We start from the raw sequence: 57,671 nt of genomic DNA on the forward strand, positions 1-57,671 counted from the left end.
CAAATAAGATGGCAAATAATGCTCGTCCGATGATGAACCATAATTTATAAGCGTTATAAATATCGAGAGTGGTGGAAGAGAGTTCTCTCGATATTGGGTTCGTTCCCATACCGAGCCAAGCCATCCAAATATAAATGGAAATACCTACTAAAAAGAGTACAAGACTTGCTTTCCAGATGTTTCGAATGTCTTCTGATTTTTGAATTCGATAGATTTGGCCATCTGGATCTGTGAATAGTCGATATAGATAGTTCCGCATGTTTGTCATCCTTTAATCATTTACTTAATTCATATTGTAGATGAATTGGCAAGTTTTGACTATCATTAATAGACTATTTTTAATATTTTGGTAGAAAAGGAGGAGATGAAGGGGAAGGGTGTATAATGAATGAATTTATAGGGCTGATTTTAGGCTGATATTCTTCTTTAAGAGCTATAACTAAGTGTCTAAATGATCCGTCTAGAAAATATATATTCCAAATAATCCCTTAATCTAATCTATCCAAACGTATTCCAAATTGTTATTTAAAATGTTTATAATAGTTATAGTAGAAATTATCTATTAATGGGGGATAAGATGAGTTGGGAAGAGCATTTTAATCGATGGAATCAGTTTGATCAATTGGATATTAAGCTACAAGAACAGTTAACGGATTTATATAATGATGAAGAAAAGTTAAAGGAAGCTTTTCATCAGTATTTAACATTTGGTACAGGTGGCATGCGTGGGATTATTGGCCCTGGTACGAATCGGATGAATATTTATACTGTTCGAAAAGCAGCTAAAGGATTAGCTACATATTTAGAGGAACAAGGAAGTGGTTTTAAATATCGTGGCGTGGTTGTGGCTTATGATTCACGCTATATGTCACTCGACTTTGCCTTGGAAACAGCTAAAGTTCTTGGCAAACATGATATTCCTACATACATATTTTCGTCGCTAAGACCGACGCCAGTTCTTTCATTTGCGGTTCGTCATCTCGGTACAGCAGCGGGTGTGATGATTACAGCGAGTCATAATCCTCCTGAGTACAATGGTTATAAAGTTTATAACGAAGCGGGTGGGCAGCTACCGCCAGGACAAGCTGATGATTTGATTGAAAAAGTGAATGCGGTAGAGGATGAGCTGTCTATTCCAGTTCTGGAGCAACATGAGTTGGAGGATGAAGATTTATTACGATGGATTGATGATAGAGTTGACGAGGCCTATTTGGACGAGCTAGAGAATGTGGCGTTAAATCGGGATGTTGTTAAGGAGCAGGCTGATAACCTAAATATCGTTTTTACGTCTTTACATGGAACAGCTAATGAATTGATGCAAACCGGGTTGAAAGAGGCTGGATTTAATCAGGTTCATGTGGTTGAAGAGCAGGCAGAGCCAGACCCGGAGTTTTCGACTGTTGCTTCCCCTAACCCTGAAGAGCACCAGGCGTTTGAGTTGGCGATTCGTAAAGGTTTCGATGTTGGAGCAGATGTGCTCGTGGCGACAGATCCAGATGCTGATCGTCTGGGTGTTGCCGCTTTAAATGGTGAAGGTGAATATCAAGTTTTGACTGGGAATCAGCTTGGAGCTTTGATGCTGGATTACATTTTAACTCATCAAAGTGAGATTCCGGATAATGCCGTTATGATCAAAACGATTGTCACATCAGAGCTCGGTAAGGCTGTGGCAAACGATTATGGCATAGAAACGATGAACGTTTTAACAGGCTTTAAATTTATCGGTGAGAAAATAGAGGAATTTAGTCAGACCGGTGAACGTGAATTTGTGTTTGGCTATGAAGAGAGCTATGGTTACTTGGTTAAAGACTTTTCACGGGATAAGGACGCACTTCAATCGACCGTATTGGCTAGTGAAATGGCAGCGTATTATAAATCTCAAGGTAAAACGCTGTTTGACGCGTTGGGTGAACTTTACGAGCGTCATGGGTACTACCTAGAAGACTTGCATTCTATTAAGCTAGAGGGCCTTGATGGAGCTGAGCAAATTAATTCAATTATGGAAGATTTTCGAGAGAATCCAGTTGATTCAGTTGAAGATTTATCAGTTGAAGCGGTTGAGGATTATAAGGCAGGGACTAGGACTTATGTTGTATCTGGTGAGGAAGAGTCAATTGATTTACCAGCTTCTAATGTTGTGAAGTTTATTTTAAGTGAGGGCTGTTGGTGCTGTCTACGTCCTTCAGGTACAGAACCGAAGATTAAATTTTATTTCGGGGTGAAGGGAAAAACGCGTGAAGAAGCTGAGTCAAGACTACAGCAGTTGAAGGGATCTGTATTGAAGCGAATTGATACACAAATAATATCTTAAAATATGAAGGAACCTTCTTACGTTTTATCGTAAGGAGGTTCTTCTATTTTTATGACCATTTGCATGAAAATCGATAACTCTTCCTGTAGAATCGAGAGTCGTCGGGAAAAAATCCAGACTAGCGGATAAGGAATCCAGACTTTTAGAAGTTTAATCCAGATTCGTTAGGGGAAAATCCAGACACAGAACGTTAGGTTAGAAAAAAATTGAAAAGCGGCAAGAGCAGGAGGGGGAGAAATTGTGGAGTCTTGTTAAGAAATAAAACATTAAGCATTTTATAAATCACTAGACAGAGAATATACGTTCGTGTAGAATTGATTTAAATGTATCATTTTGGAAGCTAAATTAATTTCTTTTCGAAAGAAGGATAAGGATATGATTAATAATAGAAGTCATATGATTTCCTACTTTGAAGATTTACTTTATAAAAACCATGATCGTCAACAAAAAGAATATAAAAATGCTACTAATCAACTAAAGACCTATATTGTCGAAGGGCATCTAAGTAACACTAACTCAACCAAACACGATCATGTAGTGGAACATTTAAAAGAACTGGATATCGATAAAGAGATATATAACTATAAAGTAAGTGAAACAGAAGACGAAAATTTAATAAGACTTACTTTCCGAACAGGTGACCTTTTTGTAGATGCAATGAACCCTAGGTTTTGGGTGATTCATACTGCAATAAAAGCAGAGCATAGCGATTTATTTCATATAAAACTTTTACAAGAAAATAATATGGATCATGTATGGTTACCTATACCGTTTTTAAAGGGGCTTAAAAAGTTTGGTGAAACTTATGGTTTGGGAATTTCTTTCACAGAATTTTTAAATCGAGATGAAAGAGACAATCGACTATTTGAAAAACAAGATACATTTAATTTAGATATTAGACGGTTATATGTGAATGAGATGTTATCCCTGTTTGATCATTCCGAGTTAAAAATAGTCGCAGGAATTAATAAGGTTAGTATATTAAATTATTCTGAAGATGAAAATGAGGATTATATCATTGATGATATAACATATGCTGGAAAAATCACAGGTAGGGGGACTTCTTTTGGAAAACATCATTTGTTAACACAAAATATATTGTCTTATTACGAGAAAATCATAAATGAAATCGAAACTAAATATGTATTCGAATTTGATCTTGAAAATTCCCAATTAAAAGGAATCCCAATTCAAATTAATTTACATCGTAAAAATGTTAATATTCAAAAACTTGTTGAAGTTTTGTTCTCTGGTAAAAAACCCTTTTTATTATGGGGAATACCAGACTGGAGATCAGATTCTTTTTGCTATGTTAGCGCTGTAGACTTACATGTTGGAAATTATGGTCATCAAATTGATTTTGAGATAACACCGAAATCTATAAGGGTTATTCTGCCAAAGGATTCATGTGGAAATTCCATAGCTAGATTAATTACTAACCTTCATCAATCCATTGACGCTACATCCTCAATAAAGGGAGAGAATGATGATGAACTCTTCACCATTATATAGTGAGTTAGACTTAGTTAACTTATTTGTTTGTATGTGTTTAGATCATGAATTACCTGAAATTGATAACATTCTTAAAAAAGAAGGATATCATTTAATATCTATTGATCGTAAAGTTGATACGTCTAGCGGTAGTGTTAAGTTTGATGTGCTTTTATCAAATAAAGATAAAAACGTTTCTCTTGGTTTTGAACTCAAGGGTAAGAAGGCAAGTAATTTAGAAAAGGAACAATTTGATAGATATTCTAACCTCTCAAGTGAAGAATATGCAAAACTTGGTGGAGTATCATCTACTAACCCACAGTTTCATCAACTTCAAACAATTATTGGAATTAACTCTATAAATTCTAAAAAAGTAATAGAATTTATTAAGAAACATCATTATAAATTCCCTATATTAGCAATAGATTCTTCAAGCATAACAGTTAAACAAGATAGAATAGTAGATTCAAGTGTTCATCAACACTTTGAAAGATATTTTAAATATCAATCCTTCATTTCTTTTATAAAATTTGACAAGGATACTCCATTAATTCAAATAGCACCTAGCCTAATTACTTCAATATTTAAGTATGCTCAAAAGAATAAATTAATATTTACAGTAGATGAAATCCTTAAATGATACTTACTGCAGCATTCCGAACCTCGTTCAAATTATTGGTGGGGATGTGAAAAAAGCTGTTAAGAAAGATACTAGAACTGCTAGATAAAATGTCAAAAACAGAACTAAGTAAATATATAGTGTGGGACCCACATCATAAAGAATGGCATATTCAAAAGATTCACCCAGAAGCTCATACGAACACCAATATTGCTTTCAAAGAGAGAGGACAAGCCTTTATTAATAGAATTAAAGAAGACAAACCATATAAAGAAAATGATGCTCATCCGGATCAATTGAGCCTGTTTGATGAGTAATATGATAATGAAAAGATGTATTATGTTTTAAGTTGATTAACACTATTAGACAGCCATGTGTAATTTCTCACATGGCTGTTTTTGTTTAAGAAATATTTCTCTGATGCTCATAGCAATATATTTTGCAATCAAACTTTTTCTTATTAGCTAAACAATACTTTCTGACCTTATTCGAAACAATTCTTTCTCTCCCTGTCGTGAAATTAGTAACGTAGCCACTCTTCTTCTTTAATAATATCGTCTAAAGGATTGGTTGAGTTTAGGTTGTGGATTGGAGTCGCTAAAATGAGGATTGCTCCGTAGGGTTTGGCATTGATCACCGAATATGTGAAGTTCCAATTTACATCAAAGGATGAATAATCTAATTTGTATAACAATTTTTAAAAATTGGAATATATATTTTGGTATTGACATTATTCATAGACCGAACTAATATGTTCTAGGAATGGAACAAAAGTACTATTAAATTGTCAGAATAACTGTATTAAATAATCTAAAAGACCTAATATTAAAATAATAGATTAACGAACTTTTGAATGATTACTAATAAATCGTAGCTTACATCTGAACAAACTACTAACCTATCCATCCTCTCTCATCGTGCTAATATTCACCATGTTTATCGTAATATTGTTTTCAAAAACTGTTAATCCCTATCGACATTAAACAACAAGTCACAAGTCTTTCTAGGACTGGTCTTGAAAGAATTAAATACCAATTGACTTTTTGTATGAGCAAAATAAAAAAGAAATACCTTCGAAAAGGCAAACTTGCTGAAAGGCAAGGACGCAAAGCCCTAGGTCTAAGGCATTATTGCTAAGATTGCTAGGTTACCGAAAAGGTTGGTTAATAAGTATGGTTTAGTATGTATTTTATAAACTATACACAAAGTCCACCAAACCTTTTGGTGGACATTTTTGTAGAAAATTCTTTGATTTAAGGCACCAAATTGGAGGAAGATCATGACAAATGAAATTTTAGAATCGAATGTAGAAAATCATTTTCATTCAATTCATGGGTTAGTTGGTGAAAGTCTAAATGGAAAATCTCCCAATTATCCACTTGTAAAGGGGAGGAACAGCATGCAAAGGTTTATATCAAAAGGTCGGAATATAGAAGAAGCCATTAATTTGGGCTTAAAAGTGATGGGCGTTGAGCGAGAAGGTGTCGAGATTGAAGTTGTGCAAATGGGATCAAAGGGGTTTATTGGGATTGGGAGAAAACCTGCTATCGTCAAACTTTCATTAAATCAAAACTCTCACGAGGATCAGGAACTATCCACTTCAAATGATCAAAACCGTGATGGGGATTTGTCAATTGAAGAAGCGATTGATCATATGTCTTTTGAGGATGGTTTGGAAGATGACGGTTCAATTAACAAACAGGATGATTTACTTGGGAAAGTTTGGGTTGATAATGGTCAAGTTTTTGTCAAGGATTCCTCCACAAAATACCCTGCGGTAACAATAGGAGAAGGTATTAAGTTAATTAAAAATAATGAAGAGATTAAAGAAAAGTCGACTATTTTAACTGAAAAGGATCAGGTCGACATTCAAATTGAAGGTGATATTCAAAAGGAAACAACGGATTGGAAAGTTCATCTTGAGGATCAAGAATTAAGAGCCGTTTTAGAAGTCAATCCAGGCTATGAAATCCATCGTAACCTAAAAGATATTGAACCAGATGAGCATATTGAATTATCTATTGAAGAGATGAAGGAAGTTATTAATACACTGAGTTATGAAGAAGTCATAGAAGAATTAGATTTACTGCGAATTGCTTATGGGATTAACTATAATGAAATTATTCAAGCCACCACTGTAACTGAGCCAAGCCAATTCACGGTTGCTAAAGGATTAAAGCCACAGTCTGGAGAAAATGGTTGGGTTGAATATAAAGTTGACATTAATCCCCAAAATGGATTAGTTGAAGGTGAAGACGGAAAGGTGGACTTTAGAGAATCAAAGTTAATACCGACAGTTGAAAAAGGTGAGTTTATAGCTGTCATACATCCTCCTAAACCAGGTATTCCAGGGGTTACCGTTACGAATGAACCATTACCAGCACCACAGACTTTTCCAATAAAACTTAGTACTGGAAAAGGAATAGCTGAGGTGGATCAACAATTAGTGGCGACAGAGTCTGGGCGTCCTTCAATTGAACAAAGAGGTCAGCTAGTCAAGGCAGCTATTGTACCGAAATTATTACATCGTGGCAATGTTAATTTATCGTCGGGAAATATTAGGTTTAATGGAGATGTTGAAATCATAGGTGAGGTTGAAGAAAATATGCTCGTTGAGGCCGATGGAGAGATTTTCGTTCATAAATCTACAAGTTATGCTAGTTTAACAACTTCTAACTCGATTGTCGTTAAAGGAAATGTTGTTAGTTCTGAACTGGAGGCTGGAAAGAGCAACATGTTAATGGTTGAGCTTGGGCATTTACTAGAAAAGATGCATCAACAAATTGATCAAATGATTACTTTTATAAAACAATTATCACAATCGCAGGCTTTTAAATCTAATGGCTTTTCTATGACTGATCTTCAACCATTAATCACAATTATTTTAGAAAAACGATTTAAAGGGTTTGCTTCTCACGCGAAAGAGTATCAGGAAGCGATTCAAAGTGAAGGCGAATTTTTAAGTGAGGAATGGGGTCAGGTTGCGAATGAACTTAAACACATTTTTCTTACCTTATCTAATCAACGTATAACCATGGACCGTTTAATCAATTTGTCAAAAAAGATGAAAGAACTAGCTGAGTTTAGCCAAATACCAACGGATCACAACACTTATATTTCAATTGCTGAAGCTGATAATAGTAGCCTTTACTGTAGCGGAGACATCAATATTATTGGTAAAGGAAGTATAAACTCCAAAGTACATACTGATGGTCACCTCCATGTTAGAGGCCTTGTGAGAGGTGGGGAAGTGTACGGTAGATTAGGCGTAAAAATAAGAGAAGTGGGCTCAAATAGTGGTGCCAAAACTGTTGTATCTGTACCAGGTGATCAGATTATTAAAATTAATCGAGCTCTAGAAGGTACTGTGCTGAAAATTGGAAATGCTAAATATACCCTATATGAAGAACGAAAACATGTTATGGCGAAATTAAATGAGTCAGAGGAAATTATTTTTGTTTGATTGATTGCAAGGGATAACTCATTGATAGAAAATATAGATTACTAGAGTTTTTCTAGCTTGAATAACTTTAAGACAACAAAGACTTTCATAATGGTTTATCAAAAAATTAAGGGGTAACAAAATGGAACATGATAGTCTTTATTTTATAGATAAGCAGGACTTAGAAATGGCCCTGCAAAAGCAAGAATTTTATATCGTTTACCAGCCACAGTTTGATTTAACCTCCGGACGGGTAACGGGGATGGAAACTTTAATACGATGGAATCATTCAAAATGGGGTTCCGTATCACCCGATGAGTTTATCCCTTTAGCAGAAGATAGTGGGATGATGCATGATATTACGAAATGGGTTTTAAAGAAAGCTTGTTGGCAAAATCAAAAGTGGCAGAATCGAGGACTTCCTAAAATGAAAGTAGCTGTTAACATATCGCCCGTTGACTTTGAAATGGATGAGTTGTATGACGTCGTAGTTAAGGTACTCGATGAAACAGGACTAAACCCTGTATACCTCGAGCTAGAGATTACTGAGACAGCTATTATCAAAGATGTTGAAAATACAATTAAAACACTTGAAAAGCTGAGCAAAACGGGTGTTAGTATAGCCATTGATGATTTTGGAACGGGTAATGCATCATTAGCTTATATTAGAGACCTTCCGATTCATAAGGTTAAAATTGATCGCTCATTTATGAAAGAGATTCCATATCATAAGAAAAATTCTAGCATCGTTAAAGATATTATAGAAATGTGTCACAACTTGAATTTAGATATTGTGGCTGAGGGTGTTGAGACTGAGGAAGAAGTGATTTTTCTTTCTTTATACCAATGCACGATTGCACAAGGCTTTTTGTTTGGACACCCGATGCTTGCTGAAGAGACCGAAAAAGAGATTAGTACGTGTGAAAATCATGCTATGTCACTTATTTATCGTTTAGAAGATCGAATTAATTTAGGTTCAGCTAAGATGAATGAACACCGTTTTGAATCCCTTTTTAATCAAAACCCTGACCTAGTTTGTTCATTCGGACTTAATCGAAAATTTTTAAGTGTCAATCCGGCTATTGAAAAGATTTTAGGTTATAAATCACAAGATGTTTTGAATAACGATATCATGTCCTTTATCTATTCAGAGGATATTGGAATCGTTGATCAATGTTTCAATAAAATACTTTATGGGAATAACTCCAAACCGATTGATATCCGTTTAATTCATAAACAAGGTGATTTAGTCTATTGTAATGTCACTAGTTTTCCTATTAGATTAGGGCAAAGAATAGTAGGTATTTATTCAGTAATAAAAGATGTAACTAGTCAGAAAAAGCTGGAAGAAGCCCTTCACGAAAGCCAAAGAAAGTATAAATTATTAACGGAAAATATGTCGGATTTACTGTCTTTAGTTCGTGCTGACGGAGTTATACAATATGCTTCTCCGTCACATGAAACCGTGTTGGGTGAAAACCCTAATTTTATAGAAGGAAAAAGCTTTTTGGATTTTGTGTTTAGTGAAGATGTTGAGAGAGCAAAAGAGGAATTTAGGCAAATACTTAATACAAAACAACCAAGATATATTGTGGTCCGAACAAGTGGTGAACCAATCTGGATGGAGGTTCAAGGTACTCCAGTTTTAAATGATGACGGTACTTTATCTTATATTTTGTTTGTATCAAGGGATATTAGTGAGAGGGAAAAGGTATTAGATATGTTAGGTTAAGTTTATTAAAAACTCGTAGATTGACTGGAAATCTACGAGTTTTTTATGTGGAGGTGGTCGCGTTTTTTTATTAATCGAGATTTATCGTGTAACAATCCAGACTCAGATAAGTTAAATCGAGAGTCATGATTCATAAATCCAGACTCATTTGCCAATAATCTAGACTCACCAGTAGAAAATCCAGACTCATTGGCCAGTAATCCAGACTCATTATTATTATTCAAAAAACTTATCCACTTCCCCATCCACAGCACTCACACCCATATCACAGTCTAATTTGCCGCATAAAATATACGTTTCATATTCGGAGCTATACACATAGCATGGCTTAAGTTCAAGATCGTCTTTAATGTTATCGAATGCTTCTTGATGGTTGATTTCAGCGTGACCTGTATGGTTAAATGATTCAGTCATTTGAGTCATCACGAGATTATCGATGTAGTTGATGACTTCAAACGTTTTTGGGTCTAGGAATATGGATAGTTTTCTAGGGATTATGGTTTGACGTTCGTTAACAAGTCTTAATGTCGCCACAATATAACCTTTATCACGATGTAATGTTACGATCTTCCATTTTTCTGAATCATCTGAGTAAACTTGGCTTAGAAACTGAGTAACCGTCTTGATGCAATGCTCTTGTTCTTCAAAAGTTATGGTAAAGGTATCTGGACTTGGTTCATTTGAAAAAGCCTGTTCAACTGTAATTTCTTCATCCAAATCTAGATCTTGAGCTTCAAAAGGCGTGGCATCATGTGTATTCCACGTTATGGTTTGGTTGATGTTTACACCTTTTGTTTCATCAAAGGGTTCAAAAGGAATAGTAGATTTCCCATCATTGGTGATATAAATTTCCTCAATACCATAAACAGGCGTGACTTGTTCTTTTTCATAGTCTGGCCAGTTAATTAATTGGAGTTGCTGCCTAGCAATTTGTTCAACGCGGTCCAGTGAAAGTGTATATGTCTCTTCTTGAACTAATCTGTCAGCAGGAAATGATCCAATTACAGAGTAGAGGACCATTTTTCCATCTGAATCGAATTGTATTTCAATCTTTCCAAGCGGGAATGTATCTGTTCCGTTCCAGCAGGAGGTAAATACAAATTGGTTTTCTTCATGCTTTTTAAGTTGAAATTGTTTGTGATAGGTTAAATGGGTTTCTTGTTCAACCCATGCAATAATGGTTTCTAAATCAATTTTTGAAAAAGCGACCCCCTCTACAAAAGAGAGGCTATTAACAAAGATAGCACTTCTAACTTTTTGAGTGTTTAGTTCTAGCTCAATGACGGCTGTTCCCTCGGGATTTAACCCATCATCTGTCGATTCAGTGCCATTGGGGAACCATTCCATTGAGAGAGTGTAAACCGTTTGATTAAATGTATTGATGTCTCGATTAATGTCATGTCTTTTTAAATAATAGCTTTGTAGTCCGAATTTTTCCTTAGTCGTGTCGATTAATGTTTTGATTCGCGGATCCATTTTTTTCACCTTCTCTTTGTACATTTTTCGAGAGTTCGTCATCTACATATTCCATTAAATCGCCTGGTTGGCATTCTAGCGCTTTGCATAAGCTATCTAGCGTACTAAAGCGAATAGCCTTTCCTTTTTCATTTTTCAATATTGATAGATTCGCAGGAGTTACGCCTACCTTCTTTGATAATTCATTTAAAGACATTTTGCGCTCTGCCATCATCACATCTAATCTAATTCTAATCATAAGAATCGCTCACTTTTAAATGGTATATTTATTTTCTTCCACTGCTTGTACGGCTACTTTTAAGGCAGCGCCGATTAAGATCAGGGTTATGCCACTGACAATGGTGTCAACAAATGATATATTCGAAAATGCAATGGAGGCATTAGTAATATTTAAGGCATTGATTGTCTTTTCAAAAATTAACCCATCGATGTAAAAGAATAGGCTTCCTAAAGTAAGGATTAAAATTCCCATCGTATAGAAAAGCTTCACATTTTCTTTAATAAATAAGCTATCATGATAAACATTTTGAAATAGTTTATCTAGTAATCGCAATACTATTAATGCTAGTACAAACAAGGTAATCCCTGACATAAATGATAAAACCATCATATTTTGATTCATCAAAAAAGTGGGGCTGCTTTGGAAATCAATCGTCAAATAGCTAAATATAGGTTCTAATTCACCGAAAGTTGACGTAAATTCACTATTAGGGAAAAATAAAAAGGCGATGTGATAGACACAGTTAAATAATGCAATCGGTAAAGTGACGAAAAATAGAGTTCTAAATAGGATATATGCGGCTTTAAACAAAGGTCTGAGACTCATAGTTATCACCTCTAATTAAGTGTTACTCATATTATACAATATAATTTTATCGAAAAACAATAATAATATATTGATTTATTAAATTGAATTAGATATAGTGAAAATGGAAATTTGCTAGAAACAATAACTAAAATCAAGGCAAAGGATGTTGGGCATGTATCAGCCAGAATTAGATCATAAAATATCACCAAAGTTTGTTAGAATTCGGATTATATCAGAACTGATTGGCAATATCCTAGGATTTGTTGTTCTGTTCGTTTTATATGGGCTGGATCAATATTTTGATTGGCCGAACTGGATTGGCTTAATTTTAATTGGGTTATTGGTATTGAATGTTGTGGGAACGATTTGGTCCTTGTTTGAGCCTAAATATTTATACCGTAACTGGGGGTATCAAATTGGTTATCACGAATAAGCATGCAGCGTTTTTAATCGATTTAGTACAGGTCGGGGAAAGTGAAAGTCAGGTACAGTCGGAGAGTATAGAACAAACAGCGTCTGATGAAGAAAATGGTTCAGATCGGGTTATTCATTTTACTCCGACCAAAAAAGATCTGTGGAAAGCAAGCTTCACTTCTTTAAGTTTTCTTGCGATTATACCGATCATTGCTGGGTTGTATGATATATTTGGACCACTATTACCAGATATAGAGCAATATGAAGGTGTTTTCTATCAAATTCTAAATCATGCATGGCTTATTGCTGGATTTATTATCGCTGGGGTAATCGTTGCGGTTGTTACTGGGGTGGTTCAGACATTTGTACGTTATGGTCAATATAAAATTTCATCCAGTGATACACATATTTATATTGAAAAAGGATTACTAGATGAAAGTTATTTTGCTATTGAAAAGAATAAGGTTCAAGGAATTGAAATCCGTCAAAGTTTTTTGAAACGAATACTTGGTTTAGCAGAAGTGAAATTAGTCAGTTCAGCAAAACCTAGTTCTAGTGGTGATTCGACGCAGGTCAATTCGCTTTATCCTTTTTTACAATTAGGTCAAGCCTTTCAATTAATTGAGGAGTTATTGCCTTCATATACGTTTAATCATTATATGGACAGACTACCAAGAGAGTCGCTTTGGATTAAGTTGCTGAAACCGAGCTGGCTATGGATAATTGCGACGATTGCTTTATATTATTTTAAGCCATCTCCATTTCATATCGATATGGCTTGGTGGGTATGGTCACTCTTTCTATTAGTGCTAGTGATGCTAAATAGAATTTTAGACTATGTTCATACCAAGTATGTTATATCAGATGATCATGTGCAATGGTGGCATGGAGGGTTAACAAGTCGATTATTTATAACTAAACGGCAAAATGTGATTGAGGTATCCTTATCTCAATCCCTGTTGCAAAAGCTGTTTAAATTGACCTCTTTGCATACCAAGAATCGATCGACGCCCGTACATGTAGAGGGGGTTGACGATGTGCCTGTATCATTTGCGCACACCTTTCATCAATGGTATAAGGATAGGCAAAAAGATATTAAGGTAGAATAATATTTTTAGAGGGTTGGAGCTAATGAGTTCTAGCCCTTATTTTTCTTTATTTAATGGGGCTTTGTTAAAATGGGTAAGTAAGGAATTTTTAATTATAAAGAATTTATTAAGTTTTATAGAATGGCTAATTAAGCTATTAGAATGGAATTGTGAGAGGGGGACACCATGGTTTCCATATTACTTGTTGAAGATGATCAAGAAATTGCGCGCATTATAAAAGATCATTTAAATCGTCAGAAGATGACTGTGACATGGGCTTCTACAGGTCATGAAGGCTGGGAAGATTTTAATCAAGGCAAGTATGATATGGCGATTATTGATCTCATGTTACCAGAGATGGATGGTTTTCAATTGAATAAACATATTCGTTTAAAAAGTGATGTCCCTATTTTAATCATTAGTGCTAAACAGGAGGATGAGGCTAAGATTAAGGGTCTAGAGTTAGGTGCGGATGATTATATGACAAAACCGTTTAGTCTAGCAGAATTAACAGCCAGGGTGAAATCACATTTAAGGCGTTATCAGCGGTATAGAGGTGTTAAAGAGGCTTCGAGTCAATATATTTTTAACCTTGGCTTAGTCATAGATCTGGAGAAGCGTCAAGTGTTGGTTAATCGTCAAGAAGTAACTTTAACGACGAAAGAATTTGCGATCCTTGCGCTCTTTATTTTACATCCTCAGCGTACTTTTTCGAAGTCTGAGTTGTATCAACATGTATGGGGAGAAACGGATGCATTCGGTAGTAATAATACGGTTAATGTTCATATTAAAGGCCTTCGCCACAAGTTAGGTGAACATTTAAAAGAACCGAAATGGATTGAGACGGTATGGGGAGTTGGTTATCGATTCATAGGGGCTAAGACGTCATGAAAATCAAAACTTGGCTGATGCTGGCGTTTTTAATCGTGATGTTTTTACCCATTGTCTGTGCTTATGGTTTTTATATTTTAGTTCAGGAGTGGGATGAATCGAGACGTTTAGTTGACACGTTTGAATTAACTGAACAAATTCAGTCCATTGAGAGTCAATTGCAATTAACCGATTTATATCATGTGAAGCCCCTCGAAGATTTTGAAAATCAATTGTCATCCGATGTCATTCATAATGAGAATGTGACGACTAAGCTTTACCGTGCAGATGGCGTGCGAGTTTACCATTCGGATTCAGATAACCATTATATGCAGCAGGTTGACCGTTCATTATTAATGAAAAATTTGTATCAATATGATTTATCCTATGACCATCTTTCTGTTAAGAAGCCTGTTTTTGATGGTGAAACGATGGTTGGGGTTTACGACATTGACTTAGCTCGTACGGAATGGGTTGAAGGTGTAGAATCTCGAAGAACTATGATGATTGGAATGGCTGTTGGGTTATTGATTTTACTCTACCTCGCCCTTCTTTGGTTACTACACCGCAAGCTTAATCGACCTCTTAAAGATTTAATGAATGGAATGTCGGTATTTGCGACAAAACATAAGACCGTTCGTTTTGACCATAAGAAGAATGATGAGATTGGACAGCTTATGAAACATTTTGAACAGATGCAAGAACAAATTGAGGCATCCCAAAAATTGGCGCAAAAGGAACAAGAAGAGAAACAGTTAATGATGGCATCTTTTTCTCATGATATCAAAACGCCATTAACGTCGCTTCAAACCTATGCTGAAGCATTAGAGGAAGATGAAGATGAGGCACTAACCGGTGAGGAAAAGCGGGAGTATCTTCAAATCATTAAGAATAAGACCAATCATTTAAAAGGGTTAGTTGATGATTTGACAACGTATGCCAAATTACAATCAGCCCAGTATGAGATGGAGCTTACTGAGGTGGATGCGGATGAATTTTTCGAGATGATTTTTGAAGGCTATGATGAAATAGCGCGTCAAAAAAATATACGATTGCTTAAGCAGATTTCTATAAATGGCCATTGTGAGATGAATGCCCAACAAATGGTACGTTTTGTTGATAATCTCATGAGTAATGCCTTACGATATACGCCTGGAAGACGTTTGATTGGCATGGCTGTTATTGGAAAGGAACACGAATTACCGGATTGGATATTTCCAGAAATTAAAAAGGATGTAGAAGCATTTAGCGAGGATCAGGCAGTCTTAATCGTACAAAATGAAGGACCGTCGATTAATGACTCTCAGTTAAATTCTATTTTAACCCCCTTTTATCAAATAGATGATGCTAGAACGACGGACCGAGATAAAAACTCTGGGCTAGGGTTAAGTATTGCCAAGATGATTGCGGACAAACATGGCGGTGAGATGAACATTATGTCTGCCGAGCAAGGAACATTAGTGATGATGCGATTTAACCAAATGTAGGGAGTGAAAGGCATGAAAACGATTAATCATATATGGCTATTAGGCATTGTCCTTTTATATGAAAGCTGAAATGGATGTGTTTAAAGGGGAAAATCAAATCGATGATTCATCCCTAGAGCAGTGGATGGACTATAAAGATACCCGACGAACAAAGGTTATAACTGAAACGGCTAATGGTGAAGTTTCTAAATCAGTGAATGATGGCGAAAAAGTGATCATGTATTCTGATCTACAAGGTGAAGCTTTTGAAATGGAAGCACCAAAAACGGAAGTTGCTGAAAGAAGCCAGCAGGAACAAATTAAAAGGACGTTAGAACAGACGCGAGAGACGCATGACCTAAACTTAATTGGTGAAGAAGAATTGAATGGTTTTAATACGTATCATATTAAGGCCGTTCCTAAAGAAGAAGGGAACAGTTTACGTGGTGAGGAAGAATACTGGATTACTACTGATCATTGGATGATTGTTAAATCCATCACACACAGCGATGATATCAAAGTGATATATGAGGTAACTGATCTTAATGTTAATCCAGAGTTTGATGAAAATACGTTTACGCTTAATCTACCAGAAGGAGTCGAGGTAAAACCTTTTGAGGAAATGGATCCTACTGAACAAGTGACTTTAGATGAAGCGGCTACAAGCTATGATGTGCCTTTATTAACGGTGAGTGACCAATCGTATCAATTAGAAAAAGTTGATCAATTTTATATGGAACAGTTTGACCGTACGGAGGTCAATCAAGAATTCCACAAAGATGGTTTCTTACAGTTTACGTTAAGTTCGTTCGAGGCACCAAAAGACGGAGAGTTAGGTCTTGGACTTGGCGAAGAGGAAGAGATTGACGTTCGAAATACAACGGCGGTTTATTCTAATGATGTGATTAAATCTGTGATGTGGGAGGAAGAAGGATTACGTTACTCCTTACTTATTCAGAATCCTGACCTCTCTAAAGAAGAAGTTATAGAAATTGTAGAGGGATTGGAGTATGTTGAGTAGCTTCTAGTAGGAATGAACAAACGGAACTTTTTTTAGTTCCGTTTGTTTTTTGTTGATTTAAACAAACGTTTGTTTAAAACTTATTTTATTGTGGTTTGACCCAATAATCTCCAATCCAAGTTTTGATTAAATACCAATCGCCCCATTTGGCTTTAGCTCGAACAGTTTGTGATGCTAGGGAGCTCACGATTTTACTGTGATATGAAGGGTGTTCGTATAATCTAGTTTTATGTGCCAGTTGGATGGACTCGTCGACTTTTTCTTTTGGAGTCAATTGCGTAAAGTCATCTCTAATCCACATATCACCTGCAAATGTTTTAATTTGAAACCAATCACCTTTTACCGCAGTCGCCTTCACGGGTTGTGGCGTTAGATTTAGTTGTGTTGCTTGACCTCGTGGTGATTGAAATAAGGTTGTTTGGGACGTTAGATAGACTTCTTCGTCCAATGCCAGTTTTTGTTGTCGATTCGTCCAGATTTGATAACTTTCTTGAGCTGCGTATAACGGCACGAGCTTATTTTTCTTCCAAATGCTCGGGAAGTTTTCTACAGGTACGTGTCGATCTTCCACATATTCATTCAATTCCAACGTAAAAGCTGGTCTCAGATACTCTTGGATAAACCAATCAGTATACGTTCCGCCAGATGGTGAGCCTTTTGGACGATCAATCGGATAACCCGTGTAGTTTTCAATTGTTTGAGCGATCTTTTTGTCACGGTCAAAATGATACGACTCGTGATTATAATGCCAATAGAGTTTTTGGCCAGATGTGTGATAGGCGAGTACCATCATGGGATTGATTTTTTCGGTAAAATCTCGAATGATTTGAGTTTCAGTTGTGCTAAATGGCTCGCTGCCTTTATGAAAAGCCCAACTCTGGTCAGCGTCGTTTTCAGGGATTGTCTCCCACTGTACGTCATAGTTTCGATTTAAATCAACGCCGCTTGCATTCGCCTTCCACCGTGTAAAATCAGTGTTATCGTTATTCATTTCAATAAGCTTGTTATGTACCTCTCCCGGAAAAGCTTCAATCCCTTGCTGCTGTAAGGTTACCCCATCCGGATTGACCATCGGAACAAACCATATCGTCACGTCATTTAATAGATTTCGAACCTGATAACCTTCTAGATTTTCATTTCCGTAATATGACTTTGCATATTGCTGGATCATGTTCATGCTTAATGTGGTCGTGATCCATTCCCTGGCGTGGTGTGAACCGTTGATGAATAGTGTTGCATCACCATGGCCAAGTTTGACAGCCCAAATCTCCCGGCCGTATTGCGTTTGCCCAAGCGATTGATAGTCGATGACTTCAGGATATAGCTCTTTTAGCTTTTTGATATCCGATGTCATCATCTCATATGTATACGTTTGCTTCGGCTCATCAATATACAAACCTTGACCGGAAGCCAGGCTCGTTTGGCTTGATAGAAAAATAGTTAATAGCGTGGTTAGTAGAATGTAGATTACCTTTCTTATGATGATGTCCCCCTTTTGTTGAATTGGTGGAAAAGCCGGTAGTGTGGTGTCCGGAAATTATGGCGTTTGGGATTAGAACCGTGAAATAAACGGTTCGACCATTTGGAAGAAGAGATATTGAGTTTACTAGATATCATATAATATTCGACATAGTTTGACAATATGGATTTTTAAAAAAGAAGGTGGAGCGTTTGGAAGATAGCCAACAATTTGAGGTTTGGTGTCGCCTTTCTGGGAGGTTAACTCACCGTTGAGAGGATTCGATTCGCCAAAATGATGGGCCGATCAGCTATAAGTTTTTGTCCTAACTCTAGGATTTGGAGTCGCCAATCAGGGGTCTGGAGTCGCCACACAAAAAGGTTGCCCCGCCAAGCCTAGGGTCAGCCCGCCAACCGGAGGCCATTCTATCAATTTCCAAGCTATCTTTTTCAATCCTCTCACTAAATAACGACTTGCAAATATACATAGTATATAATTTTGCGTCAAAGGTTGAGAGTGATGACATTTGAAATGGGTTTTGTTCTCATATTAATTTTCGTCATGTTGGCTAGTCTCATATTAGAAGTGGCTCGTCCGGAAATGGTGATGTTCACAGCTTTAACGGTTTTATTAGTTACGGGAATTTTGACCCCTGGCGAGGCGCTCAGAGGGTTCTCAAATGAAGGGATGGTCACGCTGGCGTTACTGTTTATGGTGGCTGGTGCGATTCAAAAGCATGGTGTGATTGATTCGATTGTTCATAAATTGCTTAGAAAGGTGAATTCGTTTCAGGGAATCACAATGCGGTTGTTTGCACCGATTGCGGTGTTTTCTAGTTTTTTTAATAACACCCCGCTTGTGGTCGCTCTCACTCCGGTTTTGCGGAACTGGTGTGAGGAGAAGGGGATTGCTCCATCAAAACTATTAATCCCGCTGTCCTATGTCACGATCCTTGGTGGTACCGTCACCTTAATTGGAACTTCTACGAATCTAGTTGTTCACGGGATGTTGGTGGAGCGAGGGTTGGGTGGTTTTTCCTTTTTTCAAATGGCTGTCGTCGGTGTACCGATCACGGTGTTAGGGCTTGTCTATATAGCGGTTGTCGGGCATCGCTTGCTTCCGTCTTATAAAAGTTTTACTGAAAAGGTTTGGGAAGATTCGCGGGAGTATATGGCGGAGTTAACGGTGCGTGGGGATTTTCCTTATTTATATCAAACCGTTCAGGAAGCGGGGCTCAGGGATTTAAAAGGGCTATACTTAATCGAAATTATCCGGAAAAAGGAGATGGTCTCTCCGGTGCGGTCGACGACGGTGATTCAGGCGGGGGATCGGTTGATTTTTACTGGAATGATTTCGACAATCGCGGAGTTACAGAGGATGAAAGGGTTAGAGTTAGAAACGGGAACGGACATTGACCCAAACGATTTGAAGGGTGGTTCAACACAGTTAGTTGAGGCGGTGGTGTCTCATGAATCACCCTTGTGTTCGAGGTCGATTAAGCAGTTGCAGTTTCGAGCGAAGTACGATGCTGGTGTGGTTGCTGTTCACCGGAATCATGAAAGGGTTGAGCGTAAAGTTGGGGATATTGTATTAGAGCCTGGGGATACGTTGCTGTTATTGGCTGGTCCTGACTTTATAGAAAAGCATCGCGTTTCGAGTGATTTTTATGTCGTATCGGAGTTAAATCCGCCTACCGCATTTAATGCTAGTCCAAAGCGGGGATGGTTTGCGTTAGGTGTGTTGTTGACCATGGTCTTGCTCGTGACCTTGGGTGTGCTGAGTATGCTGAAGGCGATGATGATTGCGGCTCTGACCTTGTTGTTTACCAAGGTGATCGAGCTGGAGGAAGCTAAGAAGTTTTTACATTTTAATATAATGCTGTTGATTGCCAGTGCGATTGGGATAGGAACAGCCATGTCCAAAACTGGACTCGCTGCATGGCTTGCGGAGAGGGCTTTAATGTTGGTTGAACCATTTGGAGTGGTCGCGGTGATTGCGTTGGTTTATATATTGACGAATCTATTTACTGAAGTGATCACTAATGTCGCATCCGCTGTGTTGATGGTGCCGATCGGACTAGAAGTAGCCGAAGTGATAGGCGTTGATCCCATGGGAATTGCGGTGACTATTGCGATAGCGGCCTCCGCAAGTTTTGTGACGCCAATCGGGTATCAAACGAACCTGATTGTTTACGGGCCAGGTGGTTATAAGTTTACCGATTACTTTAAGGTCGGGTTTCCGCTTAGTGTGTTGGTGATGGTTGTGACCGTGGTGGTTGTGAATTATATATTGTATTAGAAAGTATAAAAATAATATTTAAATCGCAACTCTCTCCAAAAAAGGAGTTGTTACGATTTAATATATGGGTCAGTATTTTACATTATCACAAACAATCCATATGTAATAGCAGTTCAATTATATAAGTATCAAGAACAGAAACTAAGACCTAAAACCATTTTTAAGTTTGAATACTTACAAGGTACCGTAGCAGAAGAAGTTAGCATAAATGCTATACATCAAATTTATCATTATTGTGATACGAACACCTTGATTAATTTTAATCGTGCAAGAGAGAAATTTTTAAGTGATGATGATCCTAATGAACTTCTTGAATTTGCACTAGATACTTACGATTACCTAAATAGTAAAGATTCTAATTCATATTCTAAGGAAGATGCGACTTTATGTTCTTTAATGTATTTAGCATTAGAAATATTAGAGAAAGATTTCGAAATTGGAGTAGAAAATATAGGAGTTAAAGAGAAAGAATTAAACAAATTGATGAATCAATATCGAACTGGGATATTACGTGGTGGAATCATAAAAGAAGGGTTTTACACCTTTACACATACAAAGGAAAATGCAAAATATAACAGACAATATATGACTCGTTTGGTTAGGGTACGTGATAAGGAGACAATATTCTTAATAGCACTTGATCCAAGTATTTTGGAAGAGCAAATATATGGTGCACTAATAGATCACATTAGTAAAGATTTTGAAAAGCTTTTAAATAAATTAGAAAAAATGTATAATAACAATACAGAAAGGATAGGTGATTAGATGCAAGGTAAAAATGCTTTTTATAATAAAAAGCAGGCTGAAGTTATTGAAAGGTTAAGGGAAAAAGGCATTAATGTTCAGCAAGGCAAAAAATCACCTAGAAACGGTAGATACTCTGGGATTGTAGGTAATGACCGAAAAAGAAGAGTTTTGAAAATATAGTTTGAGTTGATAAAGAACCGTTTTTAATCTACGGTTCTCTTTTTATGTTGATTACATATTTATGTATATAAAGTAAATTATAATCTTGAGGTGTTATAATGCATAATATGTATGAAAACTCAAAAGAGGAAGTCCGATAACATATAATTAATAGGCTAAATAGTGCCGGGATTAAAGTTCGCAAAGGGAATAAAAAGCCAATAAATGGCCAATATTCAGGGATTGTAGGACATTATAGAAGAGGAGTAATTAAATTGGATATTTAAATTCTTCAGTTCTATAATAAGTGAGAAAATGTTAATTAGCTTCATCCTCGGGTGACGTTATTGAAAGTGGGTGGAGGGGCGTGATGGTTGCGAGGAAACCTGAAATGAGTCCCTGTCGGTAAGGTTGTTCAATTCTAGTTCCTCCTTTTTTCGGTAGTAGTGTCTAAAAATATTAGTACTGATTATAAGGGATAGAGGGTTCGATTCGCCGTTAGAGGTTTTGGTCCGCCAAAATGAGGGTTATTCGCCGCTCTAAAGATTCTACACGCCAATATGAGTGGCAAATTCACCATTAAATCAGTTAATAGACAAGCAAAAGCACCGCGATATTTGCGGTGCTTTTTGTACCGTTCATCGACCTGCTTTTTCAAACAAATGTGTACTATGAATGTTCAGTTTAGCTTTTGGATCGATCATGGATTTGGCGTGGTTGACGGCGATGGGTGCTTCGCCAAAGCCGGTGGCGATCAGTTTTGGTTTGCCTTCATACGTACAGACGTCGCCTGCTGCAAAAATGCCTGGAATGTTGGTTTCCATTTTAGCGTTAACTTGTATTGAATTTTTGTGTATGTCGAGTCCCCATGTTTTTAAGGGGCCAAGTGATGTGACGAAGCCATAGTTCACGATGACGTCATCGACATCGATTAGCTTCGTATTGTCGCCTTTGACTTCTTTGATTAGGACTTGTTCAATGTGGTCGCCGTTTCCAATAAGTTCGTGGGCTTCATAAGGTGTGATCACGTTCACGTTAGATTGTTCTAAGAGGGATACGCTGTGTTCGTGTGCCCGGAATTTATCACGGCGGTGGATGAGTGTGACGTCTTGGGCGATGGGTTCGAGTGCTAGGGACCAATCGACGGCTGAGTCTCCGCCACCGCAGACGAGCACGCGCCTGTCTTTGAATTGATTGAGTTCCTTTACAAAATAGTGTAGGTTTTGGTCTTCGTATTGTTCGGCGTTATCGGCTTTGAGTCTCCGGGGTTGGAAGGCGCCAGCGCCAGCTGTGATGATAATGCTTTTTGAGTAGTGTGTGCCGTTTGAAGTGATTAGTTCAAAATGCCCGTCTTCTAAGTGGTTGATAGTATTAACGGATTCGTTCAAATGGATGGTCGGTGAAAATGTCAGGGCCTGCTCATGCAGTTCTTCGACAAGCTCTTGTGACTTCACTTTTTTGAAACCTGCGACGTCATAGATGTATTTTTCAGGGTAAAGCGCCGCTAGCTGCCCACCGACCTGAGGCATGCTGTCGATGATATTGACGGATGCCTCGCGCATGCCAGCATAAAAGGCTGTGAACAATCCGACGGGACCGGCTCCGATAATCGTAATATCATACGTTTTTTCCATCATGATTTCTCCCTTCATATTTATATAACGTATTTTTAACGAACTAATTATATAACGTTATATAAATCATACATAACAAAAATTTTGCTGTCAATATATTATGTATTAAAAACGGTGTGCGTCATTTATGTTATATTGAAGGTAGCATAATTGGGAGGGATTTTAATGATTTATCGTTATAAGAATCATACCCCACGAATAGATGAAACAGCGTTCATTGCAGATGGTGCCAAGGTAATTGGTGATGTCGAAATTGGTGCGAAGTCTAGTATTTGGTTCAATGTTGTTGTGAGAGGGGATGAAGGGCCAATCCGCATTGGTGAGCGTTGTAATATTCAAGAAAATTCGATGTGTCACTTATATGAAGAGTTTCCGTTGACGCTTGAGGATGAAGTGTCGGTAGGGCATAATGCGATTATTCATGGCTGTACGCTAAGAAAAGGCGTGCTCGTTGGCATGGGCGCGACCGTTTTAGATGGTGCTGAAATCGGGGAATACTCAATTATCGGTGCGAACAGTCTTATTCCATCTGGTAAAAAGATACCGCCACATTCGCTCGTTCTTGGATCACCGGGTAAGGTTGTACGCGAGTTAACGGATCGGGATATGGAAATGATTGAAGAAACGATCAGGACCTATACGCAAAAAGGCCAAGATTTTCAGCAGGCTGATGTGCTTGAAAGAATAAAGTAGTTAAAAGCTGTCTTAATCTAGGATTGGGACAGCTTTTTTCATCAATCGGGTTGAAAAACTTTTCCGCTAAGAATGGGGTTGGACTTGCAATCCGGGTTTGGGGGCGCCAATCTAGTATTCGGAGTTGCCAATGGGAGGATGGACTCACTAACCACAGGAATCTGACCTGACCAATGTGAAAGTATAATCCGCCGTATTGAGAGGTCCATCCGCCAAAATGAGGAGTCCATCCGCCGTATTGAGAGGTCCATCCGCCAAAATGAGGAGTCCATCCGCCGTATTGAGAGGTTCATCCGCCAAAATGAGAGGCCCATCCGCCAAGATGAGCATTTTATCCGCCATAACGGGCACACGATCCGCCAATTTGAAGACCCAAATCATCTTCTGTTCTAGTCCATACAAAAAAACGCACTCTCCCAAAAAGAGTGCGCCTAATCCTATTCAAACACGGATTCGAAAAAGCGAGTAGCGGGTTTTTGCAGGAGCTCGTGATAGTCGGAAAAAAGCGTGGCAGCTGAGTCTCCGAGCCATTTTTCGGGTAATAGTTCACCGGGAAGGTTCGGGTCGATAAATAAAAATTTTCGGTACTGGTGAACGAGTGATGCGCATTTAACGAAGCAGGTCCCGTCGCTTATTTCACCTTTTTCGATCAGGTTTTTATCAATATAGTATTTTTGGCTGTATTCTTGTATGAACTGGGAGTAGCGTTCGTTAACGTCTTCTAAGTCCCAGCATTTTTCGACTAGGCTTTTCGATGTATTCATGCCTTCATACGAGGCGTCAAATAATGTCACGTACGATGCGATGTCGTATTTGTCTATGAGTCTATGAACTTGTTCTTCTAGTGGGTTTGGCGTAATCCAGCAGCTATTCGACAAAAGTCCAAAGCCGCTCCAGACGAGTTCTTTTCTCAGCTGGTCTCGTAGGTTTCGTTTTTCCTCTGGGATGTTATAAACGAGGATGCGCCAGCGTTCGTCCCATGATGGGGATTCTTCTTGGTAGATACGTCTGCCGGCTTCGTCCATGCGGGCTTTGCCTTGTTCGGTTAGAAAGTAATAGCTTTTATTGCCTCGTTTTTCGGATTGGACCCAGCCTTGTTTGCTCATACGGGAGATGGCGGCGCGAACGGATTGTTCGTTGTGTCCAAATTCCTTTAGGAGGCGAATTAAGCTGCCGATCCATATCATATTGCCGTAGTGTCTTATGTAATCGCCGTATAACGTAAAAATCATTGAGCGTGTATTAAACTGTTTCTCCATTTTTAGATCCTTTCCTTTTCATCTAGTTGTAGGACTGTGAATAGTTTACTATAAAATGACGAATTTTTCACGGTAAAATGCTTTAAGTCACATATACCACGTCTCCATGTTCATAGAATAGAATACGATAGAAAAAAGTACAAGTATTTTTTCTGAAAATTTTAAATTCATATTGATAATAGTATAACGTTTTGATATGATTACGTTAAATAAACGTAATAAGGGGTTGTTGCGATATGTATATTTATTCGGGAGCGAGTCAGCCTGAAGAATCAAGTCATGTTGATGATCAGGAAAAGTATGAACAGTTTATGGCTCGGATTGAAGCGGGTGAAAAAATTGAAGCGGATGATTGGATGCCGGATGATTATCGGCAGGCGCTTATTAAGCTAATTTCGATGCATGGGATTAGTGAGATTATGGGGGCTCTTCCTGAAAAGGAGTGGGTACCGAAAGCGCCGACGTTAAAGCGTAAGCTCGGGATTATGGCGAAGGTGCAGGATGAAATGGGGCACGGGCAGCTTTTATTACGTGTTGCGGAAGATTTGATGCGGCCGTATGGCAAGACGCGAGGCGATTTAATGGATGACCTCTTGAGTGGTGATTTGAAGTTCCACAATGTGTTCCACATGCCGACGAAGACGTGGGCCGATGCGGGAATGGTCGGTTGGCTTGTTGATGGGGCGGCGATTATTTCGCAGACGAATATGCTTGATGCGTCTTATGGTCCGTATCAGCGAGCGCTGCAGCGAATTTGTCAGGAAGAGGTGTTCCACGCGCAGCACGGTGAGGCGATCATTATGGCGTTAGCTGAGGGGACGGAGCATCAGCGGCAAATATTACAGGAGTCGCTTAATCGTTGGTGGTCAGCGCTTCTCATGTTCTTTGGTCCGAAATCAGCGGACACAACGGGCTCATCGAAGCAGGATATTATGATTAAATACCGCATTCGTAAAAGCTCCAATGAAGAGTTACGTCAGGCTTTCCTAGATAAATATTTACCTCGAGTGTTCTCTTTAGGCTTAACGGTGCCAGATGAAACAGCTCATTATGATGAGGAGAAAGGCGAATGGGTCTACCAGCAGCCGGATTGGAATGAGTTCAAACAGATTATTAAAAATAAAGGGCCACGCTCTAAAGAACGGTTGCGTTTACGTGAGGTTGCCTATGAAAATAACCGCTGGGTCAGGCAGGCTTTAACGTCTGAGGCTGTCGGTTCATAAGGCGACGAAAGGGGAGGTTTTCATGGAAAATACGAATGAAGCTAGCTTTTATCAGGAATATGAAGTTTTTAGTAAAAAAAGTGTTAAAGCTCCGATTCAGCATCAGTTCAGTTTGTTGGCGCCAAACGAAGAGATGGCGCTCAGCATGGCGGTTGAAAATTTCATGCGACGTGAGGATGTGCTCGATGTCTGGGTCGTAAAACGTAGCAACATTCGCGCGATGACGAGTGAAGAGCGGATGAACTGGACGAAGCGATTAGATAACAAGGATTATCGTCGGACCAAGGGCTATGGCTATTTAAGGCAAAAGTGGAAGGAAAAAGAGCAAGGGATGTTGGATGAGAAGGAGATTATGTCCTGGAAAGAGGTGAAGAAGAAGTGATGCCAGTCGAAACAGCAGAAGAGGCAAAAAAAGATGCGACTTATTTGAAGGCATTAAAAGATCTCATCTATCAATGTGCTGATGATGATTTTATCATTTCGTTTCGTGGATCGGAGTGGTTAGGATTAGCACCGCACATCGAGGAGGACGTCGCGTTTTCATCGATTACGCAAAACACGATGGGGCATGCGGTGATGTTTTACAGCTTGTTAGAGGAATTAGGCGAAGGTAAGGCCGATGCTCTCGCACACGAACGGCAGCCAGATGAACGCCGCAATGCCGTTTATTTGGAAAAGAAAAACGGTGAGGGTTCATACTTAGGCGAGCCTTACTATGATTGGGCGCTGACGGTCGTGCGGAATTTTCTATATGAAACGTTTAAAAAGGTAAAATTGAAAGCGATTACAAACAGTTCTTATCAGCCACTAGCGAATGTAGCGGAAAAAGTGTTAATGGAGCAGCCGTATCACTTATCGCACTGGCGAATATGGGTTGAGCAGCTGTTGGCATCGACGGAAGATGCGCGTTCAAGGTTGGAAGAACGTTTAGAGGAAGCGTGGTATGCGTTTGGCGATGTTTTAGAATTAGGTCAATACGCGACGGAAATGGAGCACTTTCAATTAATGATAGGTGAAGATGAGCTAAAAGAGCTATGGCTTGAGGAAGTGAAAACAACGATAAAAGATTTGCCGAACGGGACACCGAAGAAACAATTAGGTAGCGGAAGGGAAGGTGAGCATACCGCGGATTTTGATCAAGCGCTTGAAGTGTTGTCAGAGGTTTATGTGAGTGATGAGAATGCGATTTGGTAAGCAGCTAGGGGGTGAAGAGGAATGCAAGTCCAAGAACGACAAGAGGAAATTCGATCTGTATTAAAAACCGTTGATGATCCGGAGCTTCCATCGGTTAGTGTGATGGATTTGGGCATGGTTTATGACATCGCCATTAATGACGGTTCGGTTTCAGTGTCGATGGTACCAACGTTTGCTGGGTGTCCGGCGCTCGATTTTATTGAAATAAAGGTACAAAAAGCGATTGAAGAGGTGCCATGGGTGACGGATTGTGACGTTGAATTTTCGTTCCAGCATAAATGGTCGACGGATGCGATCACAGATACGGGTAAAGCTCAACTGAAAAAGCATGGCATTGCGCCCCCACCAGAAGATTATCGACCAGGTGAAGAGTGGACGGTTAATTGTCCTTATTGTGGTTCCGATTATACCTCGATGGACAATGTATTCGGACCAACGGCATGTCGAAGTATTTTGTATTGTAGCGCGTGTAAGAATCCATTTGAGGCGATGAAGCCGGTGGTGGAAGACACGGCAAATTAATTGAAAAGGGGTTTTGTCAAAATGGTTAAACTAATCGCCATTTATAAGCAACCGGAGGATCAAGAAAAATTCGATGAACACTATTACAACACGCATACACCGATCACGAAGAAAATTCCTGGCTTAAGGGATATGAAGGTGACAAAAATTGTCGGATCACCGATGGGGGAAACCGACTACTATCTACTTTGTGAAATGTTTTATGACGATCACGAATCGTTACAGAAAGCGATGAAAACTGATGAAGGTAAAGCGTCTGGAAAAGATGTGATGAAATTTGCTGGTGACATTGTGACGTTAGTGATTGGTGAGGAAGTCCATGTCTAAGCAGTTTATTGAAACGTTTGTGGAGGATTCGGTCGGGTTTATCCAGCTCAATCGGCCAGATGTGATGAATGCCTTAAATCGAAAAATGGTTGATGAAATTGTGGAACAGCTCGAAGCATATGATCGTGATGATTCGATCAGCGTTATTATTTTAAAGGGGAATGAGAAGGCTTTTGCGGCAGGGGCGGATATTGAAGAAATGATGGATGATTCGCCGCTAACGCTTGAGCTGGCTGACCCGTTTGCGGTGTGGGACCGGATGACGCTGATTAAAAAGCCGGTGATCGCGGCGGTTAATGGCTTAGCGCTCGGCGGTGGCTTTGAGCTCGTCCTGCACTCAGATTTAATTGTAGCTGGTGAGAGTGCGAAGTTTGGTTTTCCAGAGGTGAAGCTAGGCGTTATGCCTGGTGCTGGTGGAACGCAGCTGTTATCGAAAGCGATTGGTAAGCGGAAGGCGCTGGAGTTTATATGGCTTGGTGAATCGATGAGTGCAGACCAAGCGCTTCAGCTCGGGGCGATTAACCGTGTCGTGGCGGATGAGTTAGTGATGGAAGAGACAATTCGACTCGCGAATAGTCTCGCTGAGCAGGCGCCGATTTCGCTGCGCTTGATTAAAGAAGCGGTCAATGTGGCGGATGAGGTGCCATTAATGGAAGGCATGAAGCTTGAGCGGAAGAATTTTTACCTTGCCTTCGACTCACAGGATCAAAAAGAGGGGATGCAAGCCTTCACGGAAAAACGGCCACCTTCTTTTAAAGGGGTGTGAGCCATGGATTTTCAAACGATTGTGTATGACGTTAATCAGGGTGTTGCCACTGTGACATTAAATCGCCCCTCCGCTTATAACGCGTTTACGGAAGAGATGAATCAAGAGATCACCCAAGCGCTCAAACAGGCCAGTCGTGATGATGACGTGAGATGTATGGTGATTACTGGTTCGGGTAAGGCGTTTTGTGCGGGTCAGGATTTACAGGGTGTCGATGAAAATACCAATCATGCGACGTTTCTTCGCGAGCGCTATCACCCGATGCTGAAGGCGTTAAAGGCAATGCCGAAGCCGGTCGTTGCAGCGGTGAATGGAACGGCTGCTGGTGCGGGAATGAGCCTAGCGTTGGCTTGTGATTTTCGTTTAGTGAAGCCGGGTGTGAAGTTTGTTAGTGCGTTTATGAATATCGGGTTAATTCCGGATTCAGGATTTATTTATCAGCTTCCTCGTTTAGTTGGCTATGCTAAGGCGATGGAGATTGCGGTCTTAGGAAAGCCGATCACGGGGACGGAAGCCTATGAATTAGGACTAGCTACAGAGGTGTTTGAAGCGGAGACGTGGGATGAGAGTGTCTCGAAGTTTTCAGAAAAACTAGCGGGTATGCCGACGAAGGCGATTTCGCTCGTGAAGCGCTACATGATGGATGGGATGCATCTACCATATGACGAGTTACTAGAAAAAGAGGCCCAGGCCCAGCGTCTTGCGGGTCTATCAAGCGATCACCAAGAAGGGATGCAAGCGTTTAAGGAGAAGCGACAGCCTCAGTTTGTCGGTAAGTAGTTTAATAGATTAAGAGGAGGAGTGTTCTAAATGGAAATGACGAAGGAAGCGATTACTGAAGTTGGAGACATGAAGCGTCAGCATTATGCGATGGTGATTAATGGAGAACGGGTTGAAAGCAGCTCGAGTGAGACGTTTGAAACATTTAATCCAGCAAAAGGTGAAACGATTGCGACGATTGCGAAGGCGAATGAAGCAGATACGGAAAAAGCTATCCAAGCCGCACGACAGGCTTTTGATCATGGAAAATGGCGTAAGTATCCAGTCGGGAAACGTTCGCGTGTCTTAAATAAAATCGCCGCGATTATGCGCTCGCGTTTTAATGAGCTTGTCGAAATGGAAGTGTTAAATAGCGGAAAATCCGTTGGTGCGGCACAGGTTCAGGTTAATCAGTCGATCGAGGATTTTGAGTTTTACGCTGGGGCAATTGTCGGTCACCGCGGCGAAGTTAACAATATGCCGTATGGCTTTTTTAACTATACGCATAAAGAGCCGGTCGGCGTGTGTGCGCAAATTATTCCGTGGAACTATCCGATGATGATGGCGGCGTGGAAGATTGCACCTGCGATTGCGGCGGGTTGTTCGGTTGTGGTCAAGCCGGCATCGCTAACGCCAATTACGGCAATTATTTTAAATGAAATCTGTCATGAAGCGGGTGTGCCAGAAGGTGTCGTTAATACGGTTCCAGGGTCAGGTGCCATTGTCGGTGATTATCTGGTGAAGCATGAGGATGTCAATAAGGTCGCGTTTACCGGTTCAACACCAACTGGTAAAGATATCATGGAAAAAGCATCGCAAACGTTAAAACGCACGACGCTTGAGCTTGGTGGTAAATCGCCGAATATCGTGTTCGAGGATGCGGATTTAGAAGCAGCGGTCGCTGGATCGTTATTTGGCATTTATTTTAATACTGGCCAGTCGTGTGAAGCACGCTCACGCATGTTCGTCCACGAATCGATTTACGATGAGTTTATGGAACAGTTTATCGAGAAAACTGAGAAGCTAAAATCGGGTGATCCGTTTGATAAAGGGACACACCTCGGATCGATCATTAGTCGCGATCAGTTAGAAAAGATTGATGGCTATGTACAGTCGGCTATAGAAGATGGCGCGACGATTGCGACAGGCGGTAAAGAGATGCACATTGAAGGCTTCGAAAAAGGCCATTGGTATGAACCAACTGTGATTACCGATGTGACGCCGGATATGAAGGCGGTTCGTGAAGAAATCTTTGGCCCGGTTGTCGTCGTTGAAAAATTTAGCGATGAAAAAGATGTGATTAAACGTGCCAATGACACGAAATACGGGCTAGGTTCGTCGATTTGGACGACAAATCAAGGGCGTGCAACACGCGTGGCGCACCAAATTCAAGCGGGGATTGTCATGGTGAACAGTCCATTCTCAGCGTTCCCAGGCACACCTTTTGGCGGCTTTAAAGAGTCAGGATTCGGGCGTGAGCTGACGGTCGAGACGCTTGATCTTTACATGGAAGATAAAAGTGTCCTTTCTTATTACGGATCTAAACCGCTCAACCCATTCGGTGTCTAATAATCTAGTTGATAGAAAGGTAGAGTGTCCATGAAGATTCAAAAGGTTACAGTCGTGGGGGCTGGCGTTATGGGGCGAGGCATTGCTTATGTCTCGGCCCTAGCCGGCTTACCTACGACGCTGATTGATGTCTCTGAAAAACAACTGCTGGCGGCTTTTGAGCACGCTAAGAAAACCGCGGATAAAGGTATCCAGCGGGGAAAGCTTACAGAGGCTGAGAAGCTAAAGCTACTGGATCATCTTCATACCTCAAAAGATTTGGAAGCGGCTGCTGCGGCGTCGGATCTCGTTATCGAAGCGGTTCCGGAAAAACGTGATTTAAAGCAAAACGTACTGGAGACAGCGGATGCCCATGCACCTGAACATACGATTTTAGCTTCGAACACATCAACGATTAGTCCGACTGAGCTGGGCTCGTTTACGAAACGGCCTGAGCGTGTGGCTGTCATGCATTTTTTTAACCCCGTCCACAAAATGCGTTTAGTCGAAATTGTGAGGGGCTTGGAGACGAGTGATGAAACGGTTCACGTGATTCAACAGGTTTCTGAGCAAATGGGCAAGGAAACCGTTGAAGTGAACGAATTCCCAGGCTTTGTGACGAGTCGCATAAGCGCATTAGTTGGAAACGAAGCGTTTCATATGCTGCAGGAAGGCGTGGCCACGGCAGAGGATATCGATAAGGCAATTAAGCTCGGCTTAAATTTTCCAATGGGTCCATTAGAGCTTGGGGACCTCGTCGGCTTAGATGCTCGACTCAATAATTTAAAGTACTTACACGAAACCCTTGGTGAAAAGTACCGACCAGCGCCACTTTTGGAACAGTATGTGAAGGCAGGGCGGTTCGGTCGAAAATCAGGCAAGGGTGTTTACGACTATACAGAACAAGGTGAGTTGGTTAAAAAATGAAAGACGTTGTTATAGTTGATGCGGTTCGTACGCCAATCGGTCGGTATAAAGGTGCTTTAAAGTCTGTTCGTCCAGATGATCTCGGGGCGATTGTCATTAAAGCGTTGATTGAGCGAAATCCAAAGTTACCCGTTGACGAGATCGAAGAAGTCATTTTAGGGAATGCCAATCAAGCCGGTGAGGATAACCGTAATGTCGCGCGCATGTCGGCACTTTTAGCTGGGTTACCTGTTCATGTTGCAGGTACGACGGTGAACCGTTTGTGTGGCTCAGGCATGGATGCCGTCATGTCAGCAGCCCGTGCAATCGCGGTTGGTGATGGTGATATTTATATTGCCGGTGGCACGGAAAGTATGACGCGTGCACCTTATGTGATGGCTAAGCCTGAGAAGGAATTTCCGCGTGGCAATTTGGAAATGTATGATACGACGATCGGCTGGCGCTTTACGAATCAAACATTAGATGAGATGTATGGAACGGATTCAATGCCACAAACTGCTGAGAACGTCGCCGAACGATACGGGATTACCCGTGAGGAGCAGGATGCGTTTGCCTTTGAAAGTCAACAGCGCGCGAAGCAGGCGGTCGAACGTGATCGTTTTCAGGATGAAATCGTTCCGGTTGTTTATCGGGACCGAAAAGGAAATGAAGTGACCGTTGTGGAGGATGAACATCCGCGGCCCAATACAACGTTAGAAAAATTATCCACATTACGACCGATCTTTAACGGGGGGACGGTCACAGCTGGTAATGCGTCCGGTGTGAATGATGGTGCTTCAGCTTTGCTCATCATGAGTGCTGAAAAAGCTAAGGAACTTGGTTTGAAGCCCCTAGCCAAATATGTCGCAGGGGCAACGGCTGGTTTAGAGCCTGCTGTTATGGGACTTGGTCCAATTTATGCGACAAAAAAAGCATTGAAGCGTGCGGGTCGCTCGGTTCAAGAACTTGGCTTAGTAGAATTAAATGAAGCTTTTGCCTCGCAGTCGCTTGAATGTATGCGTCAGTTAGAGCTCGATTCTGAAAAGGTCAATGTCAATGGCGGTGCGATTGCATTTGGTCATCCACTCGGCTCAAGCGGTGCCCGTATTTTAACGACTTTAGTGCACGAGATGAAGAAGCGAGGAACGACCCACGGACTTGCGACGATGTGTGTCGGCGTCGGGCAAGGCATTGCAACCATTGTTGAAAATATCTCGGATTAAGAAGGAGAAAACGCCATGTCAACTGTTCAATTTCGAAAAGAAAAAGGAATTGGCTATATCGCGCTTAACCGCGAGGCAGCATTAAATAGTTTGAACTATGAGGCACTGAGTCAGCTTCAGGACCTGATTAATCATATTCACGTTGATCCTGATGTTAATGTTGTCATGATCACCGGGGCAGGAGGGAAAGCGTTTAGTGCGGGAGCTGATTTAAAGGAACGCAAAACGCTAACCGAGTCAGAGGTTCGTCGCAATGTTAAAGCGATTCAGGATATGACGAACCGTTTAGCTGCATTACCCCAGCCAACGATTGCAGCCGTCAATGGCTATGCCCTTGGTGGTGGCTTTGAACTGATGCTCGCTTGTGATTTTCGGATAGCTAGGGCCTCAGCGACCATGGGCTTAACCGAAACGAGCTGGGCGATTATCCCAGGTGCAGGTGGGACCCAACGCCTACCTAGAATAGTGGGTGAAATGAAAGCCAAGGAACTGATTTTGACCGCCAAGAAAATCACTGCAGAGGAAGCGCTTGACCTTGGAATTTTATTAAATGTCGTAGAGGCTGATGATTTATTGTCCACTTGCGAGCAGTTGGCTTACGATATTTTAGCAAATGGCCCTGTTGCGGTCAGGCAGGCGAAATTTGCAATTAGTGAAGGTGTGAACACGGACTTGCAAACCGGGCTTGCGATTGAAGCAAAAGCCTATGAACTAACGATTCCAACCGAGGATCGGGTTGAGGCGCTCAAAGCTTTTAGCGAAAAACGCGCACCACGATTTAAAGGAAGGTAGATTTGTGCGTGAGATTTGAGGTTTACGCGCGACTTTTAAAATATATGCGCGACATTTTGAATTTATGAGCGAGTTTCGCAATATATGAGCGAATTCACCGTATTTATGAGCGACTTTTCGGATATATGAGCGACTTTTTCATTTTATGAGCGTCTTGCCAGCTCACTTAACATCAAAAGGAGGAATCCCTATGAATCCAGTCTGTCACATGCTAAACATCGACTATCCAATCGTTCAAGGTGGGATGGGGAACATCAGTAATGCCCAGCTCACAGCCGCAGTATCAGAAGCGGGGGGACTTGGTACGATCGGATGCGGCACGATGACGCCAGAAGAAGTTGAAGAAAAAATTATCGCAACAAAAGAACGCACCGATCGACCATTTGCGGTCAACATCGCGATGAGTGTTTCGCCCCATGTTGACGAGCTTATTGATTTAGTGATTAAACATCACATTCCGATTGTGTCGCTTTCGGCTGGTAATCCTGCGCCATATATTCCGCTATTACACGAACACGATATCAAGGTCATGACGCTTGTCGCATCGGTTAAGCATGCGAAAAAAGCAGAGGAAGCAGGGGCGGATCTGTTAGTGGCAGAAGGTTATGAAGCGGCAGGGATTAATTCTAATTTAGAGCTGACAACCTTTACGTTGATTCCGCAAATCGTGGAGCATGTCAACATACCTGTCTTAGCTGCGGGAGGTATTGGTGATGGCAAAGGTTTAGCTGCGACGCTCATGTTAGGCGCGAGTGGGGTGCAAATGGGGACGCGTTTTATCGCGACGAAGGAAGCTCCGTTTCATGATAATTATAAAGAAAAGGTTCTTGAAGCGAATGGAACGGGAACGGTGATTATTGGTAGGTCTGTCGGCCAGGTGAGACGAATTTTAAATACACCGTATGCGCAAAAGCTAACGGATTTAGAAAAGAGTGGTTTAACGCGTGAGGAGTATCAGGACATGACGAATGAAGCCTTACATGCTAAAGGGGCGTTGGAAGGTGATTTGGATCACGGTTTTCTTAATAGTGGGCAGGTGACTGGCCTTATACGTGATATTCCAACGGTTCAGAGATTAATTGAAAGTATGGTCAACGAAGCGTCTGAACAAATTAATCGATCCCAGTCATTGTTAAATAAAGGAATTAATTATTAGAAAATATCGATTTTTCAAATAATATATTGTAATCATTATAACGTAATGATAAAATAGCGTTAAAATAACGTCATATGAATCAGCTTTTTAACAAGTGCTCTGTGTTGGTTTTGAAGCGAATCGGCACCTGACATGTTCAAGGTGGAAGTAAAATCCTCCGTGAGAGGGGTTGAATTCGCCAAGATGGTTGTTCGATCCGCCAAAATGAGTAGGTCATCCGCCAAAAAGAGAGGATGATCCGCCAAAATGAGTGGGCCATCCGCCAAAAAGGAGGTTCGATCCGCCAAGATAAGCACACAATCCGCCAAAACGGGGGTGCCATCCGCCAAGGTAAGCACACATTCCGCCATTACGGATGTTAACTGTACTTTAACAGAGCGTAAGAAAAAAGATTCTTTATAAAACTTGAAAGCGCTTTAACGAAATGGGTGAGCTATAATATGAAGCCTGGTATAGAAGTAGGGCGAACTGAAACAATTCAAGTCGAAGTAACAGATGATATGTTTGCTTCTTTTGAAGGCCACGTGGTTCACCCCGTTTATTCCACGGTAGCGATGGTCTATCACATGGAATGGGTGTCACGTAAAATCATTCTTCCGTTTCTAGAAGAACACGAAGAGGGGATGGGAGCAGCGGTTGAAATTAAGCACATTGATGCAGCACCACGTCATTCTAATGTCATTTTAACCGCAACCTTAACTGAATACCGCGACCAACAAGTCATCACAACGGTAGAGGCTCGAAATGAGTATGGCCTAATTGGAAAGGGAAAAGTTAAACAAGTCATTTTACCGAAAGAGGTCATTCGCAATAAGACGGTATCGACTAGCGAATGATTAAACTGACATGAGGAGGATGAGTATGAGTTTCATAACTGCTTCATCGAAAAATGATAATTTTGCGCTTCTAGAAAAAATGTCTGAGCACGAACAAGTGGTTTTTTGTAATGATCCTTCAACGAATCTTCAAGCTATAATTGCCATACATAGCACAAAGCTTGGTCCGGCAATTGGTGGTTGTCGTATGCATCCGTATGAAAGCTTTGATGATGCCTTAGACGATGCTTTAAGATTATCGAAAGGTATGACCTATAAATGTGCCGCGGCAGATGTCGACTTTGGCGGTGGTAAATCTGTCATCATCGGAGATCCTCAAAAGGATAAAACACCTGAATTATTCCGCGCATTTGGACAATTTGTTGATTCTCTCGGTGGCCGTTTTTACACAGGGACAGACATGGGAACAACGTTAGATGATTTTGTTCATGCGATGAAAGAAACGAACAATATCGCTGGACTTCCAGAAGTATATGGAGGCGGTGGTGATTCATCGATTCCAACGGCTGAAGGTGTCCTGTATGGGCTTAAGGCGACATCGAATATGTTGTTTGATCACGAAAATTTAAGCGAGGTCACGTTTGCGATTCAAGGCCTTGGTAAAGTCGGATTTAAGGTGGCTGAGCGTCTTCTTGATGAAGGGGCGACCTTGATGGTAACGGATATTAATGACACAAGCTTAAACGCCATTCAAGAGCGCGCTCAAACGACGAATGGTTCCGTTACCATTGTCGATTCGAATGATATTTACGCACAGCCTGCCGATATCTTCGTCCCGTGTGCCTTTGGCGGCATTATCAACGATACGACGCTTAATCAGTTTCAATTCAAGGCGATTGCCGGTTCGGCGAATAGTCAGCTGCTGAAAGATGAACACGGCGTTGAGTTAGCGAAGCGCGGTATTCTTTACGCACCGGACTATATCATTAATTCCGGTGGCCTGATTCAAGTATCGGATGAACTGTACGGCGCGAATAAGGAACGCGTCTTACACAAGACAAAAGAGATCTATAACACGATGATCAATGTTTACCAGCAAGCTGAGCTTGACCATATATCAACGGTTGTAGCGGCTAATCAGATTTGTGAAAAAATGATGGCTAACCGCGAGAAGCGCAACAGCTTTTTTAAATGGTCCAGTAGTCCGAAATGGCATATTCGACATTAATCACGTTTTGGGGGTGTCCGAGATGGAAAAACAATTTCCAATCAAGAAGATTATCGATGATCAGGGCAATTTAATCGATTCACAATATGAAGGCGAGATAGATCAGGAACTCGTTCAACAGCTTTATTACCATATGCTACGGATTCGATTGTTTGATCGGAAAGCGATTAGCCTGCAACGGCAGGGGCGCATTGGTACGTATCCGCCGTTTGAGGGGCAAGAAGCATCGCAGGTTGGGAGTGTTTTAGCTTTAGGAAACGATGATTGGGTTTTTCCGACTTATCGTGATCACGGGGCGACGTTAACCTTTGGAGCGGACATGATGAGGACATTTTTATATTGGAACGGACGATCAGAAGGTGTGATCCCACCTGAGGGGAAAAACATTTTTCCAGCAGCGGTGCCGATTGCGACGCAAATTCCGCATGCAGTTGGAACAGCCTGGGCAGAAAAACGGAAAGACACGAGCAATGTAGCAATCGCCTACTTTGGGGACGGCGCAACGTCAGAAGGCGATTTTCATGAAGGATTAAACTTTGCGAGTGTATTCCAAACGCCAACGATTTTATTTAATCAGAATAACCAATATGCTATATCCGTTCCGGTTGAAAAACAAATGCATTCAGAAACGATTGCGCAAAAAGGGTTAGCCTATGACATTCCAAGTGTTCGAATTGATGGGAATGACTGTTTTGCGGTTTACTTTGAAACGAAAAAAGCCGTAGAGCGAGCACGAAATGGCGAAGGGCCGACACTTATTGAGGCGGTTACGTGGCGAACTGGAGCTCATACGACAGCGGATGATCCAACGAAGTATCGTCCTGATGGGCAAGGTGAGAATGTGATCAATCCGGTTGAACGATTAGAACATTATATGAAGCATCATGACTTTTGGGATGAAGCTTGGGTAACTAAGATTGAAAACGAATTAACCAATGAGGTTGAAGCGGCCGTTGAAGCGATGGAACAATATCCGAAGCCAAATCCTGAAGATTTATTTGACCATGTCTTTCAGAACAACCCAAAACAGCTAGAGGAACAAAAACACGCATATCTTGAGCATCTAGGGAGGGTGTAACATGGATGTCAAAACGGAAACGAAAACGCAAGTGAATACGACACAAAAGCTGACGATGGTTCAAGCAGTTAATGATGCGCTGAAAACGATGCTTGAATCAGATAAGACGACGATGCTTTTAGGTGAAGATATCGGTAAAAACGGCGGGGTATTCCGGGCAACGGAAGGGCTCCAAGAACAATTTGGGGAAGACCGCGTTGTCGATACGCCACTTTCCGAATCGGGTATCGTCGGAACGTCAGTCGGTTTAGCGGTAAACGGGTTTAAACCGGTTGCCGAGATGCAATTTATGGGGTTTATTTACCCAGCCTTTGATCAATTGATGACGCATGTCTCAAGAATTCGCGCGAAAACGATGGGCCATTATTCGGTTCCGTTAGTCGTCCGGGCTCCGTATGGCGCAGGGATTCGTGCACCAGAGATTCATTCCGATAGTGCTGAGGCCATTTTTACCCATATGCCGGGGATTAAAGTCGTTTGTCCATCCACGCCGTATGATGCAAAAGGACTGCTCATTGCATCGATTGAGGATCCTGACCCAGTCATATTTATGGAGCCGATGCGGAGTTACCGGGCGCAACGCGAAGAAGTGCCTGAAGGAAAATACACGCTCGAAATCGGAAAAGGCAAAAGGGTGCAAGAAGGAACGGATGTGACGGTCATCGCCTGGGGAGCTATGCTTCCTGTCGCACAGCAGGCCGTAAAACAAGCAGAACAGCAGGGTATGAGCTGTGAAGTCCTTGATTTAAAGACGTTGTACCCATTAGATCGTGATTTAATAGCCGAATCCGTCCAAAAAACGGGTCGTGCGGTCATTGTCCATGAAGCCCAATCGACTGGTGGACTTGGTCAAGATATTATGTCGGTTATTCATGACACATCCTTTTTATATTTAAGAGCACCGATTGAACGGGTCACCGGTTTTGATGTCCCAGTTCCATTCTTCGCGCTAGAGGATCATCATTTACCAACGCCAAAACGCGTTTTAGCAAGTATTGAAAAAGCGGTGCACTTTTAGGAGGGAAATTGATGTTGGATGTCAAACTACATGATATCGGTGAAGGGATGACAGAAGGGGAAATCGTTCATTATTTTGTGAAAGAAGGGGATCATGTAAAAGCTGATCAGCCCCTCGTTGAAGTGCAGACCGATAAAATGGTGGCTGAGCTTCCATCCCCAGGAACCGGTACGATTAAAGAGATTGTCGTCCCAGTCGGTGAAACGGTTCAAGTTGGGACAACACTTTTATATCTTGAAGGTGAAGGTGCTGAGCCGCAATCGAGTGAACCAGCACCAGCTGAAGCAGACGCAGCAAGTGAAGAACATGCGGTCACTCAACTAGCAGCAAAAGAGCTGACGAAAAAACGCATACAAACGACGATTAACCGCGTATTAGCGACACCTTTTACTAGAAAAATAGCACGTGACCACGGCATTGATATTGAAAACGTTCAAGCAACAGATCCATCCGGCCGTGTCACGGAAGAAGATGTTTATCAATATATCAACGGTGAGCAAGCTGCAAAACCAGAGCCACAAGCACCAACACGAGAGCAAGCCGTTCAATCAACACAGCCAGATGAAATTCCATTCCGTGGTATTCGCAAACAAATTGCTAATAAAATGACGAAATCAATCTATACCATACCTCATGTGACACACTTCGATGAAATCAATATGACGCGATTAGTCGAGCTTCGCGAGGAATTAAAAGCCTCAGGCGATTCGATTTCAGTACCAGCCTTCCTAGTTAAAGCACTCACGATCGCGTTAAAAGACTTCCCAGTATTTAATGCAGAATTAGATGAAGAAAATGAAACCATTGTCCTGAAAAAAGATTACCACATTGGGCTTGCCACAGACACCTCAGATGGGTTAATTGTACCCGTACTGCATCACGCCGACCAAAAGTCAATACAACAGCTTCACGATGAGATTAAAGAGCTTAATCAAAAAACGAAAGAGGGACAGTTAAAACCAGCCGATATGCAAAATGGAACGTTTACGGTAAGTAATGTAGGACCGCTTGGCAGTACCGGTGCGACACCGATTATTAACTATCCTGAAACAGCTTTAATCGCTTTTCATAAAACGAAAAAGATGCCGATTGTGAGCGAGGATAACGAAATTGTCATCGGCCATATGATGAATGTGTCGATGTCATTTGACCACCGTGTCGCAGATGGAGCGAAGGCTGTCGATTTTACAAACCGCTTAGCTGGTTTAATCGAAAATCCGAACAAACTCATGCTGGAGATGATATAGATGGTTGTTGGAGAAATTACCGAAGAAAGAGATCTCATCATCATTGGTGGTGGCCCTGGTGGATATACAGCTGCTATTCGTGCAGCACAGCTTGGTTTAGAGGTCACATTAGTCGAGCAGGCCGATTTAGGCGGGATTTGTTTAAATCAAGGCTGCATCCCATCTAAAGTATGGACGCATGCGGCTAAAAAGAAATCCGAAATTCCTCAAATGCAGAAGATGGGACTTGATGTTAGTACAGGGGAGATTGATTTAGACACTTTAATCGATTATAAATCTCAGATTACTGAACAGCTTCGAAAAGGGGTTGAAGCCCTTTGTCAAGCGAATAAAATCGAGGTGATCCAAGGAAAAGCAACCTTTACAGGCGGAGATCGAATCGGTGTGGAGTATGGCCATCAATTTGATACTTACCTATTTGATAAGGCCATCATTGCCACTGGAAGTACAGCGGTTTTCCCTGAACATTTCCCAAAGCAGGGTGAGCGAATTTTTCTATCGCATGACATCTTTAATTTTAAGGAAATCCCGGAGCATTTGATTGTTTACGGTCGAGACCTCATTGCATTTGAAATGGCGACGACCTATCAATCGTTTGGATCAAAGGTGACGTTGATTCAAGATGATGATATTAACTTAGATCAAGCGATTGAGAAAGAGTTAAAACGATCATTGAAGAAGAAAAAAATTCGTCTGATTAAAAAGGATTCCTTAAAATCTATCGAAGAAACAGACGAAGGTGTCATCGTGTCGCTTACCGATGACAAAGGCAAAGAACAAACCATAGAAGGAAGCCATTTATATACGAGTGGCGATAGACAGCCGAACTTAGAACCACTTGGGATTGACCGGTTCGGAATCGGCCAGACTTCAGATGGTCACATCATCGTTAACAACACGATGCAATCATCCATCCCATCGATTTATGCGATTGGTGATGTGACAGAAGGCCCATCATTAGCCATCAAAGCGATTAAGCAAGGAAAGGTCGCTGCCGAAGCCATAGCAGGTAAAAATCCAGAAGTGGATCTTACGTTTTTACCGACCATCATGCATACGACCCCGCCCATTGCATCAGTTGGGTTAACTGAGCAGGAAGCGGAGGAGCATGATTTAGATATACATGTCGGTCAATTTAACCTGAATGCGAATGGCTATGCCAAGCTAACAGGACAAACAGACGGTATGATTAAAGTTATTAGTGATGCAAACACCGAGATTATTCTCGGTATCCATATGATTGGAGAAGGGGCCATTGAGCTATCGAGCACCTTTGTTCAACTTCTAGAAATGGCGGCTAAGGTAGAGGATGTGACATTTCCATTGTATGCACATCCAAGTACCAATGAAGGATTGTTAGAGGCTGTTGATGCCTTAACCGGGCAATCCATTCATCTTCCACCAACGAAACAACAAACCAAAATCGTAGAAAGGAGTTTAACCTAAGTTAGTAACGTTTTTCTCACCAAGATCTAGCAAAAAATAATATTGAGGGGGAATGATTGATGAAGAAAAGGTTACTACTTGTGGCAGTAGCTGTATTAGGTATCGTATTACTAGCCGCATGCGGAGAGGGAGAAAACGGTTCTGGAGGCGATGATGCCACTTATACCGTAGGTGCGACACAAATTGTTGAACACCCATCGCTAGATAGCGCCTATGAAGGCTTTAAAGAAGCTTTAGCTGATGCCGGATTAGAGGTCGAATACGATTTTCAAAGTGCACAAAATGACCAAAACAACGTGAAAACCATCTCAGACGGTTTTGTAGCGGATGAGGTCGATCTAATCTTTGCGAATTCAACACCAAGTGCGCAAGGGGCATTAAATGCGACAAGTGATATTCCAATCGTGTACACGTCAGTTACTGACCCGGTCGATGCAGGCTTAGTACCTTCAATGGATGAAGCAGGCGCAAACATTACAGGGGTTTCTGACCTACACCCTGAGGCAATTAGCAGCACAGTCGAGTTTATCGATACGTACTTCGAAGGCTCAACAGTTGGTTTAATTTATAATGCTGGTGAACCGAATTCTGTTACTCAAATTGAAGATGTTAAAGCAGCAGCTGAAGGAACTAGCTTAAGCTTAGAAGAGCGTACGGTTTCTAATGCATCAGAGGTACAGCAGGCAGCGCAAACGTTAGTGAGTGAGGTTGATGTCTTTTATATCGTGACCGATAACACGGTTGTTGAAGCTTTAGATAGTGTCGTCGGTGTTGCGAATGATCAAGATATTCCACTGATTACAGGGGAACCAGATTCGCTTGCTAAAGGTGGCTTTGCGACATTTGGCATTGATTACAATACGATTGGATACCGCACAGGTGAAATGGCTGCCGCTATTCTGACTGGTGAAAAATCGCCTAGCGACATCCCGCCAGAATATCCACCAGAAATTCAGCTTTTCATTAACGAAGACGGAGCTGAAGAGCAAAATATTGAATGGAACTCAGATTGGGATGAAGATGCCCAATTTGTTGAAACGGCTGAATAAGAAAAAGGTAAAGCAGGCTTTGGCCTGCTTTACTGCTACATAGGTAAAGAAGGAGATGACGTCATGTTTATAGCATTATTTGGAGCAGTCGAATCAGGAGTCATCTACGCCATTATGGCATTGGGCGTTTATTTATCATTCCGTGTGTTAGATTTCCCTGATCTAACCGTTGACGGAAGCTTTGTCACAGGTGCTGGGATCACAGGTGTCTTAATTGTAAATGGAACGCCGCCCGTTTTGGCAACTTTGATCGGCGCACTGGCAGGATTTATAGCCGGTTGTATAACAGGGATTCTTCATACGGCGGGAAAAATAAATGCCTTATTATCAGGGATTTTAATGATGATTGCCCTCTACTCGATTAACCTAAGATTTATGGGACAGCCAACCGTATCATTGCTGAACGAATCAACCCTTGTCAGTCAAATCGAATCACTCTGGGCGAGTACAGGTATTGATTCAGCCCTAAACGGTATGTTAAATGTGTTTGAACTCGACCGGGTCCCGACAACTTGGGCGATTCTAATTATGATGGCGATTCTAACATTAGCGATTAAATTTTTACTCGATTACTTCCTGAAAACAGAAATTGGTCTTGCCATTCGTGCGACAGGCGATAACCAAAAAATGATCCGTAGTCTATCAGCGAATACCAACTTTTTAATTATTATTGGTATCGGCCTTTCTAACGGCTTAGTCGCACTATCTGGAGCCCTAATTGGACAGCATGGTGGATTTGCCAACTTAAACATGGGAATCGGGATGATTGTCATTGGCCTGGCATCAGTCATTATCGGTGAAGCCTTATTTGGTAAGAAAACGATCACACGTGTCACTTTGGCGGTGATTGGTGGTGCAATCATTTACCGAGTTGTTGTTACGGTTGCATTAAGAGTGGATTACCTAAGTATTCAATCAAGTGACCTAAAACTGATTACAGCCATTCTAGTTATTGCTGCTCTTGTTACACCTAAGATTTTGCAGGCTAGAAAAGACAAAAAACGTCGCCAAGCAAAACGTGCGGCACTCATGGAACAACAGAAGGAGAGTGAGGCCAGTGCTTAATATTAAAGACGTCTCCCTGACGTTTAACGAAGATACACCTGATGAAAAGAAAGCTTTACAGGGCATTGATTTAGAATTAAATAAAGGTGAATTTGTCACGGTTATTGGGAGTAACGGAGCGGGCAAATCAACCTTAATGAATGTTGTTTCGGGAAGTTTGCATCCTGATGTTGGAGATGTGTTCATTAATGATCAAAATGTCGTCCATTTACCTGAATACAAACGTTCTAAAATGATCGGACGCGTATTCCAAGACCCGATGGCCGGAACCGCACCAACCATGACCATTGAAGAAAACTTGGCCATGGCCTATGCACGGAATAAAAAACGTCGGCTCGTTCCAGGCGTGACGAAAAAACGGAAGGACTACTTTAGAGAATACCTCGAATCGTTAAATTTAGGATTAGAAGATCGGTTGAACGCCAAAGTCGGACTGTTATCAGGAGGAGAACGTCAAGCCTTATCCTTACTCATGGCCACTTTTACAGAGCCACATATTCTTTTACTTGATGAACACACTGCCGCACTCGATCCATCACGCGCGGAGTTAATTACAGAAATCACCGCAGACGTTGTTGGGAAATTCGAGTTAACGACGATGATGGTGACACATAATATGCAGCAGGCGCTTGATTTAGGTGATCGGCTGTTTATGATGGATAAAGGCGAAATCATTTTTGATGTAAAAGGAGAAGAGAAGCAGAACCTAACAATTAAAAATCTATTAGATGAATTTCAGCGCATTCGCGGCAAACAAATTGAAAGCGATCGCGCTGTGTTAGGGTAATACAGGGACTGAGAGGAGTTCCTGTATTTATTTTTATGTATTTGAAAACCCCTGGCTATGTCAGGAGTTCCGGAAAGCTTTTAGCGATGTATCAGGAGTGCACTCACTAATTTGAAAGCTAGGCTAGTTAAGATGAGAAATCGATCCGCCAAAATAAAAGGATCATCCGCCGAAAAGAGAGTTCGATCCGCCAAAATAAAAGGATCATCCGCCGAAAAGAGAGTTCAAATCCGCCAAAATAAAAGGATCATCCGCCGAAAAGAGAGTTCGATCCGCCAAAATAAAAGGATCATCCGCCGAAAAGAGAGTTCAAATCCGCCAAAATAAAAGGATCATCCGCCGAAAAGAGAGTTCGATCCGCCAAAATAAAGGGAGCATCCGCCAAAAAGAGAGGTCAATCCGCCAAATAGGGAGCAATCCGCCAAAACAATACGAAATAAATCAATCATTTCCTGGTCATATCACTGTTTTGATAAACTGATAGTATTGCTTCTGTACTCGAAATTTTATAATATTGAAGAATCAACTTTAGAAATAAGGTGAGCGGATGAAGATTAAAATTTACAGTCTTTTGACCTTAGTTATGCTGATGTGGGGGTTAAACGTCTCAGCACTTAAGGTACTTGTCGATGCCGTTGATCCCATTCTATTAACCTCGGTGCGCATATTTACAGCAGGTGTCGCGGTCTTAATAGCGTGTAGGATCATGGGGATTTTTAGACTACCACTACGCAATGAGTGGTTGGTTATTTTTTATATATCGATTTTTAATGTGATCCTTCATCATACATTAGTTGCGGTTGGTTTAGAGAAGACTTCTGGTGTTAATGCCGGACTGATTTTAGGCTTAATGCCGCTAGTGACTGTGATGATGGCGGTGATGATTTTACGCCAACATGTCACTTGGATTAGGGTGTTTGGTTTCTTGCTCGGTTTTATAGGTGTCGCGGTAACGACTTTAACTGGGGGAGAGGGCGTGGCAGCCATCTCAATCGGGGACTTTATTGTCTTTCTAGGCGTTATCGTACAGGGTTTTAGTTTTATCCTTATTAGTAAGTTGAAACCGACCTTTGATCCGAGGTTGGCAACCGGTTACTTACTCGTACTAGGATCGTTTTTTATCTTTTTAACGAGTCTAGCATTTGGCTCCAATCTTAGGGAGATTACGTATTTATTTGATTGGAAAATAGGGGCCGTATTCCTATTTAGTGCGATACTTGCTACTTCTTTTGGACACATGACTTATAATTATGCGATTAAAAAGGTCGGACCGGCTGAGTCGGCTGTTTTTACGAATTTAAATACACTTTTTGCGATCACGGGTGCAGCTGTTTTCTTAGGCGAAGTGATTACGATCAACCATATGATTGGATTTTTATTAATTTTAAGTGGCGTATTTATCGGTACAGGTGCGCTAGAGTATGCGTTGAAGAAGAGGGGAGAGGCAAACAATTTTTAGTTTAATCTTTTTACAACCAGCATAGATGCAGGTTAGAGATGTTTAGTCAATTTCTATAATCTTACGAAAAAAAATTAGTCATTAAAATTCAAATTATTTCAAAAATAGGCTTGATTTTTAAAGCGCTTTCATATAAATTAGTAATTAATAAAATTATTAGGGAAGAGATTACTCAGAGAAAGCCCATATAAATTACCCCAAGTCTTTTGGGGGTGGTTTATTGTGGTGTTTTCTCTCTTTTTTTATATATAAACTGCCTTTTACGGTGGTTTTATTATAAAAATTTAATATTAAGGAGGAAATATCATGAAGAACTCTTTTAAGTTAATGTTGTCTTTTGTACTTATTTTAGGTTTTGTATTAACAGCATGTTCAGGTGAAGGTGGAGATAGTTCTGGAGATGGTCCAGGAAGTATTAGTTTTTATTCTCCGGAAACCCCTGATATGACTAGAGAACTTGCTGAGGCATTTGAGGAAAAGCATGGTGGCGAAGTAAATGTTAACTATGCTGGTACAAATGTGTTAGTAAACCGTATGATGGCTGAAATAGACAACCCTCAAGCAGATATTTGGTATGGAGGTGGGGGGATTTTACCATTTGAAAATGCTGTGGATAAAGGTATTATAGCCCCTTACACTCCTGAAATGGCAGAGGATTGGGAGGTCGTTGAAAACGGTGTTAAGGTTAAGCATCAAGATGGTTATTACACAGGAATAGAAGTATTTGTTCTAGGTTTTGTTTATAATACTGAGCTTGTTTCAGAGGAAGAAGCCCCAAAAACATGGGATGATTTATTGGACCCTAAATGGGAAGGTAAGATTCAGTTCTCGAATCCAGCTGCATCGGGAACTGCTACGCTGATGGTATTAAGTCAGATGATGGCACGTGGAGAAGAAGAAGGTTGGGAATACTTTCAAAAATTAACGGAACAGGCAAATGCGACTCCTGACTCAGGTTCAGGACCTACTAAGGCAGTTGCAATGGGTGAAGCACATATTGGTGTGGGTTTCGACTTTATGGCGTATGAGCAACAGGCTAACGGTGAATCGGTTGATTTTATTTTACCTGAAGAAACACCAGTACTTGTTAACCCTGTATCGTTAGTGGAGGAAGGTCCAAACCCTGAAGGTGGTAAAGAACTAATTGAATTCCTCTTATCAGAAGATGGACAACAAATTTTAGCTGATTGGTACCATATCCCGATCAACCCTAATGTTGAATCGAAAACTCCATTAACGCTTGAAAAAGCACAAGAAAGCGCCATGGATTTAGATATTGATTGGGTAATTGAAAACTATGACCGAATTCGTGATGAATGGAATGAAAAAGTAAACTAAAAAAAGTAAGGTGGTTACTTTATGGGCTCTGTTGAAATTAAAAATTTGACTAAGAAGTTTGGAGAGACTTTAGCACTTAAAAATGTAAATATTAACATCGAAGAGGGCGAGTTTTTCGCTCTCTTAGGGCCCTCTGGCTGTGGGAAAACAACAACAATGAGGTGTATTGCTGGTTTTGAGGACCCAACAGATGGAGAAATTATTCTTGGTGATCAAGTCGTCAATGATATCCCAGCAAACATGCGGAATTGTGGAATGGTATTCCAAAGCTATGCTTTATTTCCTCACCTAAACGTATTTGATAATGTAGCTTATAGTTTAAATATAAAGGATTTAAAAGAGGGTGGATTTTTAAATAAAGGTAAAGTTTATGGACGAATGTTAAGTAACAAATTATTTTCGTATCCAAATCATATTAAGGACAAAGTTAATGAGATATTAGAATACGTCGAGTTAGACCATTTATCTCAACGTATGATTGGAGAACTATCAGGTGGTCAACAGCAGCGTGTTGCGCTTGCTAGGTCATTAGTAATGGAGCCATCCATTCTATTAATGGATGAACCACTGTCAAACCTAGACCAAAAATTAAGGCATACAATGAGGAACACGATTAGACGGATACAGCAAGATTTAGGAATTACAACTATATTTGTGACGCATGATCAAGAAGAAGCGATGAGTATGGCTGATCGTATTGCAGTTATGGATCAAGGAGAAGTTATGCAGGTTGGAACACCAACAGATTTATATAGTAACCCTAGTACACCATTTATTGCTGATTTTGTTGGCACGTCTAATCTATTGAAAGGTAAAGCTGAAAGTATAAACAATGAAATGTTCGTTAACGTAGATGGTAATCAATTGAAGTCAACTTATTCAAATTCAACCGGTGAAGTAGATGTTGTGATACGACCTGAGCACCTAACTATTATTAATGATGAAAAAGATGCAGGAAGCTTTGATAATGTAATTGAAGGTGAAGTATTATTTTCAACCTATTTAGGCTCGATCGTTAGGTATGATGTAAAAGCAGGTAATGAAAATTATTTAGTAGACACGACTTATAACTCTGGTGATAGTATTTATCAACCAGGAACGACATTAAAGTTAACTGTTGAACCTGAAAGGGTGCTAATTTTATGAGAGGTATAATAGAAAAATTTAATGGGATGAAAGTGATTAAATGGATGATTTATGCCTTCTTCGTTTTATTTTTACTTTTACCTCTTTTCTCTGTATTTTTAGTTAGTTTTACTGGGCAGCCAATTAATTTATTAGGTTCATTAGTTAATGTTGATACATTGTTATCGACTATGGATAAGCTGAAGAATGCCAATCTTGATTATTATGCAGATATGGTGGCTCGTTCAGGTTATTTGGGTGCGTTAATTAACAGTTTACAATTATCATTATTTGTTTCATTAATCGTTATTTTGGTATGTATTCCGATTGCATACGGAATTGCAAGGACTAAAATGCCATTTAAGAGGACGATCTCTGCATTATGTATTATTCCATTAATTATCCCAACATTTATTTCAGCTTATGCCTTTATCATTATGTTCGGTCGTGCTGGTTGGGTTACATACATTTATCAGGGATTGGGCGGACAAGATATGTTAATTGACCCCTACTCGATGACGGGAATCGTACTGGTACAAGTGTTTTTCTTTTTCCCTTATGCTTTATGGCCGATGGTTGCTGCTTTCAAAGTAAGTGATGTTTCACTTGAAGAGGCTTCATTAAATTTAGGAAGCAAAAAATATTTTACATTTTTATTTATCACGTTACCTTTAGCCTTACCAGGTATTATTTCAAGTGCGTTATTAATTTTTACCGTAAGCTTTTCCGATTTCGGTACTCCAATTATTCTTGCGCCAAAAGATTTAAGTTTAATAGTAGTGGAGGCTTACCGTGAGATTGCAGGTTTTTTCAATTGGGCAGGTGCCGCAATTTTAACAGTAGTTATGGTGTTAGTTGCAGCATTTTTCTTCTGGCTACAAAATCTATTTGTTAAGGGTAAAAATTATGGCTCCGTTTCAGGTAAACCTAAAGCACAAAAACTAAGTGACAATAAAAAAGTTAACACTGTTTTATCAGTTTATTCATTGTTTATAGTATCAGTTCCTTTATTGGCGATGATCACAGTATTCTTACAATCACTCGCAACAACATGGGGACTAGGACCATTGCCAGATGGCTATACGTTAGAAAATTATACAGATGTTTTTAGTACATCCTTTGATAATATTAGGAATAGCATTATTTTAGCTGCTGGAGCTCTGGTACTGTCAGTTGTGATTGCCACGTTTATTTCTTACTTCGTAGTAAGAGAAAACTCTAGTAAATTGGATTTTATTACGACAATGCCACTAGTTGTTCCTGGTATTGCCTTGGGTATTGCCTTAATTCAAACCTTTAACACGGCACCATTACAATTAACCGGGACTGCCTTGATTTTAATAGTGGCTTACACCATTAGACGTATACCTTATATGATTCGATCAACGACTAGCACAATGAGAATGATAAAAGCAGATATCGAAGAGGCAGCTGTAAATCTGGGAGCTAGTCGTTTTACGGCGGCTATTACCATCATTGGGCCTTTATTAATGCCGGGTATTGCGGCTGGTTCTATTCTCGTTTTTGTAACGGTCATTAAGGAAACTAGTATTTCTATACTTATGGCACCAGCAGAGTGGGCTCCGATGAGTCTAGCAATTTTCCAAAATATCTTAAGAGGAGAATATTATACTGCTGCCGCTATGTCAGTAATCTTAGTCGTAATTGTATTAGTTTTACAATCATTAGCGAATTTAATTTCTCGTAAACAATCTCAATAAATGGTGAATAAATATGACAAAAGGATATGTATTTGATTTAGATGGAACAATTTATTTAGAAGATGAAGCCATTGAAGGTGCTATAAACACACTAAATCATCTAAAAGATAAAGGCGATAAAATTGTCTTCCTTACAAATAAATCGATAGCAAGAAGAAGTGATTATGTTACTAAACTAAGTCAAATGGGGTTTAATTGCTCGATTGATCAAGTAATTAATTCTAACTATATTACAGCTAAGTTTTTAAATGATGAGTTAATTAATGACCAGGCAGCTTTTGTGATTGGAGAGGTCCCGCTATTTGACGAATTAACACAAGCTGGTGTAAATATTACGAACGACCCGATAGATGCTTCAGTTGTAGTAATTGGTTGGGATAGAAAATTCGATTATAATAAGCTTGACCAAGCCTATCAAGCATTTCTAAATGGTGCAAAGTTGGTGGCAACTAACCCCGATCGGTCTTGTCCCATTAAAGGGGGCGGGATGATTCCAGATTGTGGTGCTATGATTGGGGCAATTGAGGGTGTTATAGGTAAAACAGTAGATTTTATTGCAGGGAAGCCTTCTGCAATGATGGCTCAATATGTGATCCAAGATGTGTTAAAACTATTACCTGAGGATTGCTTTATGGTAGGTGACCGGTTGGAAACTGATATACTCATGGGAAATGAAAACAATATGAATAGCGCGTTAGTCTTAACGGGTATTACGGATTATGAATTACTTCAGAAAAGTAGTATTCAGCCTAAATATGTATTAAACAGTGTTGTAGATTTGTTAAACATAGAAGAGTGATCCCGTTGTGGATTACTCTTCTATAAATCTAGTTCCCATAAGGATGAATTACTAGCCGAAACTCCTAGTGCACCTACTGCCAAAGCATCCAAAATTTCTTCTTTTGATGAAATTAATCCACCAACAAAGATTGGGAGTTTAACCTCATAGGTTAGCCGATCGATAATTTTTGGCATTAACCCTGGCATGACTTCGATAGCATCGGGTGTATTATTTCTTATAACTTGAACACCAGATTTAATGGCATTTTCATCAATTAGGAATATACGTTGAATAGTATATAGGCCAACATCTTTTGCATACCTTACAATATTATTTTTAGTAGTAATAATACCGTCAGGATTCCAGTTTTTAGCGATGTATTCGACTGATGTTTTGCTATTAGATACGCCATCGATAAAATCCAAATGTATAAACACACGCATATCATGATCTTTAAGCTTTTGGATATAACTTCCCATTGTTAAAAGGTCACCAGTTAGTAAGAATGAAACATTTGGTTGTTTCTTGATGGCTTGATCTATGTCCTTATAATTTTTAATAGAAGCGATAATTTGGGAATCAACTAAATCTACTATACTCATTTTAAACCTCCAACAATTGCTGTTATTAATTAATATATTATAATACTTATTTTTGAAAATTTAAATATTTAGTTGGTAAGAGATTAAGAGAAGCCACAAAATTATGCAAAGGTACCTTTGCATGTTTTGTGGTTTTACTTTTTATATTGTTTAAGTATAAAACTTAGTCTTTCAACACAGAAGGGGTGTTAACTTGAAAAAATTATCAATGCATCATCGAGATGAAATATATAAGGATATGAAAACGACATCACTAGATATTTTAGTAATAGGTGGTGGTATAACAGGTGCAGGCATTTTGTTAGATACAGTATCACGTGGATTAAAAGGTGCCTTGATTGATATGCAAGATTTTGGAGCAGGTACTTCAAGCCGATCAACAAAACTTGTTCATGGTGGTTTACGATATTTAAAGCAACTAGAAATAAAAATGGTTTCTGAAGTAGGTAAAGAAAGGGCAATTGTCTATGAAAATGCACCACATGTTACAAGGCCGGAATGGATGTTATTACCAATTTATAAAGGTGGAACATTTGGAAAATTTTCAACTAACTTAGGGCTGTGGTTTTATGATTATTTAGCAGGCGTTAAAAAAGAAGAGCGAAGAAAAATGTTAACAATTGAAGAAACGCTAACTAAGGAGCCACTTCTAAAAAAAGAATGGTTGAAGGGTTCTGGCTATTATGTGGAATATAAAACCGATGACGCAAGGTTAACATTAGAGGTGATAAAAAAAGCAGTCGCATTAGGCGGGAATGCTTTAAACTATGCCAAAGTTATTGAGTTATTGTATGAAGAAGGCCGGGTGGTTGGTATTGTCGTAGAAGATCAATTAAATGGTGAAATGCATCGAATATATGCTAATAAAATTATCAATGCGACTGGACCTTGGGTTGATCAAATACGAGAATTTGATAAATCTAAAGGTGGAAAAACATTACATCTTACAAAAGGTGTTCATTTAGTATTTAGTCAAAAGCGTTTTCCGTTAAACCAAGCAATATACTTTGATACACCAGACGGACGTATGGTTTTTGCTATACCAAGAAGTGGTAAAACTTATGTGGGAACCACAGATACAAGCTATGACGCTTCAATAAAAGATCCAAGAATGACTAAAGATGATTTAAATTATTTAATAAAAGCAGTTAATTATATGTTCCCATCTATTGAATTAACTGAAAATGATGTTGAATCAAGTTGGGTAGGTCTAAGACCACTTATTCATGAAGATGGGAAGTCACCTTCACAAATTTCTAGAAAAGATGAAATATTTAATTCAGATTCAGGACTTATTTCTATGGCTGGGGGCAAACTAACAGGCTATAGAAAAATGGCTGAAAACGTCGTTGACTTAATATCTAAAGATCTAGGCCATAATATAGACAAAAGCAGGACCAAATACATGACGTTATCTGGAGGGGAGGTCGGAGGATCAAAAGGATTTGAAATATTTTTGGAGGATAAAATTAACCAAGGTATAAGTTACGGCTTGAGTCATCAACAGTCTAAGGAGCTTGTCTATCGATATGGTTCTAATGTAGATAACGTCTTGTCCGAATATAGGAAGTTTCAGACTTTAAAGGAGGGAATAGATCCCTTTATATTCGCAATGTTAAGGTATGGAATCGATAATGAAATGATTTGCACACCAAGTGACTTTTTTATTCGACGGTCAAGTGCATTATTTTTTAATATTGATTTTGTAAATAAACATAAGGATTCTGTGATATCTTTTATGAGTGATGAGTTTCAATGGACGATTGAAGAAAAAGAGAAGCATAATGAGGAATTATTACGTGATATATACTATACAAAACAACCGGTAGAGTAAAAAATGGGGACTTGAAAAAATCAAGTCCCCATTTTTTACTTCTGAATCCAATTCAAATTGTGAATATCCTCCCAGGCTTCTAGTTGATCTTGGTCAGACTCAATTTTATATTCTTCGATGTGCTGTTCGTCTCCGTTAAAAATAAGGGAGAAATCTAATGTACCGATTTGGGTTTGTAGGGTTCCTTTCAAGTAATCGGTTTCTTCATGTTCTGCATATGTTGGTGTTTGTCCCCATTCTTCTTCAATCATCGATTTAGGGAAGTCTAGGTATGGGTGCGGTCCTACGATTCTAGCTTTAGTATCGATATCTACTTGTCTAACTGCTTCTGCAATATAATCGTTAACTTCAAAATAGGTATAAACTGAACCAGATTGTACAACAAAATGGCGTCGCTCTGCACCAGGGAAGTAAACGGTGCTTTCGCTCATGATGCTACCTTTTGATTGAATCGATTCTCGTGGCCAAAACTTAGGTAGTTTTGTTGCTGCATAGCGGGCTTTGCCTAATGCTTTGCTGTCAAACATGTCTTTTAATTTAGGGTCGATGTCGTTAATTTGGACGATATTAGTCGGATTACTAGAGTAAGTTACGTCGTATTCAAAGGTTTCAGATGTGAAGCGTAGGGGTACGTAAATGCGATCGTTTTTAATTATAGCGTTGGTGTCAATGTTAACCGTTTTTGCGTTGACTGTAGCTTGTCTATCATTTGCGATAAATGAAATGGTGATATCTTTGTTTTTATGTGTGATGGTGGCTTGTCTTTTGGCTTGATTCCAGCTTATTTTTGCGTTGGGGTCACCTTTTTCAAAATCTCTTAGTTTGACTAAAGTGCGGTCATCTTTAATGATGACGGGGTCGGTTTGATAATGATTGATGTAGACTTCGAAATCGTTTTGCGCGAAGCTTTGTGACGGTACCACGCTTAAAATGAGTAAAGCTGACATTGTAGATAATAACCATTTTTTCAAAACGGATCCCTCCTTTTTGAGGCAGGTAGGAAGAGGAGATTTTAGCTACCTGCAAAAGTGTAACGACGTCTTTGACTTCGCGTAGGCTTGTCAAATGTCGTATTTCATTAGTGACTATACCACATAAGTGACCGGTTAAACTAGTTGCTTAAGTATCATAATCAAAACAGGAATATTTAACTAATAGAATGGAAAAAGTAAGTTGATATAGTCTTTTTGCAGAACAATCAAAATTCTGGAAAAGGAACGGGGATTATCCACCAAGATCGGGGGACTATCCGCCAAAATCAAGGTTCTATCCGCCTAATAGAGAAGTCAATCCGCTAAAAACAAGGGGCGATCCGCCGTCAGAGGGGTTCCATCCGCCAAAATATGGATTCAGTCCGCTATTACAAGATTCGATTAACCAGAATAATTAATACGAGACCATTAATTCAAGTTCTTAAGTCTTAAATAATAATCAATTAGATAAGCGGAATCTTTTTGAAAATCAAAATTCAATTGATATACTCTATTTCCTTTTTCTCCAAAATAATCGAACCTAGATCTTTGAAAGATTTTTTGCATCGCGTCAGAGGAGTTTATCCCTAGCATCTTTCTTGCTTTTTTGTTAGTGATGGTATTATCAAATATAAGCGCGTATTCAATGAAGGTTCGCATAAAGTATGACCTAACTGATTCCCGACAAAAGGAACAAATCCATTTACTTTGTTGCCTCTTTGACGATAGTTTAAGACAAGTTGGGCAGAGTATGCCATAAGTTAGGTCATGAGCTTTTATCCCCTGTTTTTTCATCATGTCTGAATGTAGTGGTCGATTCTTTTTGATTAATGTATTTGATAGAAATTCGAGTTTTTGTTGGTTAACTTTAATACCAGGATACTTGTTAAGGAGTTCATCAAATTTTTGTTTTAATTGATAACCATAAATAATCCTGGGGTCACGCTCTTCAGCGAGGGTGGCATTTTGATTAACAAAAGATACTAATGTTTCAACGTGTACGTTCGTTAGTCCAAGCTGGTAAAGGAATGATTTAAATTGATGAACTTGCGCGTCTGCTTGGAGGATTGGATCCTGAAAAGTTCTCTTTTCCAAGTCTGTTTGTTGATACATGTCACCTTTTTCATGGTTAAATCGGATAAAGTTTGATAGGTTTTTGATTTCTATGATCAGAAAAAAGTATGACGTGAGGATGAGGGTATCGATTTGATAAAAACTTTTCATGAAGGGGAGGCGTAGATCGTGAAGAATCAACATATCATCACGATCTATAAATTGGATAAAATAGTCATTCGCTAGTTCTCCTTTGTAACCTGAATAATAATTCGTGATCTCATTATTGATGGTTGCGCTTTTCTCATGATTGTTTGGTAATCGAAAGTATATTGCGATTAGTGATAATAGGTTAATAGGAATTTCATGGCCTTTTACTTCCATATCGCTCACCTCTTTATTCTTTTTAACAAAATATAAACTAGTAAAATTGTGGTGTCAAAGGTATGAAAATTGGATTTTAAGGGGGGAAATAGGGGAAAACACAATTTTATCTGAAGAAAATTGTGTTTTCCTATAGAGAAAATGAAAAAACAGAAGAATATTATTTTTTACTTTACTTGTGGAGCCAATAGGAAGATTTAAGTCTCAATCTGAAGTACGAGACGAAAAGATAGATATTGCAACACTATTTAGAGTGAAGTAGCTTGATAGCTTGATTGCCTCTGATAACCTTTCCTTGTAATATTTTTCGCCATAAAAACAGAAAATTACTAATAATAGATATTGACATAAAAGTGTGAATCATATATATTAACTGGTAAATCCAATTAACCAGTTACCCAATTATCCAATTGTTATTTTGAGGGGGGATTTATTATTAAATAAAAAATGTAAGCGTTTTAAATAGCCTGACATACTTGGAATTTGGTAACTGTATAAAAATGAATGGAGGTAAATGATGAAGAAATTATTATCGATTTCAATGTTCATATTATTATTAACTTTTGCTGTAGCTTGTAACACAAGCGATGAGGAAAGTTCTAACTCAGATAATTCTGATGGTGAGTGGGAACCAGATGGAGGCATCACCTTTATGGCAAGTTATGCCCCTGGCGGTGGACACGACACTATGCTCCGTACAATGTCAAGCGTATTAAGTAATGAAGGAATAATTGATAATTCAATAAATGTTATTAATAAGCCTGGTGGTAGTGCAGCAGTAGGATTAGGACATGCAGCTAGTCAAGAAGGAGCAGATGACTATATCTTTTCAGTTACATCATCATACTTAACAACACCACTGCAAGGTAACGTTGATCATAGTTTTGAAGATTTCACACCTATTGCTAGATTAGGTGAGGATCCGTACATCGTATTAGTTAATTCTGAAAGCGGTATCAGCAATTTCAAAGAGTTTGAGGAATTTATCAAGGAAGGTAATGCAACCTTCGGAGGTACATCAACTGGTGGGGGATCACATTTATTAGCTTTGCAAATTGAAGAAGCTTTTGGAGCTAATATTGAATATGTTCCTTTTGAAGGTGATGGTGAAGTAGTAACAGCGTTATTAGGTGGACATATTGATGTTATTGCTGATAATATCCATGCATCGAAAGAGTATATTGAAAATGGTGACATGATACCAATTGCAGTAAGTACACAAGAAAGACTAGAAGAATATCCTGAGGTTCCTACATTAATAGAGTCTGGTTACGATATCGAGTGGACATTATTTAGAGGAATTTAT

54 protein-coding genes and 1 riboswitch (2 of these 55 cut by a window edge) are annotated in these 57,671 nt (G+C 39.9%); of the genes, 43 read left to right on the top strand and 11 right to left on the bottom strand.

Features of this window, described 5'->3' with window-relative positions; genetic code table 11:
• Positions 1-259: the beginning of a hypothetical protein gene (locus BLP77_RS09015; RefSeq protein WP_245686842.1), read on the bottom strand. Its footprint begins 413 nt before the window's first position; 259 of the gene's 672 nt are visible here — the first part of the coding sequence; its start codon is at positions 257-259; its stop codon lies off the left edge, out of view.
• A 318-nt stretch (positions 260-577) separates the two neighbouring features.
• Between BLP77_RS09015 and BLP77_RS09020 the strand changes: the two genes are divergently transcribed.
• From BLP77_RS09020 to BLP77_RS09045, 6 genes are all read left to right on the top strand, one after another.
• Positions 578-2,311, top strand: coding sequence for a phospho-sugar mutase (locus BLP77_RS09020; protein ID WP_093856796.1), 1,734 nt, complete (start codon positions 578-580; stop codon positions 2,309-2,311).
• A 375-nt stretch (positions 2,312-2,686) separates the two neighbouring features.
• Complete coding sequence (locus tag BLP77_RS09025) at positions 2,687-3,823, top strand: hypothetical protein (RefSeq protein WP_093856797.1); 1,137 nt, start codon at positions 2,687-2,689, stop codon at positions 3,821-3,823.
• The gene (locus tag BLP77_RS09030; RefSeq protein WP_093856798.1) at positions 3,801-4,442 is read left to right on the top strand and encodes a hypothetical protein; all 642 of its coding nucleotides are present in this window, start codon (positions 3,801-3,803) and stop codon (positions 4,440-4,442) included. The genes BLP77_RS09025 and BLP77_RS09030 overlap by 23 nt, the downstream gene beginning before the upstream one ends.
• A gap of 89 nt (positions 4,443-4,531) precedes the next feature.
• Positions 4,532-4,738, top strand: a complete 207-nt coding sequence (locus BLP77_RS09035; RefSeq protein ID WP_093856799.1) for a hypothetical protein — start codon at positions 4,532-4,534, stop codon at positions 4,736-4,738.
• Positions 4,739-5,491: 753 nt separating this feature from the next.
• Positions 5,492-5,576, top strand: a riboswitch (cyclic di-GMP riboswitch).
• 124 nt (positions 5,577-5,700) lie between these two features.
• Complete coding sequence (locus BLP77_RS09040; protein ID WP_245686843.1) at positions 5,701-7,884, top strand: flagellar assembly protein A; 2,184 nt, start codon at positions 5,701-5,703, stop codon at positions 7,882-7,884.
• A 121-nt stretch (positions 7,885-8,005) separates the two neighbouring features.
• Positions 8,006-9,595: a sensor domain-containing phosphodiesterase gene (locus tag BLP77_RS09045; RefSeq protein WP_093856800.1), complete on the top strand. Its 1,590-nt coding sequence runs from the start codon at positions 8,006-8,008 to the stop codon at positions 9,593-9,595.
• Positions 9,596-9,811: 216 nt separating this feature from the next.
• Here the strand turns inward: BLP77_RS09045 and BLP77_RS09050 are convergent, their stop codons facing one another.
• The 3 genes from BLP77_RS09050 to BLP77_RS09060 are packed head-to-tail and all read right to left on the bottom strand — an operon-like array spanning position 9,812 to position 11,897.
• Positions 9,812-11,071: a hypothetical protein gene (locus BLP77_RS09050; RefSeq protein WP_093856801.1), complete on the bottom strand. Its 1,260-nt coding sequence runs from the start codon at positions 11,069-11,071 to the stop codon at positions 9,812-9,814.
• Complete coding sequence (locus tag BLP77_RS09055; RefSeq protein ID WP_093856802.1) at positions 11,034-11,309, bottom strand: helix-turn-helix domain-containing protein; 276 nt, start codon at positions 11,307-11,309, stop codon at positions 11,034-11,036. The genes BLP77_RS09050 and BLP77_RS09055 overlap by 38 nt, the downstream gene beginning before the upstream one ends.
• A 15-nt stretch (positions 11,310-11,324) precedes the next feature.
• Entirely contained in the window at positions 11,325-11,897 is a 573-nt protein-coding gene (locus BLP77_RS09060) for a DUF2975 domain-containing protein (RefSeq protein ID WP_093856803.1), read from the bottom strand.
• Positions 11,898-12,051: 154 nt separating this feature from the next.
• On the opposite strand from BLP77_RS09060, the gene BLP77_RS15640 reads away from it, so the two are divergent.
• The 5 genes from BLP77_RS15640 (at position 12,052) to BLP77_RS09080 (ending at position 16,738) form a co-directional block, all read left to right on the top strand.
• The gene (locus BLP77_RS15640) at positions 12,052-12,312 is read left to right on the top strand and encodes a hypothetical protein (protein WP_143001421.1); all 261 of its coding nucleotides are present in this window, start codon (positions 12,052-12,054) and stop codon (positions 12,310-12,312) included.
• On the top strand, positions 12,296-13,402 hold the full coding sequence (locus BLP77_RS09065) for a PH domain-containing protein (protein ID WP_245686844.1): 1,107 nt from the start codon (positions 12,296-12,298) through the stop codon (positions 13,400-13,402). Before BLP77_RS15640 ends, BLP77_RS09065 begins: the two co-directional genes overlap by 17 nt.
• Positions 13,403-13,567: 165 nt before the next feature.
• Positions 13,568-14,272 carry a response regulator transcription factor gene (locus BLP77_RS09070; protein WP_093856805.1) on the top strand — a complete coding sequence of 235 codons (705 nt, stop codon included), beginning with the start codon at positions 13,568-13,570 and terminating at the stop codon, positions 14,270-14,272.
• Entirely contained in the window at positions 14,269-15,738 is a 1,470-nt protein-coding gene (locus BLP77_RS09075; RefSeq protein WP_093856806.1) for a sensor histidine kinase, read from the top strand. Before BLP77_RS09070 ends, BLP77_RS09075 begins: the two co-directional genes overlap by 4 nt.
• A 58-nt stretch (positions 15,739-15,796) precedes the next feature.
• A complete protein-coding gene (locus tag BLP77_RS09080; protein ID WP_093856807.1) occupies positions 15,797-16,738 on the top strand; it encodes a LolA family protein in 942 nt (313 codons plus the stop codon).
• A gap of 85 nt (positions 16,739-16,823) precedes the next feature.
• Here BLP77_RS09080 and BLP77_RS09085 read toward each other — a convergent pair whose 3' ends face one another.
• On the bottom strand, positions 16,824-18,092 hold the full coding sequence (locus tag BLP77_RS09085; RefSeq protein WP_176753026.1) for a M14 family metallopeptidase: 1,269 nt from the start codon (positions 18,090-18,092) through the stop codon (positions 16,824-16,826).
• A gap of 624 nt (positions 18,093-18,716) precedes the next feature.
• Here BLP77_RS09085 and BLP77_RS09090 point away from each other — a divergent pair.
• The 3 genes from BLP77_RS09090 to BLP77_RS15845 all read left to right on the top strand — a co-directional run bounded on the left by BLP77_RS09090 (position 18,717) and on the right by BLP77_RS15845 (position 21,422).
• On the top strand, positions 18,717-20,495 hold the full coding sequence (locus tag BLP77_RS09090; RefSeq protein WP_093856809.1) for an SLC13 family permease: 1,779 nt from the start codon (positions 18,717-18,719) through the stop codon (positions 20,493-20,495).
• 249 nt (positions 20,496-20,744) lie between these two features.
• Positions 20,745-21,260, top strand: coding sequence for a hypothetical protein (locus BLP77_RS09095; RefSeq protein ID WP_093856810.1), 516 nt, complete (start codon positions 20,745-20,747; stop codon positions 21,258-21,260).
• Positions 21,261-21,422: a hypothetical protein gene (locus BLP77_RS15845; protein WP_176753027.1), complete on the top strand. Its 162-nt coding sequence runs from the start codon at positions 21,261-21,263 to the stop codon at positions 21,420-21,422. It begins immediately after the preceding gene.
• Positions 21,423-22,039: 617 nt separating this feature from the next.
• Here BLP77_RS15845 and BLP77_RS09100 read toward each other — a convergent pair.
• A complete protein-coding gene (locus BLP77_RS09100; RefSeq protein WP_371859597.1) occupies positions 22,040-23,035 on the bottom strand; it encodes an NAD(P)/FAD-dependent oxidoreductase in 996 nt (331 codons plus the stop codon).
• Between the two features lie 165 nt (positions 23,036-23,200).
• On the opposite strand from BLP77_RS09100, the gene BLP77_RS09105 reads away from it, so the two are divergent.
• Positions 23,201-23,728, top strand: a complete 528-nt coding sequence (locus BLP77_RS09105; RefSeq protein WP_093856812.1) for a gamma carbonic anhydrase family protein — start codon at positions 23,201-23,203, stop codon at positions 23,726-23,728.
• 437 nt (positions 23,729-24,165) lie between these two features.
• Here BLP77_RS09105 and paaX read toward each other — a convergent pair whose 3' ends face one another.
• The gene (gene paaX, locus BLP77_RS09115; protein ID WP_093856814.1) at positions 24,166-24,987 is read right to left on the bottom strand and encodes a phenylacetic acid degradation operon negative regulatory protein PaaX; all 822 of its coding nucleotides are present in this window, start codon (positions 24,985-24,987) and stop codon (positions 24,166-24,168) included.
• Between the two features lie 236 nt (positions 24,988-25,223).
• Between paaX and paaA the strand changes: the two genes are divergently transcribed.
• The 12 genes from paaA (at position 25,224) to BLP77_RS09175 (ending at position 35,403) form a co-directional block, all read left to right on the top strand.
• Entirely contained in the window at positions 25,224-26,210 is a 987-nt protein-coding gene (gene paaA / locus BLP77_RS09120; RefSeq protein ID WP_093856815.1) for a 1,2-phenylacetyl-CoA epoxidase subunit PaaA, read from the top strand.
• 22 nt (positions 26,211-26,232) lie between these two features.
• Positions 26,233-26,592 carry a 1,2-phenylacetyl-CoA epoxidase subunit PaaB gene (gene paaB / locus BLP77_RS09125; protein WP_093856816.1) on the top strand — a complete coding sequence of 120 codons (360 nt, stop codon included), beginning with the start codon at positions 26,233-26,235 and terminating at the stop codon, positions 26,590-26,592.
• Positions 26,592-27,404, top strand: coding sequence for a 1,2-phenylacetyl-CoA epoxidase subunit PaaC (paaC, locus tag BLP77_RS09130; RefSeq protein WP_093856817.1), 813 nt, complete (start codon positions 26,592-26,594; stop codon positions 27,402-27,404). The genes paaB and paaC overlap by 1 nt, the downstream gene beginning before the upstream one ends.
• 21 nt (positions 27,405-27,425) lie before the next feature.
• Positions 27,426-27,926 (top strand): 1,2-phenylacetyl-CoA epoxidase subunit PaaD, encoded by a 501-nt coding sequence (paaD, locus tag BLP77_RS09135; protein ID WP_093856818.1) that lies wholly within the window; start codon positions 27,426-27,428, stop codon positions 27,924-27,926.
• A gap of 21 nt (positions 27,927-27,947) precedes the next feature.
• On the top strand, positions 27,948-28,253 hold the full coding sequence (locus tag BLP77_RS09140; protein WP_093856819.1) for an EthD family reductase: 306 nt from the start codon (positions 27,948-27,950) through the stop codon (positions 28,251-28,253).
• Complete coding sequence (locus tag BLP77_RS09145; RefSeq protein WP_093856820.1) at positions 28,246-29,019, top strand: enoyl-CoA hydratase/isomerase family protein; 774 nt, start codon at positions 28,246-28,248, stop codon at positions 29,017-29,019. Before BLP77_RS09140 ends, BLP77_RS09145 begins: the two co-directional genes overlap by 8 nt.
• 3 nt (positions 29,020-29,022) lie before the next feature.
• Positions 29,023-29,799 (top strand): enoyl-CoA hydratase/isomerase family protein, encoded by a 777-nt coding sequence (locus tag BLP77_RS09150; protein ID WP_093856821.1) that lies wholly within the window; start codon positions 29,023-29,025, stop codon positions 29,797-29,799.
• Positions 29,800-29,829: 30 nt separating this feature from the next.
• Entirely contained in the window at positions 29,830-31,347 is a 1,518-nt protein-coding gene (locus BLP77_RS09155; RefSeq protein WP_093856822.1) for an aldehyde dehydrogenase family protein, read from the top strand.
• Between the two features lie 30 nt (positions 31,348-31,377).
• Entirely contained in the window at positions 31,378-32,253 is an 876-nt protein-coding gene (locus BLP77_RS09160) for a 3-hydroxyacyl-CoA dehydrogenase (RefSeq protein WP_093856823.1), read from the top strand.
• Positions 32,250-33,455, top strand: a complete 1,206-nt coding sequence (locus BLP77_RS09165) for a thiolase family protein (RefSeq protein ID WP_093856824.1) — start codon at positions 32,250-32,252, stop codon at positions 33,453-33,455. Before BLP77_RS09160 ends, BLP77_RS09165 begins: the two co-directional genes overlap by 4 nt.
• Before the next feature lie 15 nt (positions 33,456-33,470).
• Positions 33,471-34,247: an enoyl-CoA hydratase-related protein gene (locus BLP77_RS09170; protein ID WP_093856825.1), complete on the top strand. Its 777-nt coding sequence runs from the start codon at positions 33,471-33,473 to the stop codon at positions 34,245-34,247.
• A gap of 190 nt (positions 34,248-34,437) precedes the next feature.
• Complete coding sequence (locus BLP77_RS09175; protein ID WP_093856826.1) at positions 34,438-35,403, top strand: NAD(P)H-dependent flavin oxidoreductase; 966 nt, start codon at positions 34,438-34,440, stop codon at positions 35,401-35,403.
• 59 nt (positions 35,404-35,462) lie between these two features.
• Here BLP77_RS09175 and BLP77_RS09180 read toward each other — a convergent pair whose 3' ends face one another.
• On the bottom strand, positions 35,463-35,690 hold the full coding sequence (locus BLP77_RS09180) for a hypothetical protein (protein WP_176753028.1): 228 nt from the start codon (positions 35,688-35,690) through the stop codon (positions 35,463-35,465).
• Between the two features lie 153 nt (positions 35,691-35,843).
• Between BLP77_RS09180 and BLP77_RS09185 the strand changes: the two genes are divergently transcribed.
• The 14 genes from BLP77_RS09185 to BLP77_RS09250 all read left to right on the top strand — a co-directional run bounded on the left by BLP77_RS09185 (position 35,844) and on the right by BLP77_RS09250 (position 51,539).
• On the top strand, positions 35,844-36,239 hold the full coding sequence (locus BLP77_RS09185) for a thioesterase family protein (protein ID WP_093856828.1): 396 nt from the start codon (positions 35,844-35,846) through the stop codon (positions 36,237-36,239).
• 25 nt (positions 36,240-36,264) lie between these two features.
• Positions 36,265-37,407, top strand: a complete 1,143-nt coding sequence (locus BLP77_RS09190; RefSeq protein WP_093856829.1) for a Leu/Phe/Val dehydrogenase — start codon at positions 36,265-36,267, stop codon at positions 37,405-37,407.
• A gap of 22 nt (positions 37,408-37,429) precedes the next feature.
• Positions 37,430-38,485 carry a pyruvate dehydrogenase (acetyl-transferring) E1 component subunit alpha gene (gene pdhA / locus BLP77_RS09195; protein WP_093856830.1) on the top strand — a complete coding sequence of 352 codons (1,056 nt, stop codon included), beginning with the start codon at positions 37,430-37,432 and terminating at the stop codon, positions 38,483-38,485.
• A gap of 1 nt (position 38,486) precedes the next feature.
• Complete coding sequence (locus BLP77_RS09200; RefSeq protein ID WP_093856831.1) at positions 38,487-39,503, top strand: alpha-ketoacid dehydrogenase subunit beta; 1,017 nt, start codon at positions 38,487-38,489, stop codon at positions 39,501-39,503.
• Between the two features lie 11 nt (positions 39,504-39,514).
• Positions 39,515-40,750, top strand: coding sequence for a dihydrolipoamide acetyltransferase family protein (locus BLP77_RS09205; RefSeq protein ID WP_093856832.1), 1,236 nt, complete (start codon positions 39,515-39,517; stop codon positions 40,748-40,750).
• A complete protein-coding gene (gene lpdA, locus BLP77_RS09210; RefSeq protein ID WP_093856833.1) occupies positions 40,751-42,196 on the top strand; it encodes a dihydrolipoyl dehydrogenase in 1,446 nt (481 codons plus the stop codon). It abuts the gene before it with no gap.
• A 59-nt stretch (positions 42,197-42,255) separates the two neighbouring features.
• The gene (locus tag BLP77_RS09215) at positions 42,256-43,245 is read left to right on the top strand and encodes an ABC transporter substrate-binding protein (RefSeq protein WP_093856834.1); all 990 of its coding nucleotides are present in this window, start codon (positions 42,256-42,258) and stop codon (positions 43,243-43,245) included.
• Positions 43,246-43,308: 63 nt separating this feature from the next.
• The gene (locus BLP77_RS09220; RefSeq protein WP_093856835.1) at positions 43,309-44,310 is read left to right on the top strand and encodes an ABC transporter permease; all 1,002 of its coding nucleotides are present in this window, start codon (positions 43,309-43,311) and stop codon (positions 44,308-44,310) included.
• A complete protein-coding gene (locus BLP77_RS09225; RefSeq protein WP_093856836.1) occupies positions 44,303-45,097 on the top strand; it encodes an ABC transporter ATP-binding protein in 795 nt (264 codons plus the stop codon). Before BLP77_RS09220 ends, BLP77_RS09225 begins: the two co-directional genes overlap by 8 nt.
• A gap of 547 nt (positions 45,098-45,644) precedes the next feature.
• Complete coding sequence (locus BLP77_RS09230) at positions 45,645-46,556, top strand: DMT family transporter (protein ID WP_093856837.1); 912 nt, start codon at positions 45,645-45,647, stop codon at positions 46,554-46,556.
• Between the two features lie 306 nt (positions 46,557-46,862).
• Positions 46,863-47,894 (top strand): ABC transporter substrate-binding protein, encoded by a 1,032-nt coding sequence (locus tag BLP77_RS09235; RefSeq protein WP_093856838.1) that lies wholly within the window; start codon positions 46,863-46,865, stop codon positions 47,892-47,894.
• A 21-nt stretch (positions 47,895-47,915) separates the two neighbouring features.
• A complete protein-coding gene (locus BLP77_RS09240; protein ID WP_093856839.1) occupies positions 47,916-49,040 on the top strand; it encodes an ABC transporter ATP-binding protein in 1,125 nt (374 codons plus the stop codon).
• Positions 49,037-50,740 (top strand): ABC transporter permease, encoded by a 1,704-nt coding sequence (locus tag BLP77_RS09245; protein ID WP_093856840.1) that lies wholly within the window; start codon positions 49,037-49,039, stop codon positions 50,738-50,740. The genes BLP77_RS09240 and BLP77_RS09245 overlap by 4 nt, the downstream gene beginning before the upstream one ends.
• A 13-nt stretch (positions 50,741-50,753) precedes the next feature.
• A complete protein-coding gene (locus BLP77_RS09250; RefSeq protein WP_093856841.1) occupies positions 50,754-51,539 on the top strand; it encodes an HAD-IIA family hydrolase in 786 nt (261 codons plus the stop codon).
• Positions 51,540-51,559: 20 nt separating this feature from the next.
• Here BLP77_RS09250 and BLP77_RS09255 read toward each other — a convergent pair whose 3' ends face one another.
• The gene (locus BLP77_RS09255) at positions 51,560-52,123 is read right to left on the bottom strand and encodes a glycerol-3-phosphate responsive antiterminator (protein WP_093856842.1); all 564 of its coding nucleotides are present in this window, start codon (positions 52,121-52,123) and stop codon (positions 51,560-51,562) included.
• Positions 52,124-52,331: 208 nt separating this feature from the next.
• Between BLP77_RS09255 and BLP77_RS09260 the strand changes: the two genes are divergently transcribed.
• Complete coding sequence (locus tag BLP77_RS09260) at positions 52,332-53,957, top strand: glycerol-3-phosphate dehydrogenase/oxidase (protein ID WP_093856936.1); 1,626 nt, start codon at positions 52,332-52,334, stop codon at positions 53,955-53,957.
• Positions 53,958-53,992: 35 nt separating this feature from the next.
• Here the strand turns inward: BLP77_RS09260 and BLP77_RS09265 are convergent, their stop codons facing one another.
• Together BLP77_RS09265 and BLP77_RS09270 are read right to left on the bottom strand one after the other, a co-directional pair.
• Entirely contained in the window at positions 53,993-54,928 is a 936-nt protein-coding gene (locus BLP77_RS09265) for a copper amine oxidase N-terminal domain-containing protein (protein ID WP_093856843.1), read from the bottom strand.
• 429 nt (positions 54,929-55,357) lie between these two features.
• Positions 55,358-56,365 carry a nuclease-related domain-containing protein gene (locus BLP77_RS09270; RefSeq protein WP_093856844.1) on the bottom strand — a complete coding sequence of 336 codons (1,008 nt, stop codon included), beginning with the start codon at positions 56,363-56,365 and terminating at the stop codon, positions 55,358-55,360.
• A 514-nt stretch (positions 56,366-56,879) separates the two neighbouring features.
• Here BLP77_RS09270 and BLP77_RS09275 point away from each other — a divergent pair.
• Positions 56,880-57,671: the 5' portion of a Bug family tripartite tricarboxylate transporter substrate binding protein gene (locus BLP77_RS09275; protein WP_093856845.1), read on the top strand. Its footprint extends 207 nt past the window's final position; only the first 792 of its 999 coding nucleotides appear in the window; it begins with the start codon at positions 56,880-56,882; its stop codon lies beyond the right edge, outside the window.

The sequence above is a fragment of the Tenuibacillus multivorans genome (assembly GCF_900103915.1).
Classification (GTDB): Bacteria; Bacillota; Bacilli; order Bacillales; family Alkalibacillaceae; genus Tenuibacillus; species Tenuibacillus multivorans.

Coding starts and splice junctions, on each gene's coding strand:
- BLP77_RS09160 (WP_093856823.1), top strand. CDS start 31,378: ATGAAGATTCAAAAGGTTACAGTCGTGGGGGCTGGCGTTATGGGGCGA.
- BLP77_RS09200 (WP_093856831.1), top strand. CDS start 38,487: ATGGATGTCAAAACGGAAACGAAAACGCAAGTGAATACGACACAAAAG.
- BLP77_RS09220 (WP_093856835.1), top strand. CDS start 43,309: ATGTTTATAGCATTATTTGGAGCAGTCGAATCAGGAGTCATCTACGCC.
- paaC (WP_093856817.1), top strand. CDS start 26,592: ATGCCAGTCGAAACAGCAGAAGAGGCAAAAAAAGATGCGACTTATTTG.
- BLP77_RS09060 (WP_093856803.1), bottom strand. CDS start 11,897: ATGAGTCTCAGACCTTTGTTTAAAGCCGCATATATCCTATTTAGAACT.
- BLP77_RS09030 (WP_093856798.1), top strand. CDS start 3,801: ATGAACTCTTCACCATTATATAGTGAGTTAGACTTAGTTAACTTATTT.
- BLP77_RS09035 (WP_093856799.1), top strand. CDS start 4,532: ATGTCAAAAACAGAACTAAGTAAATATATAGTGTGGGACCCACATCAT.
- BLP77_RS09270 (WP_093856844.1), bottom strand. CDS start 56,365: ATGGAAGTAAAAGGCCATGAAATTCCTATTAACCTATTATCACTAATC.
- BLP77_RS15845 (WP_176753027.1), top strand. CDS start 21,261: ATGCAAGGTAAAAATGCTTTTTATAATAAAAAGCAGGCTGAAGTTATT.
- BLP77_RS09155 (WP_093856822.1), top strand. CDS start 29,830: ATGGAAATGACGAAGGAAGCGATTACTGAAGTTGGAGACATGAAGCGT.
- BLP77_RS09070 (WP_093856805.1), top strand. CDS start 13,568: ATGGTTTCCATATTACTTGTTGAAGATGATCAAGAAATTGCGCGCATT.
- BLP77_RS09075 (WP_093856806.1), top strand. CDS start 14,269: ATGAAAATCAAAACTTGGCTGATGCTGGCGTTTTTAATCGTGATGTTT.
- BLP77_RS09240 (WP_093856839.1), top strand. CDS start 47,916: ATGGGCTCTGTTGAAATTAAAAATTTGACTAAGAAGTTTGGAGAGACT.
- BLP77_RS09145 (WP_093856820.1), top strand. CDS start 28,246: ATGTCTAAGCAGTTTATTGAAACGTTTGTGGAGGATTCGGTCGGGTTT.
- BLP77_RS09230 (WP_093856837.1), top strand. CDS start 45,645: ATGAAGATTAAAATTTACAGTCTTTTGACCTTAGTTATGCTGATGTGG.
- BLP77_RS09150 (WP_093856821.1), top strand. CDS start 29,023: ATGGATTTTCAAACGATTGTGTATGACGTTAATCAGGGTGTTGCCACT.
- BLP77_RS09185 (WP_093856828.1), top strand. CDS start 35,844: ATGAAGCCTGGTATAGAAGTAGGGCGAACTGAAACAATTCAAGTCGAA.
- BLP77_RS09165 (WP_093856824.1), top strand. CDS start 32,250: ATGAAAGACGTTGTTATAGTTGATGCGGTTCGTACGCCAATCGGTCGG.
- BLP77_RS09170 (WP_093856825.1), top strand. CDS start 33,471: ATGTCAACTGTTCAATTTCGAAAAGAAAAAGGAATTGGCTATATCGCG.
- BLP77_RS09105 (WP_093856812.1), top strand. CDS start 23,201: ATGATTTATCGTTATAAGAATCATACCCCACGAATAGATGAAACAGCG.
- BLP77_RS15640 (WP_143001421.1), top strand. CDS start 12,052: ATGTATCAGCCAGAATTAGATCATAAAATATCACCAAAGTTTGTTAGA.
- paaB (WP_093856816.1), top strand. CDS start 26,233: ATGGAAAATACGAATGAAGCTAGCTTTTATCAGGAATATGAAGTTTTT.
- BLP77_RS09215 (WP_093856834.1), top strand. CDS start 42,256: ATGAAGAAAAGGTTACTACTTGTGGCAGTAGCTGTATTAGGTATCGTA.
- BLP77_RS09175 (WP_093856826.1), top strand. CDS start 34,438: ATGAATCCAGTCTGTCACATGCTAAACATCGACTATCCAATCGTTCAA.
- BLP77_RS09245 (WP_093856840.1), top strand. CDS start 49,037: ATGAGAGGTATAATAGAAAAATTTAATGGGATGAAAGTGATTAAATGG.
- BLP77_RS09050 (WP_093856801.1), bottom strand. CDS start 11,071: ATGGATCCGCGAATCAAAACATTAATCGACACGACTAAGGAAAAATTC.
- BLP77_RS09045 (WP_093856800.1), top strand. CDS start 8,006: ATGGAACATGATAGTCTTTATTTTATAGATAAGCAGGACTTAGAAATG.
- BLP77_RS09090 (WP_093856809.1), top strand. CDS start 18,717: ATGACATTTGAAATGGGTTTTGTTCTCATATTAATTTTCGTCATGTTG.
- paaX (WP_093856814.1), bottom strand. CDS start 24,987: ATGGAGAAACAGTTTAATACACGCTCAATGATTTTTACGTTATACGGC.
- BLP77_RS09085 (WP_176753026.1), bottom strand. CDS start 18,092: ATGACATCGGATATCAAAAAGCTAAAAGAGCTATATCCTGAAGTCATC.
- paaA (WP_093856815.1), top strand. CDS start 25,224: ATGTATATTTATTCGGGAGCGAGTCAGCCTGAAGAATCAAGTCATGTT.
- BLP77_RS09255 (WP_093856842.1), bottom strand. CDS start 52,123: ATGAGTATAGTAGATTTAGTTGATTCCCAAATTATCGCTTCTATTAAA.
- BLP77_RS09140 (WP_093856819.1), top strand. CDS start 27,948: ATGGTTAAACTAATCGCCATTTATAAGCAACCGGAGGATCAAGAAAAA.
- BLP77_RS09235 (WP_093856838.1), top strand. CDS start 46,863: ATGAAGAACTCTTTTAAGTTAATGTTGTCTTTTGTACTTATTTTAGGT.
- BLP77_RS09025 (WP_093856797.1), top strand. CDS start 2,687: ATGATTAATAATAGAAGTCATATGATTTCCTACTTTGAAGATTTACTT.
- BLP77_RS09040 (WP_245686843.1), top strand. CDS start 5,701: ATGACAAATGAAATTTTAGAATCGAATGTAGAAAATCATTTTCATTCA.
- BLP77_RS09260 (WP_093856936.1), top strand. CDS start 52,332: ATGCATCATCGAGATGAAATATATAAGGATATGAAAACGACATCACTA.
- BLP77_RS09055 (WP_093856802.1), bottom strand. CDS start 11,309: ATGATTAGAATTAGATTAGATGTGATGATGGCAGAGCGCAAAATGTCT.
- paaD (WP_093856818.1), top strand. CDS start 27,426: ATGCAAGTCCAAGAACGACAAGAGGAAATTCGATCTGTATTAAAAACC.
- pdhA (WP_093856830.1), top strand. CDS start 37,430: ATGGAAAAACAATTTCCAATCAAGAAGATTATCGATGATCAGGGCAAT.
- lpdA (WP_093856833.1), top strand. CDS start 40,751: ATGGTTGTTGGAGAAATTACCGAAGAAAGAGATCTCATCATCATTGGT.
- BLP77_RS09080 (WP_093856807.1), top strand. CDS start 15,797: ATGAAAGCTGAAATGGATGTGTTTAAAGGGGAAAATCAAATCGATGAT.
- BLP77_RS09100 (WP_371859597.1), bottom strand. CDS start 23,035: ATGGAAAAAACGTATGATATTACGATTATCGGAGCCGGTCCCGTCGGA.
- BLP77_RS09020 (WP_093856796.1), top strand. CDS start 578: ATGAGTTGGGAAGAGCATTTTAATCGATGGAATCAGTTTGATCAATTG.
- BLP77_RS09250 (WP_093856841.1), top strand. CDS start 50,754: ATGACAAAAGGATATGTATTTGATTTAGATGGAACAATTTATTTAGAA.
- BLP77_RS09205 (WP_093856832.1), top strand. CDS start 39,515: ATGTTGGATGTCAAACTACATGATATCGGTGAAGGGATGACAGAAGGG.
- BLP77_RS09190 (WP_093856829.1), top strand. CDS start 36,265: ATGAGTTTCATAACTGCTTCATCGAAAAATGATAATTTTGCGCTTCTA.